This is a genomic window from Pseudidiomarina sp. CB1 (assembly GCF_024752025.1).
Classification (GTDB): domain Bacteria; phylum Pseudomonadota; class Gammaproteobacteria; order Enterobacterales; family Alteromonadaceae; genus Pseudidiomarina.
Genome location: NZ_JANTPU010000001.1, coordinates 288,358 through 344,431, shown reverse-complemented (window position 1 = coordinate 344,431; position 56,074 = coordinate 288,358). Strand labels below are relative to the sequence as shown.

General features: G+C 49.6%; 60 protein-coding genes (2 of these 60 running past the window's edge). 21 read left to right on the top strand and 39 right to left on the bottom strand.

Features of this window, described 5'->3' with window-relative positions:
- Positions 1-2,766: the 3' portion of an EAL domain-containing protein gene (locus NV375_RS01590; RefSeq protein ID WP_258806678.1), read on the top strand. 738 nt of this gene lie to the left of the window's left edge; 2,766 of the gene's 3,504 nt are visible here — the last part of the coding sequence; its start codon lies off the left edge, out of view; the stop codon is at positions 2,764-2,766.
- A 9-nt stretch (positions 2,767-2,775) separates the two neighbouring features.
- On the opposite strand, the gene NV375_RS01585 is transcribed toward NV375_RS01590, so the two are convergent.
- Positions 2,776-4,797 (bottom strand): BCCT family transporter, encoded by a 2,022-nt coding sequence (locus NV375_RS01585; protein WP_258240483.1) that lies wholly within the window; start codon positions 4,795-4,797, stop codon positions 2,776-2,778.
- A gap of 71 nt (positions 4,798-4,868) precedes the next feature.
- Here NV375_RS01585 and NV375_RS01580 point away from each other — a divergent pair, with 71 nt between their 5' ends.
- Positions 4,869-6,239, top strand: coding sequence for an SLC13 family permease (locus tag NV375_RS01580; protein WP_258806677.1), 1,371 nt, complete (start codon positions 4,869-4,871; stop codon positions 6,237-6,239).
- On the opposite strand, the gene NV375_RS01575 is transcribed toward NV375_RS01580, so the two are convergent.
- Genes NV375_RS01575 through NV375_RS01560 form a run of 4 tightly spaced genes read right to left on the bottom strand, consistent with a single transcriptional unit; the run spans position 6,236 to position 11,289 of the window.
- Entirely contained in the window at positions 6,236-7,600 is a 1,365-nt protein-coding gene (locus NV375_RS01575; RefSeq protein ID WP_258806676.1) for an MBL fold metallo-hydrolase RNA specificity domain-containing protein, read from the bottom strand. The genes NV375_RS01580 and NV375_RS01575 overlap by 4 nt on opposite strands.
- 11 nt (positions 7,601-7,611) lie before the next feature.
- On the bottom strand, positions 7,612-9,081 hold the full coding sequence (locus NV375_RS01570) for a phospholipase D family protein (protein ID WP_258806675.1): 1,470 nt from the start codon (positions 9,079-9,081) through the stop codon (positions 7,612-7,614).
- A gap of 37 nt (positions 9,082-9,118) precedes the next feature.
- Positions 9,119-10,207 (bottom strand): ferrochelatase, encoded by a 1,089-nt coding sequence (gene hemH / locus NV375_RS01565; protein WP_258806674.1) that lies wholly within the window; start codon positions 10,205-10,207, stop codon positions 9,119-9,121.
- A gap of 14 nt (positions 10,208-10,221) precedes the next feature.
- Positions 10,222-11,289, bottom strand: coding sequence for an alpha/beta hydrolase (locus tag NV375_RS01560; protein WP_258806673.1), 1,068 nt, complete (start codon positions 11,287-11,289; stop codon positions 10,222-10,224).
- A 160-nt stretch (positions 11,290-11,449) separates the two neighbouring features.
- On the opposite strand from NV375_RS01560, the gene xthA reads away from it, so the two are divergent.
- The gene (gene xthA, locus NV375_RS01555; protein WP_258240489.1) at positions 11,450-12,259 is read left to right on the top strand and encodes an exodeoxyribonuclease III; all 810 of its coding nucleotides are present in this window, start codon (positions 11,450-11,452) and stop codon (positions 12,257-12,259) included.
- Positions 12,260-12,268: 9 nt separating this feature from the next.
- On the opposite strand, the gene yfbV is transcribed toward xthA, so the two are convergent.
- On the bottom strand, positions 12,269-12,682 hold the full coding sequence (yfbV, locus tag NV375_RS01550; protein ID WP_258240490.1) for a terminus macrodomain insulation protein YfbV: 414 nt from the start codon (positions 12,680-12,682) through the stop codon (positions 12,269-12,271).
- 192 nt (positions 12,683-12,874) lie between these two features.
- On the opposite strand from yfbV, the gene NV375_RS01545 reads away from it, so the two are divergent.
- Genes NV375_RS01545 through NV375_RS01530 form a run of 4 tightly spaced genes read left to right on the top strand, consistent with a single transcriptional unit; the run spans position 12,875 to position 15,241 of the window.
- Positions 12,875-13,225: an arsenate reductase gene (locus NV375_RS01545; RefSeq protein WP_258806672.1), complete on the top strand. Its 351-nt coding sequence runs from the start codon at positions 12,875-12,877 to the stop codon at positions 13,223-13,225.
- 5 nt (positions 13,226-13,230) lie between these two features.
- The gene (dapE, locus tag NV375_RS01540; protein WP_258807934.1) at positions 13,231-14,382 is read left to right on the top strand and encodes a succinyl-diaminopimelate desuccinylase; all 1,152 of its coding nucleotides are present in this window, start codon (positions 13,231-13,233) and stop codon (positions 14,380-14,382) included.
- Positions 14,376-15,098 carry a M15 family metallopeptidase gene (locus tag NV375_RS01535; RefSeq protein WP_258806671.1) on the top strand — a complete coding sequence of 241 codons (723 nt, stop codon included), beginning with the start codon at positions 14,376-14,378 and terminating at the stop codon, positions 15,096-15,098. Before dapE ends, NV375_RS01535 begins: the two co-directional genes overlap by 7 nt.
- Positions 15,083-15,241, top strand: coding sequence for a DUF2897 family protein (locus NV375_RS01530; protein ID WP_258240493.1), 159 nt, complete (start codon positions 15,083-15,085; stop codon positions 15,239-15,241). The genes NV375_RS01535 and NV375_RS01530 overlap by 16 nt, the downstream gene beginning before the upstream one ends.
- On the opposite strand, the gene purC is transcribed toward NV375_RS01530, so the two are convergent.
- Genes purC through dapA form a run of 3 tightly spaced genes read right to left on the bottom strand, consistent with a single transcriptional unit; the run spans position 15,238 to position 17,930 of the window.
- Entirely contained in the window at positions 15,238-15,951 is a 714-nt protein-coding gene (gene purC, locus NV375_RS01525; protein WP_258806670.1) for a phosphoribosylaminoimidazolesuccinocarboxamide synthase, read from the bottom strand. The two genes, NV375_RS01530 and purC, sit on opposite strands and share 4 nt — an antisense overlap.
- Positions 15,952-15,981: 30 nt before the next feature.
- The gene (bamC, locus tag NV375_RS01520) at positions 15,982-17,043 is read right to left on the bottom strand and encodes an outer membrane protein assembly factor BamC (RefSeq protein WP_258806669.1); all 1,062 of its coding nucleotides are present in this window, start codon (positions 17,041-17,043) and stop codon (positions 15,982-15,984) included.
- Positions 17,043-17,930 carry a 4-hydroxy-tetrahydrodipicolinate synthase gene (gene dapA / locus NV375_RS01515; protein WP_258806668.1) on the bottom strand — a complete coding sequence of 296 codons (888 nt, stop codon included), beginning with the start codon at positions 17,928-17,930 and terminating at the stop codon, positions 17,043-17,045. Before dapA ends, bamC begins: the two co-directional genes overlap by 1 nt.
- Before the next feature lie 159 nt (positions 17,931-18,089).
- Here dapA and bcp point away from each other — a divergent pair, with 159 nt between their 5' ends.
- Positions 18,090-18,557, top strand: coding sequence for a thioredoxin-dependent thiol peroxidase (bcp, locus tag NV375_RS01510; RefSeq protein ID WP_258806667.1), 468 nt, complete (start codon positions 18,090-18,092; stop codon positions 18,555-18,557).
- Positions 18,558-18,569: 12 nt separating this feature from the next.
- On the opposite strand, the gene NV375_RS01505 is transcribed toward bcp, so the two are convergent.
- Complete coding sequence (locus NV375_RS01505) at positions 18,570-19,652, bottom strand: AI-2E family transporter (RefSeq protein WP_258240498.1); 1,083 nt, start codon at positions 19,650-19,652, stop codon at positions 18,570-18,572.
- 149 nt (positions 19,653-19,801) lie between these two features.
- On the opposite strand from NV375_RS01505, the gene NV375_RS01500 reads away from it, so the two are divergent.
- Complete coding sequence (locus NV375_RS01500; RefSeq protein WP_258806666.1) at positions 19,802-21,256, top strand: M48 family metalloprotease; 1,455 nt, start codon at positions 19,802-19,804, stop codon at positions 21,254-21,256.
- On the opposite strand, the gene NV375_RS01495 is transcribed toward NV375_RS01500, so the two are convergent.
- Positions 21,253-21,714, bottom strand: coding sequence for a TlpA disulfide reductase family protein (locus NV375_RS01495; protein WP_258806665.1), 462 nt, complete (start codon positions 21,712-21,714; stop codon positions 21,253-21,255). The genes NV375_RS01500 and NV375_RS01495 overlap by 4 nt on opposite strands.
- A 135-nt stretch (positions 21,715-21,849) precedes the next feature.
- Here NV375_RS01495 and arsC point away from each other — a divergent pair, with 135 nt between their 5' ends.
- Genes arsC through NV375_RS01480 form a run of 3 tightly spaced genes read left to right on the top strand, consistent with a single transcriptional unit; the run spans position 21,850 to position 23,184 of the window.
- Entirely contained in the window at positions 21,850-22,200 is a 351-nt protein-coding gene (gene arsC, locus NV375_RS01490; protein ID WP_258806664.1) for an arsenate reductase (glutaredoxin), read from the top strand.
- A complete protein-coding gene (gene wrbA, locus NV375_RS01485; protein ID WP_258806663.1) occupies positions 22,201-22,773 on the top strand; it encodes an NAD(P)H:quinone oxidoreductase in 573 nt (190 codons plus the stop codon). It abuts the gene before it with no gap.
- Between the two features lie 21 nt (positions 22,774-22,794).
- Positions 22,795-23,184, top strand: a complete 390-nt coding sequence (locus tag NV375_RS01480) for a DUF2069 domain-containing protein (RefSeq protein WP_258806662.1) — start codon at positions 22,795-22,797, stop codon at positions 23,182-23,184.
- A gap of 7 nt (positions 23,185-23,191) precedes the next feature.
- Here the strand turns inward: NV375_RS01480 and hda are convergent, their stop codons facing one another.
- A complete protein-coding gene (hda, locus tag NV375_RS01475) occupies positions 23,192-23,872 on the bottom strand; it encodes a DnaA regulatory inactivator Hda (protein WP_258806661.1) in 681 nt (226 codons plus the stop codon).
- Positions 23,869-24,957 carry a DUF2066 domain-containing protein gene (locus NV375_RS01470; RefSeq protein WP_258806660.1) on the bottom strand — a complete coding sequence of 363 codons (1,089 nt, stop codon included), beginning with the start codon at positions 24,955-24,957 and terminating at the stop codon, positions 23,869-23,871. Before NV375_RS01470 ends, hda begins: the two co-directional genes overlap by 4 nt.
- A 164-nt stretch (positions 24,958-25,121) precedes the next feature.
- Between NV375_RS01470 and NV375_RS01465 the strand changes: the two genes are divergently transcribed.
- Complete coding sequence (locus NV375_RS01465) at positions 25,122-26,444, top strand: MFS transporter (protein ID WP_258806659.1); 1,323 nt, start codon at positions 25,122-25,124, stop codon at positions 26,442-26,444.
- 20 nt (positions 26,445-26,464) lie between these two features.
- On the opposite strand, the gene pgm is transcribed toward NV375_RS01465, so the two are convergent.
- Both pgm and NV375_RS01455 read right to left on the bottom strand, forming a co-directional pair.
- A complete protein-coding gene (pgm, locus tag NV375_RS01460; protein ID WP_258806658.1) occupies positions 26,465-28,108 on the bottom strand; it encodes a phosphoglucomutase (alpha-D-glucose-1,6-bisphosphate-dependent) in 1,644 nt (547 codons plus the stop codon).
- Positions 28,108-28,608, bottom strand: a complete 501-nt coding sequence (locus NV375_RS01455; RefSeq protein ID WP_126769883.1) for a replication initiation regulator SeqA — start codon at positions 28,606-28,608, stop codon at positions 28,108-28,110. Before NV375_RS01455 ends, pgm begins: the two co-directional genes overlap by 1 nt.
- Positions 28,609-28,691: 83 nt before the next feature.
- On the opposite strand from NV375_RS01455, the gene NV375_RS01450 reads away from it, so the two are divergent.
- The 4 genes from NV375_RS01450 to fur all read left to right on the top strand — a co-directional run bounded on the left by NV375_RS01450 (position 28,692) and on the right by fur (position 30,835).
- A complete protein-coding gene (locus NV375_RS01450; protein WP_258806657.1) occupies positions 28,692-29,483 on the top strand; it encodes an alpha/beta fold hydrolase in 792 nt (263 codons plus the stop codon).
- Positions 29,484-29,537: 54 nt separating this feature from the next.
- Positions 29,538-29,753 (top strand): DUF2788 domain-containing protein, encoded by a 216-nt coding sequence (locus NV375_RS01445; protein WP_258806656.1) that lies wholly within the window; start codon positions 29,538-29,540, stop codon positions 29,751-29,753.
- A gap of 41 nt (positions 29,754-29,794) precedes the next feature.
- On the top strand, positions 29,795-30,319 hold the full coding sequence (gene fldA, locus NV375_RS01440) for a flavodoxin FldA (protein WP_258806655.1): 525 nt from the start codon (positions 29,795-29,797) through the stop codon (positions 30,317-30,319).
- Positions 30,320-30,388: 69 nt separating this feature from the next.
- Positions 30,389-30,835 (top strand): ferric iron uptake transcriptional regulator, encoded by a 447-nt coding sequence (gene fur / locus NV375_RS01435; RefSeq protein WP_126769875.1) that lies wholly within the window; start codon positions 30,389-30,391, stop codon positions 30,833-30,835.
- Here fur and NV375_RS01430 read toward each other — a convergent pair.
- Both NV375_RS01430 and NV375_RS01425 read right to left on the bottom strand, forming a co-directional pair.
- Positions 30,832-31,086, bottom strand: a complete 255-nt coding sequence (locus NV375_RS01430; protein ID WP_258806654.1) for a DUF2007 domain-containing protein — start codon at positions 31,084-31,086, stop codon at positions 30,832-30,834. The genes fur and NV375_RS01430 overlap by 4 nt on opposite strands.
- Positions 31,087-31,094: 8 nt before the next feature.
- Positions 31,095-31,745, bottom strand: a complete 651-nt coding sequence (locus NV375_RS01425) for a Fe2+-dependent dioxygenase (protein WP_258806653.1) — start codon at positions 31,743-31,745, stop codon at positions 31,095-31,097.
- Between the two features lie 89 nt (positions 31,746-31,834).
- Here NV375_RS01425 and NV375_RS01420 point away from each other — a divergent pair, with 89 nt between their 5' ends.
- On the top strand, positions 31,835-32,638 hold the full coding sequence (locus NV375_RS01420) for a hypothetical protein (protein WP_258806652.1): 804 nt from the start codon (positions 31,835-31,837) through the stop codon (positions 32,636-32,638).
- 40 nt (positions 32,639-32,678) lie between these two features.
- On the opposite strand, the gene glnS is transcribed toward NV375_RS01420, so the two are convergent.
- The 7 genes from glnS to NV375_RS01385 all read right to left on the bottom strand — a co-directional run bounded on the left by glnS (position 32,679) and on the right by NV375_RS01385 (position 37,615).
- Positions 32,679-34,340, bottom strand: coding sequence for a glutamine--tRNA ligase (glnS, locus tag NV375_RS01415; protein WP_258806651.1), 1,662 nt, complete (start codon positions 34,338-34,340; stop codon positions 32,679-32,681).
- A gap of 71 nt (positions 34,341-34,411) precedes the next feature.
- Positions 34,412-35,356, bottom strand: a complete 945-nt coding sequence (locus NV375_RS01410; RefSeq protein WP_258806650.1) for a biotin-dependent carboxyltransferase family protein — start codon at positions 35,354-35,356, stop codon at positions 34,412-34,414.
- Positions 35,349-36,023 carry a 5-oxoprolinase subunit PxpB gene (gene pxpB, locus NV375_RS01405; RefSeq protein ID WP_258806649.1) on the bottom strand — a complete coding sequence of 225 codons (675 nt, stop codon included), beginning with the start codon at positions 36,021-36,023 and terminating at the stop codon, positions 35,349-35,351. Before pxpB ends, NV375_RS01410 begins: the two co-directional genes overlap by 8 nt.
- A complete protein-coding gene (locus NV375_RS01400; protein WP_258806648.1) occupies positions 36,020-36,760 on the bottom strand; it encodes a 5-oxoprolinase subunit PxpA in 741 nt (246 codons plus the stop codon). The genes pxpB and NV375_RS01400 overlap by 4 nt, the downstream gene beginning before the upstream one ends.
- 1 nt (position 36,761) lies before the next feature.
- Positions 36,762-37,169, bottom strand: a complete 408-nt coding sequence (locus NV375_RS01395) for a hypothetical protein (RefSeq protein ID WP_258806647.1) — start codon at positions 37,167-37,169, stop codon at positions 36,762-36,764.
- Entirely contained in the window at positions 37,156-37,446 is a 291-nt protein-coding gene (locus NV375_RS01390; protein ID WP_258240512.1) for a hypothetical protein, read from the bottom strand. The genes NV375_RS01395 and NV375_RS01390 overlap by 14 nt, the downstream gene beginning before the upstream one ends.
- Positions 37,436-37,615 carry a hypothetical protein gene (locus NV375_RS01385; protein WP_258806646.1) on the bottom strand — a complete coding sequence of 60 codons (180 nt, stop codon included), beginning with the start codon at positions 37,613-37,615 and terminating at the stop codon, positions 37,436-37,438. The genes NV375_RS01390 and NV375_RS01385 overlap by 11 nt, the downstream gene beginning before the upstream one ends.
- Before the next feature lie 133 nt (positions 37,616-37,748).
- On the opposite strand from NV375_RS01385, the gene NV375_RS01380 reads away from it, so the two are divergent.
- Both NV375_RS01380 and NV375_RS01375 read left to right on the top strand, forming a co-directional pair.
- Entirely contained in the window at positions 37,749-38,717 is a 969-nt protein-coding gene (locus NV375_RS01380; RefSeq protein ID WP_258806645.1) for a pirin family protein, read from the top strand.
- 11 nt (positions 38,718-38,728) lie between these two features.
- Positions 38,729-39,187 (top strand): hypothetical protein, encoded by a 459-nt coding sequence (locus NV375_RS01375; RefSeq protein WP_258806644.1) that lies wholly within the window; start codon positions 38,729-38,731, stop codon positions 39,185-39,187.
- On the opposite strand, the gene NV375_RS01370 is transcribed toward NV375_RS01375, so the two are convergent.
- Genes NV375_RS01370 through NV375_RS01355 form a run of 4 tightly spaced genes read right to left on the bottom strand, consistent with a single transcriptional unit; the run spans position 39,184 to position 43,241 of the window.
- Complete coding sequence (locus NV375_RS01370; protein WP_258806643.1) at positions 39,184-39,948, bottom strand: SDR family oxidoreductase; 765 nt, start codon at positions 39,946-39,948, stop codon at positions 39,184-39,186. The genes NV375_RS01375 and NV375_RS01370 overlap by 4 nt on opposite strands.
- On the bottom strand, positions 39,945-41,036 hold the full coding sequence (locus tag NV375_RS01365; RefSeq protein WP_258806642.1) for a phosphotransferase family protein: 1,092 nt from the start codon (positions 41,034-41,036) through the stop codon (positions 39,945-39,947). The genes NV375_RS01370 and NV375_RS01365 overlap by 4 nt, the downstream gene beginning before the upstream one ends.
- Position 41,037: 1 nt before the next feature.
- Complete coding sequence (locus NV375_RS01360; protein WP_258806641.1) at positions 41,038-42,264, bottom strand: acyl-CoA dehydrogenase family protein; 1,227 nt, start codon at positions 42,262-42,264, stop codon at positions 41,038-41,040.
- Positions 42,265-42,317: 53 nt separating this feature from the next.
- Positions 42,318-43,241 (bottom strand): LysR family transcriptional regulator, encoded by a 924-nt coding sequence (locus NV375_RS01355; protein ID WP_258806640.1) that lies wholly within the window; start codon positions 43,239-43,241, stop codon positions 42,318-42,320.
- 147 nt (positions 43,242-43,388) lie between these two features.
- On the opposite strand from NV375_RS01355, the gene NV375_RS01350 reads away from it, so the two are divergent.
- Positions 43,389-43,949 carry an FMN-dependent NADH-azoreductase gene (locus tag NV375_RS01350; RefSeq protein WP_258806639.1) on the top strand — a complete coding sequence of 187 codons (561 nt, stop codon included), beginning with the start codon at positions 43,389-43,391 and terminating at the stop codon, positions 43,947-43,949.
- A gap of 3 nt (positions 43,950-43,952) precedes the next feature.
- Here the strand turns inward: NV375_RS01350 and NV375_RS01345 are convergent, their stop codons facing one another.
- The 11 genes from NV375_RS01345 to sdhA form a co-directional block, all read right to left on the bottom strand.
- Positions 43,953-44,864: an MBL fold metallo-hydrolase gene (locus NV375_RS01345; RefSeq protein WP_258806638.1), complete on the bottom strand. Its 912-nt coding sequence runs from the start codon at positions 44,862-44,864 to the stop codon at positions 43,953-43,955.
- Positions 44,865-44,936: 72 nt separating this feature from the next.
- On the bottom strand, positions 44,937-46,238 hold the full coding sequence (locus NV375_RS01340) for a hypothetical protein (protein WP_258806637.1): 1,302 nt from the start codon (positions 46,236-46,238) through the stop codon (positions 44,937-44,939).
- Between the two features lie 73 nt (positions 46,239-46,311).
- A complete protein-coding gene (locus tag NV375_RS01335; RefSeq protein ID WP_258806636.1) occupies positions 46,312-46,623 on the bottom strand; it encodes an excalibur calcium-binding domain-containing protein in 312 nt (103 codons plus the stop codon).
- A gap of 120 nt (positions 46,624-46,743) precedes the next feature.
- Positions 46,744-47,517 carry a DMT family transporter gene (locus NV375_RS01330; protein WP_405035419.1) on the bottom strand — a complete coding sequence of 258 codons (774 nt, stop codon included), beginning with the start codon at positions 47,515-47,517 and terminating at the stop codon, positions 46,744-46,746.
- 111 nt (positions 47,518-47,628) lie between these two features.
- Positions 47,629-48,018, bottom strand: a complete 390-nt coding sequence (locus NV375_RS01325) for a hypothetical protein (protein WP_258806634.1) — start codon at positions 48,016-48,018, stop codon at positions 47,629-47,631.
- Positions 48,019-48,465: 447 nt separating this feature from the next.
- On the bottom strand, positions 48,466-49,338 hold the full coding sequence (gene sucD, locus NV375_RS01320; protein WP_126769841.1) for a succinate--CoA ligase subunit alpha: 873 nt from the start codon (positions 49,336-49,338) through the stop codon (positions 48,466-48,468).
- Positions 49,338-50,504: an ADP-forming succinate--CoA ligase subunit beta gene (gene sucC, locus NV375_RS01315; RefSeq protein WP_258806633.1), complete on the bottom strand. Its 1,167-nt coding sequence runs from the start codon at positions 50,502-50,504 to the stop codon at positions 49,338-49,340. Before sucC ends, sucD begins: the two co-directional genes overlap by 1 nt.
- A 138-nt stretch (positions 50,505-50,642) precedes the next feature.
- A complete protein-coding gene (gene odhB / locus NV375_RS01310) occupies positions 50,643-52,208 on the bottom strand; it encodes a 2-oxoglutarate dehydrogenase complex dihydrolipoyllysine-residue succinyltransferase (RefSeq protein ID WP_258806632.1) in 1,566 nt (521 codons plus the stop codon).
- Between the two features lie 13 nt (positions 52,209-52,221).
- Positions 52,222-55,029, bottom strand: coding sequence for a 2-oxoglutarate dehydrogenase E1 component (locus tag NV375_RS01305; RefSeq protein ID WP_258806631.1), 2,808 nt, complete (start codon positions 55,027-55,029; stop codon positions 52,222-52,224).
- A 101-nt stretch (positions 55,030-55,130) separates the two neighbouring features.
- Entirely contained in the window at positions 55,131-55,844 is a 714-nt protein-coding gene (locus tag NV375_RS01300) for a succinate dehydrogenase iron-sulfur subunit (protein ID WP_126769833.1), read from the bottom strand.
- Between the two features lie 15 nt (positions 55,845-55,859).
- Positions 55,860-56,074, bottom strand: the 3' end of a protein-coding gene (sdhA, locus tag NV375_RS01295) for a succinate dehydrogenase flavoprotein subunit (protein WP_258806630.1). The gene runs 1,552 nt beyond the window's last position; 215 of the gene's 1,767 nt are visible here — the last part of the coding sequence; its start codon lies beyond the right edge, outside the window; its stop codon occupies positions 55,860-55,862.

Sequence of the window (56,074 nt, the reverse complement as noted above, 5' to 3'; positions counted from 1 at the left end):
CAGACCATCCAAGTAAATCTACAGGTCCTCAACCGACTGCGTGAACGCTGGGCCGAATTGCAAGTTTCACCTACTTCCGATTTTGCCCGTTTTGATGCGTCGACCTATTTGCGTGATATTCCACATTATTTGGGCATACACATTATTGATCAGCGGGGCGTACCGCAATGGCAACAACATCGCAACGGTAATCGTGATTATCTTGAGCACGTCAACCATCCTGCCGTGCAAGCTTGGCTTGGCTCCGATCCTGACGCGACAACCATGTATATTCCTGAAGATGAATTTAAACTGAATAAAGAACCTTTAGGCTTACTTTTGGTGCCCGCCGGGCAGCAGGCTGAACAGCGTTATTACATGCTGGTGGTGTTCGACCTCATGAAGCTCATTAGCCCAGAAACACGTCTATTACCTGATTATCTTAAGATTTACGCCGCACTTAATGACGAACGGGTTTTAAGTTTTGACGACAACAAGCCTTTTAGTCGCATCGAGCTATCTATTGCGCAAGCGCAACTAACGATCCCAAATGGTGCCCCACTCGCACTTTCGGTGAGTTTGTATGCGTTCGACGATCTCGTCACCGCATCCAACCTACGCATGACACTTGCCCTACTGGGCTTCATGTTCTCCATCGCATTTTTGGCGCTAGCGCAGCAAAACCGTATTTTACGCAAACACAGTCATCGGTTACGGAAGACTCAATCTCGCTTGCACGAGCAGCAAGTGCAGATGCAGCTTAATGAGCAGCAGTACCGTTCGTTATTTGCCTACCACCCAGACGCGGTATTTTCGCTCGACACAGATGGCATTATGACGAGCGTTAACGATTCGGTACTACGTATTTTAGATGCCGAGATGAACTCTGTAGTAGGCAACCATTTTAGTGCCTTTGTCCATCCAGCGGAACGCAGTAAAGCTGAAGAAAACTTTCAACGTACCTTACAAGGTGAACCGCGCCAGTACCCGCTTACGGTTTTTAATAATCAAGCGCAAATGATCTACCTACAAATAACCAACTTGCCGATTAACATTAACGGTCACATCACCGGTGTATTTGGTATCGCTAAAGATGTATCTAAATCTCGAGCGAAAGACGAACAGCTCCATATTCTTGAACGCAGCATCAACGTGAGCACGAATGGCATTGTTATCTCCGACGCGAGTGAAGATAACAGCCCTATTATTTATACCAATGACGCCTTTCAAAAGATGTCAGGTTACAGCGCAAACGAAATCGTCGGTAAGTCATGTGACTTCTTAGTCGGACCAAAAACTGACCCAGAAATCATTAAGAAAGTGCGTTGCGCATTAAAAGAGCGCCGCGAATGTGCCGTTGAGGTTATGCATTATCGCAAAGACGGCACCGCATTTTGGGATGAACTACAGCTCGCCCCGGTTGCCGATACTGAGGGTAAAATTACTCATTTCATCGGCATTCATCAAGACATCACTGAACGCATGGCGCACAAACAACAATTGGCGTTCCAAGCTGAGCATGATGCACTTACCAAACTTTATAATCGGCATGCTTTTGAAGCACGGTTTGCCAAGGTGTTGCAAGCCGCTGAGACGACGAAAGACAATTGCCAATGGGCCGTATTATTTATTGATCTTGATGGCTTTAAGCCGATTAATGAAGCAATGGGACTGGCCGCTGGCGATGAGGTCCTCAAGCAAGTTGCTAAACGCTTAGAAAAAGCCATCAACACGCCTAACTTTGTCGCCCGTTTTGGTGGTGACGAATTCGTCGTCGCAATATCAGATGCCTCGTTACAGTCTATCGAAACCATGGGCGAAGAGCTGTTGGCAGAGCTCGCTGAACCCTATCAAATTAGGCAACAGAAGCTTTACCTCACCGCAAGCATCGGCGTGGCTTGTAAGAGTGCCGAAGGGCAATCAGCGGTCGACTTGATTCAGCACGCCGACACAGCAATGACGTTTGCGAAACGGCAAGGTCGTAATCACTTGCACTTCTATAAACGTTCTGAGGAGCATAGTCAGCGTGTTGATGTGCATTTACGGAACCGTTTCCAGCAAGCCATTGATAATGAAAAATTAGCCCTGTATTACCAACCCATCATTGACCTGCAAAGCGGCGCAATTGTCGGTGCCGAGGCTTTAATGCGCTGGCAGTTGGATGATGGTAGCTTCGTCCCTCCTGATAAATTTATTCCGATGGCCGAAGCAACGGGTCAAATTATTCCGGCCAGTGAATGGGCCATCGAACAAGCCTGTCAGGACCTGAAACTGTTACTGGAGAAGCGCGAACACATGAGCGTTTCGGTGAATTTATCAGCGCTACAATTTAGTCGTGCTAACTTTTTCGAGCAAATCATCGAATCCATCAAAGCTCATAAGCTAAAAAATGAAAACCTTGAGCTGGAATTAACTGAAAGTATCTTAATGGACGACAGTAACCACGCCATAAAACTTATTGAGCGTTTCCGTAACGCTGGTGTAGCAATGTCGATTGATGACTTTGGTACTGGCTTTTCTAGTTTGAGTTACCTGAAAAAACTTCCTGTGAATAAGCTCAAAATCGACCGTGCGTTTATTCAAGACATTGTCAGTAAGTCGAGCGACGAAGCGATCGTTCGCGGTATCTTAGCCATGGCGCGGCAATTGAATATGGATGTCGTCGCTGAGGGTATCGAAACCGTTGAGCAAGCGATTCGTTTAACAGAAATGGGCTGTGGTTATGGGCAAGGCTATTATTTTGCCAAGCCCAAACCACTGGCTGAATTACTCAAAGACTTAGATTAGCGACCTCAACTACTTGAGGTCGTCATCATGTTGCTCGAGATCCCACGGCAGGCTTCCTGGTGAGATGTGCATGAACTGCAGGTAGTTCTCAAACTGGTTAATCACATCGTTAATGATATCGCCAGGTTCATAGCCATAAAGGTCATAAGCTTGACCACCTTGACGCAAGAACACCTCAGCACGGTAATACTTTTTATCCGAGTTCTTCGCATTCACCACGGCAAAATCAGGTCGCTGATACGCGCGCAGACGAACCTCATAGTCAAACTCTACTTCGCCTTCTTTGCGTACGGTGAACACTGAACGGACATGTTCGCTATCGAACGTTGCTTCGGTCTCCCAACCATGCTCTTTAAGCTCTTTAGCGACGTCGTTCAAACATTCGATGACGGTATGCTCGATAAATTCTCTAACTTCTTGCTGCTGTGGAAAATCAACCACCCCAGCTAAACGCTTCTTCCAATAACTTGGACCTGCATGCACCCCTCGCCGATGCGTACGCATCGCGCTTTTCAAACTAGCATATTGGTGCCCTTCAATGACTAACGCCCGCCACATGCCAAATGCGGAAATCAAAATGATCACTGCAAAGGGTAACGCACTGGTAATCGATGCGGTTTGCAGCGCACCCAAGCCACCTGCCAGCAGCAACACACCTGCCACGATGCCCTCAGAGCTGGCCCAAAAAATACGCTGCCATACTGGCGTATCGGTGCGACCACCGGAAGCCAACGAATCGATAACCAGCGAGCCCGAATCCGACGACGTTACAAAAAAGGTGACAATCAAAACAACCGTCGCGAAACTCAAAATACTGGTGAGTGGTAACCGCTCATAGAGCTTGAACAAGGCAATAGCTTCGTCGTTCTGCACGTCACTAATTAGCGTCGAGTAGCCCTCGTTCATGATCAGATTTAATGCGGTATCACCAAACACACTAAACCAGAAGAAAGTGAACAAGGTCGGCACAAACATAACGCCAAAGACAAATTGGCGAATCGTCCGGCCACGGCTGATTTTTGCAATAAACAAGCCAACAAATGGGGCCCACGCAATGGTCCAGCCAAAAATAAATAAGGTCCAGTTGCCAATCCAGTCGCTGCGCGAATAAGCCTGTAAATTAAAGGTTCGCTCGACGATGTTATTCAGGTAGGCGCCGGTATTCTGTAGGTAAGTCTCCAAAATATGTACCGTTGGCCCTGCAAAGAACACAAACAATAGGATGAACAACACCAACACCATGTTCACATACGACAGACGTTTAATACCTTTATCAAGGCCAGCCACCACCGATAGAATGGCAAACACGGTAATCACCGCAATAGCGATAATTTGCACTGTAGTCCCGACTGGTATTTCTGGCCATAAGTAATTTAAGCCGGCATTGATTTGAATGACGGATAACCCAAGGGTCGTGGCAATACCGAACATGGTGCCCAAAATGGCAAAGGTATCAACCGCATGCCCTGCTGGACCGTGGATTTTTTCACCAATGATTGGATAAAGCGTCGAGCGCATTGACAGGGGTAGACCGTGACGGAACGAGAAGTAGGCGAGTACGAGTCCAACTAAACCGTAAATCGCCCAAATATGGAAGCCCCAGTGAAAATAGGCGATTTGCATCGCCTGTTTGGCTGAATCCACCGTTTCCGCAGCCCCAACAGGCGGACTAGAGTAGTGCAGCACTGGTTCAGCCACACCAAAGAATAGCAAGGCGATACCATAACCCGCCGAGAACAACATGGCGAACCACGCAGGGAAGCTATATTCCGGCTCTGCATGGTCTGGTCCTAGTTTAATACGGCCCCATTTGGACACCGCAACACTGACAATAAAAACCAAAAAGATAGCCACTGCGAGCATGTAAAACCAACCAAAGTCGGCTGTTATCCACGCAAGCACATCGCTAAAAACCTCACCAGCAAGCTCTGGATTTGCAAGCGTACCAATGACGAGTAATGCAATGACCGCTACTGCCGGAAAAAACACCGGTACCAAAATTGCAGAATTCCACTTCCTGCGCTCTGTCATAACCTACTCCTTTTGTTTATTGTTCTTTTACCCTATGTTGTATAGAACTAAATTTCAAATAAGACAATAACATGCAGAAATGGCACTTACTCTTAGCTCCATTAGCCGCCATTGGCTCGTATTTTATCGTGCAATGGTTGTTTGACTTTGCCCATCCAGCCGCGTGGACCTTTGCCGCTACAGTCTGGATTGCTTGGTGGTGGATCAGCGAAGCACTGCCGCTTCCGGTGACGTCGTTACTACCTTTTTTATTGTTACCGTTAGGCGGTATCACGCCTCTTAATGAAGTGTCCGCTGCCCTTGGCAACCCGATTATTTGGCTCTTTATGGCCGCATTTATGCTGGCGAAAGCAGTCGAACTCAGTGGCGTGCATCGACGCTTAGCTCTAAGCTTGGTGCATACCATCGGTAATGGTCACGGTAAACGCATGTTATTTGCCTTTATGTTAGCTACGGCGCTGTTATCCATGTGGATCTCGAACACAGCGGCGGTCCTAGCCTTATTGCCCGTCGCCTTAGCTCTTGCCGATGCTTGTGACAATGCGCCTTTCCAACGTGCCCTGCTCTTAGGTCTCGCTTATTCTGCTTCCGTTGGCGGTATCGCCACCTTAGTGGGCACTCCGCCAAATTTAATTTTTGCCTCGGTGTACGAAACCACAACAGGTCAAGCATTTAGTTTTACCGAGTGGATGTCGATCGGTGTACCTTTTGTCGCAGTGTCACTGCCACTTATGGCATGGTGGTTAGCCCGCAATATCGACGACACTATTCAGCTCAACATCGCACCACCGGGCCCAATGCGCTCGGCCGAACGACGGGTGTTGCTCGTGTTCGCTATTGTGGTTGTACTTTGGGTAACCCGAACCACGCCATTCGGCGGCTGGACCGGCTTAACTGGACTCAACTATGTCGGTGATGCAACCGTGGCCATTGCTGGCGTTTTAACGATGTTCATTCTGCGTGATCGCGAAGGCCAGCCGCTCCTAACTTGGAACGCAGCTGTTTCAATTCCTTGGGGAATTCTCTTATTATTCGCTGGCGGGATAGCCTTAGCTCAAGGATTCATTAGCAGTGGTTTGAGCGCGCGTATTGGCGATGCTCTTACTGGCTTGGGTGTCCTGCCTGTGGCACTGCTGGTATTTTGCTTAACCTTGAGTGTATCGTTTCTCACAGAAGTTACTTCGAATACAGCTACCGCAACCCTGCTCATGCCGATTATGGCGGCCGCTGCGGTGGCGCTTGAGTTACCTCCTGCGCTACTGATGATTCCAGCGACCATAGCCTGCAGCACAGCATTTTGCATGCCAGTTGCCACACCACCCAATTCTATTGTCTTTTCGTCGGAGCGTATTACAGTGCGAGAAATGGCCCGAGAAGGTGTGGCTTTGAATGTCATTTTGGCGGTGGTGACCACCGCCATCGTTATGTTGCTTGTTGTTTAATGGCCGTTCAAATGCAGTACTTGTCGGTAAGCCGCCACACGAACATCGTAGGTAGTGGTTTGCTTTAGATAATCAGACATTGCTTCTAACGCGTCGGGTTCACCATGAACTAGAAAGACTTTGGCGTTTCGCGGTAAGGCTGATTGTGCTAACCAAGCGCCAATTTCAGCGTAATCCGCATGCCCAGACAAACCTTCTAGTTGACGAATCTTAGCCTTCACCGACAACCATTCACCGTGCAATTTAATACGTTCGTTGCCCTGCACCATTTTCGCACCACGGGTACCTCCAGCTTGGTGGCCACTAAATAGCACCGTACTGCGATGATCGCTAAGCCAGTGCTTGAAATGATGCAAAATACGGCCACCTGTGGCCATACCGCTGCCAGCAATAATAATATGCGGCGCCCCCTGATGCGCTATAGCCTTTGACTCATCGACGCTGTGGGTATAAATCACCGCTCTCTCAGCAGCTTCACACTGTTGTTGCGTAAGGCGATGATGGTCATGTTGCTCGCCGTACACGTCCGAGACACTAATGGCCATCGGGCTATCTAGAAAAATAGGCAAGCGTGGAATACGACCATCGCTCATTAAGGTGACCAGCATGTGCTGTAGCAGCTGCGCACGGCCGACCGCAAAGCTAGGGATCATGAGTACTCCACCGGCTGCGGCTGTCTCGTTCACCACTTCGGCAAGCTCTTCCCACGGATCAGTCTCCGGATGGCGACGATCGCCGTAAGTTGATTCGAGTAGCAAATAATCCACCTCCGGTAGCGGTCGAGGTGGCTTCATTAAAATATCATTGGGGCGCCCAACGTCACCACTGAAACCGATACGCACACCTTCATGCTCGGCAACCACGCTGGCTGCACCTAGAATATGACCAGCAGGTTGTAAGGTGAAGTTGATATCACCAATACGAAACGGCTTATCAAAACCAATGCCATGCAATAGCTTTAAAGCTGCTTCTGCCGTGGCTTCATCGTAGAGCGGCCGCGGATCTTGATGCTTGCTTAGTTTGTGTTTTTGCAAAAACTTCGCATCTTCTTCCTGAATCCGCCCACTGTCGGGCCACAAAATTTGGCACAATCCAACAGTTCCATAATGGGTGTAAACGGGCCCACGAAAGCCGTGTTCGTATAACACCGGTAGATAACCGGAGTGATCGAGGTGGGCGTGCGTCAGCACCACTGCATCAACATCATTAATACCGAGTGGTAACGGCTGCCAATTGCGTTCACGCAGCCATTTATAGCCCTGAAATAGACCACAATCGATAAGCACTCGCGTGGTATCAGTTTCCAACAAGTACTTCGAACCCGTGACCGTTTCACTCGCACCCAAAAAGGTTAAACGCATAGCTAAGCTCCTTAGAGAAAGCGCTCGATCGGCAAGCGCTCAAGAATTCGCACGGCAAGACGCCGCCAAATCGACGCATTAGGTTCAGAGTAGTACCATGATTTTTGTTTACCCAAGCGCTCTATCCAAACCACTTTATTCTTTATTAAGCGTAGCTGGTAGGCATAGTTCGGCAAGGTACTGATAATCGCCTGCTCGATACGACTCGCCAGCGCTTTACTGTGCATAACAAAGCCAAGCTCGGTGTTAATCGCCGCTGAGCGCGGGTCAAAATTTAGCGAACCAATAAACACGCGGGCCATGTCCACCATAAAGGTCTTGGCATGCAGGCTCGAAGCCGATGTGCCAAATCGCTCTTTACCTTTCAAACGTTGACGCCGCTCTTTGCGTTTTTCACGGCGCGCTAATGGCGTTAAATGTTGCATTTCAAACAATTGAATGCCATGACGTAACAACTTCTTTCGCCATTTGGCATAACCGGCATGCACAATAGCGACATCCGTTGCCTCTAGGGAGTTCGTCAATACGATGATTTGCACGCCACGCTTGGCCATGGCAATAAGCTCATTGACGCCAGTGCGGGTGGGAACAAAATACGGCGAAACCAGTGTGACATGAGATTGCGGCTCGCCGATCGTTTGTTGTAGCTGATGCGGCAACATTTGCTGTGGCTTTGCCCGGCCAAGCGCTTTAGCTGGCGAGTCACTCACCAATTGGGTTTTAGCCCAATATATTTCGACTTCTTGGTGTCGTAACTTATCGATAAACGGAAGGTGCTCGACGGCATTGACGTAGGCTTGAGCGCGTGGATCCTGTTCGTAACGCTTGGCCACTTTGTGCAGCGTCGCTAAGCTTTGTGGCTTAGTAAAGCTGTACAGCTTATCCAGAGGTACCGCTGATTCACTTTGCCAATAACGCTCGAAGTCTTGCTCCACCGCAGCCACAACTTCGCCTATCAATAACGCATCCAAATCGGCAAAAAGAATATCACTCGTGGCGCCAAAGTATTCATCGCCAATATTGCGACCGCCGCTGATGACCACCTGCCCATCGACGACGAAGGCTTTGTTATGCATGCGGCGATTCAAGCGACGAAAGTCGACTAAATAGTTTAAAAAGCGCGGCCGCCGTAACTTCAGCGGATTAAAAAGTCGCACTTCAATATTAGGGTGTTGGTGCAGGCCTTTGAGCGTCGCATCAAGGCCTACGGTATTATGGTCATCTAACAACAGGCGCACTTTGACACCGCGTTCAGCGGCTTCGTGCAGGGCTTCGAACATCAGCGTACCAGTAATGTCATGCCGCCAAATGTAGTACTGCACGTCAAGGCTGCGTTGTGCTTGACGAGCCAACAAAACCCTTGCCGCAAAGGCTTCACGTGCGTCCACTAACGGGATGACACCACTTTCACCGGCATGCTCTTGCAGCAATGGTGAAATTGCGGTGCTTAGACTTTGAGCTTGTGCAGATTGCGGTGCCACCCTGGTTAGCACTCCTCTTGCCCATTCCTGTTACAAATTATAGCGTTCCGTAATTCTCCTCACGATGCTTCGCAAGCTTAGCGGTGAGTTCGGAATCGCGTTGTAATTCCCAACCTTGTATCTCACGTTGCACGATAGCATGCAAGGCATCAATATGCTTCGCAGTTGCGTTGAGTGCGGGAATGTAAGCATAAGATTCGCCGCCGGCTGCCATAAAATACTCACGATTCTCTTCACCAATTTCTTCGATCGTTTCTAAGCAATCGGCGCTGAACCCCGGACAGAATACCTGTACGTTTTTGCAGCCAAGGTTCGGCAGTTTTTGCAAGGTCTCGTCAGTATAGGGCTTCAGCCACTCCTCGCGACCAAAACGCGATTGAAATGTAGTTAAGTACTGATCTTTATTAAGTCCCAACGCTTCTGCTATTAAACGCGATGTCTTGTGACATTCGCAATGATAGGGATCACCTTTTTCCAGGTACTTCAAGGGGACACCGTGATAAGAGAAGATCAACTTATCCGCTTGCCCATGCTCGGCCCAAAAGGTCTTGATCTGTTCAGCACAAGCCTGAATGTAACCGGCATCGTCATGGTAGTGGCTAATAAAGCGCAAGTCCGGCAACCAACGACGGCTGGTGAAATCTTTGGCTAAGGCATCAAAGGTTGAACCCGTCGTTGCCGCTGAATACTGTGGGTACAGTGGTAACAATACTAATTTACGCACACCACTCGCTAGCATATCATCGAGCACTTGCGCCATACTCGGTGAGCCATAGCGCATGGCATAACGCACTACTACGTCGTCGCCGTACTGTTGGGCAAAACGCTGTTGCAGCTGCTCAGCTTGATCTGCGGTGTGAAACAACAGCGGTGAGCCACGCTCGGTCCAAACGGTGCGATAGGCTGCCGCTGAACGCTTGGGTCGAATGCGCAAAATAACCCCATTCAAGATCAGCCACCACAACACACGGGGTACTTCGACCACCCGAGGATCTGACAAGAACTCCTTGAGATAGCGGCGTAACGAAGGTGTGTCGGGTGCGTCAGGCGTACCCAAGTTAGTGATTAACACACCGATTCTATCAGTCTGTTCGTGCGCGAAATTCGGATACCCGCGATAGTCCATTTACTTACCTCATATTAGGTCCACAGCTCAACATGGTCGCGAATGCGATCAGTGGCAATCCACTCATGCAGTTGGTCAGCCATACGACGACCTTGGTCAACGGCTTGTTGCCAATATTTAATGCGTTCGTCGGCGGCCATGTTGGCAAAATCGTTACGGTCAGGAATTTTTTGATACGGTAATGCGTCAATAAATTCTTGGGTTGGCGTTAAAAGGATCACATTCGGCCACAATGCACCGGTAGTACGACGTTTTTTCAAGCCTTTATCAAACCAGCCCGGAATCACCTCTTGATGGAAATGCGGATAGAACACAAGACCGTTCACGCCACTAAAGTCCAGATCAAAATGATAATCGGTCACGCCACCATCACGATAGATCCCCGCCGGTGCACCAGGAATATCACGCACCCCCTCGAGTACCATCGGAATCGAGCCAGTAGCAAGTAGCGCTTGCTTGAAATTCTCCCTACTCAAGGTGGCATAGCGGGTTGGCAAATCGTTCCAGTGCTCAGTAAAAGCTGCCGAAGATGCTGGATGATGAAAAATCACACGCTCATAAAATTTACCAAGCCATTTACGCTTAACAGTATTTGCTGCAGCAGATGCGAGTAAGCCGAACATTTGCCGTTTGCCTTCAACTGCAGTAAGGCCGCGACAACGCACAACAATCCAATGATGACGGAAGCGTTCTTGGCTTAAAATGTCTTCCACCGCGCTATCTGGAATGTACTCGGCGAGCAATTTTCGGGCTTCGTCAGTAATTTCGCGAACATCAGGCTTTTCACTGTACGTTTGCGTGCTATACAGACGCGCAAAGAGTTCGCTAGCGGCAACCGGATCACGTTGGCCCAGAGCTGCGAAACGCCATGCACCGGCGGAAGTTCCGAGCAGGTCCAGCGATGTTTCACGGCCAGCAAAGAACTCCCCAAACAAATACCGATCAAGACCCTGTAGCACGAACCATTTAGGCCCACCTGATGCCCCTACCAGTAATTGAACATCTTGCTGTGAAAGTCCCTGTTCCTTAATCTGCAACCACGCACGCTTACCCGCACGTAACTGCAACCATTGGGTTGCCATGTTGCTCTCTCCGCTTACATTTTTATTCGTTCTTTGTGATGCCGCCAGTATACCCAAAATTTACCTTAGCGACAGCCTCGAGGTCGCACCCTCGCAGACCTTCTGGTATCCTGATTAACATTTATTATCTTTAAAACTTGGATGACGGAAGTAAACTTCTATGAAAGTGATTTCTTTTAACATCAACGGTATTCGCGCACGCTTACATCAATTGCAGGCCCTGATTGAAAAGCACCAGCCGGACGTGATTGGTCTGCAAGAAACGAAAGTACATGATGATCAGTTTCCACTTGCCGATGTTGAAGCGCTAGGTTACCACGTGCTCTTCCACGGCCAAAAAGGCCATTACGGTGTCGCCTTGCTCAGCAAACAGCCTTTAGAAAATCCTCAGTTTGGCTTTCCAAATGACGGTGAAGAGGCACAGCGCCGTATGATCATGGGCGATTACGTGCAAGCAGATGGAAGTCGCGTACGCATTTTAAACGGCTACTTCCCGCAAGGTGAAAGTCGCGACCACCCGTTAAAATTTCCGGCTAAAGAGAAGTTCTACGCGGATTTGATGAATTACTTGAACACTGAACTTGATGCTGGGCAACCTGTTGTCGTTATGGGCGACATGAATATTTCCCATCAAGATTGTGATATCGGTATTGGCGACGATAACGCCAAGCGCTGGTTACGCACTGGCAAATGTAGCTTTTTGCCTGAAGAACGCGAATGGCTGAACACCTTATTAGACTGGGGTTTAGTCGACACCTATCGCCTACAACATCAAGACGTGACGGACCAATTCAGCTGGTTTGATTATCGATCACGGGGCTTCGATGATAACCGCGGTCTGCGCATTGACTTGATTTTAGCCACCGCCAGTTTGGCCGATAAATTAGTCAGTAGCGGTATAGATTACGACTTGCGCGGCATCGAGAAGCCTTCAGATCATGCACCTATTTGGAGTGATTTTAAACTTTAACAAGCAGCTTTAGTGCTCGTCTGGAGGCAGTTCCCGCAACGCTTTATTGAGCAACTTTGCCAAGTCCATCCGAATGGGCTTGGCGCGCGGCTGCACTTGTAATTTTTGTGCCAACTCCAAATACCAATGCTTCAGGCGCGGATCCAGCTGACTTAGCGCCCGCCGCCCCAGCCAATACCACCCCTGCACAGGCACCGATAACAGAAACAACGAACTCACCATGGCTTGCGGCAACATTGTGCTGCCCAGCCACTGATACTGCACCCATAAATTGATCACCGCAGCAGCTGGCATCCACTTTGCAGCAAACTTCACGCCTGGCACTACCCGAGTTTCGGTCATTGCAGCGACAACGGCATGGTGCGGCCAAATCGCCGCATACTCTTGCCCACTTTTAAAAACTTGCCAAATCGATTGCTTCATTTTTGTCCGAAACCCACGCTTTTTGATCGATATGGTCAAGCATTGACCATATCATTATTTATATAGATTTCATTAGTTTAACTAGTTCACAGCAGCTAACTCACAGACTTATCCACACAAACTGTGGAGAATCCACATGGCTTTTGTCACAATGCATAGCATGTGTTTCAAGCCTGTCACAAAGAGTAAAAAATGACCGCAACAATTTATGGAATTCCCAACTGCGACACCGTTCGCAAAGCCCGCCGTTTTCTTGATCAACACCAAGTTGATTATGACTTCCATGATGTTCGTGAGCAACCATTGCCTGCCGACACCCTTAATCAGTGGCTACAGCAGGTTGATCGCGACACCTTGGTCAACAAGCGTAGCACCAGCTGGCGTCAACTCAGTGACAAGGAACGTGCGCTCGCCGATGATGGCGTCGCAATTGAACTGCTGCAACGTTATCCTACGCTGATGAAGCGGCCAGTACTCTCTGTGGACGAACACATTGCGGTTGGTTTTAACGAGACACAATGGCGTCAGGTCATGGGACTCTAATAGCGATGCGCACCCCCAGTAACCCGAATGAGCACGATGTTATCCAGCTTGCTCAAGCTCTCATCGAACGCATGTCGGTAACCCCAGAAGATGCCGGGTGCCAGCAACTGATCGGTGAGCGCCTCGCTGCAGTCGGCTTTGATCTCGAGAGTATGGTCTTCGCTGATACCACTAATTTATGGGCGCGGCGCGGTAGCCAAGGCCCCGTTTTTTGTTTTGCTGGGCACACCGACGTGGTTCCCGCAGGGGTTGAACACGCGTGGCGTTTTCCGCCCTTCCAGCCGACCATCCACGAAGGAATGCTCTACGGCCGTGGCGCCGCTGACATGAAAGGCAGCCTTGCGGCCATGTTGGTCGCAACTGAGCGTTTTGTACAACGCTTTCCCGACCATCACGGGAGTATTGCTTTTTTAATTACCAGCGACGAAGAAGGACCTTTCATCAACGGCACTCCAAAAGTTGTTGAAACCCTTGAAGCTCGCGCCGAGAAAATCACGTGGTGTGTGGTTGGCGAGCCATCCAGCACCAACCATGTTGGCGATGTTGTGAAAAATGGTCGCCGCGGTTCACTGTCCGGTGAGTTACGCGTATTCGGCATTCAAGGCCATGTCGCCTACCCTCATTTGGCTGACAATCCGGTGCACAAGGCAGCGCCCGCACTGGCGGTATTAGCAGCAACCGAGTGGGATCACGGTAATGACTTCTTTCCGCCAACCAGCTTCCAAATTTCCAACGTAAACGCCGGCACTGGAGCAGGAAATGTTATTCCTGGTGAGTTTCACGTAAGTTTTAACTTCCGCTACAGCACTGAAAGTACCGCCGAGGAGCTCAAACAACGTGTTTATGCCATACTTGACGCGCATGAACTTGATTACGCTATCGACTGGAAGCTTAACGGCGAGCCATTTTTAACTGCTGAAGGCAACTTGGTCCAGGCTACCGTTGCGGCAGTACGACATCATACCGATCGTGCACCGCAACTTTCCACGGCCGGCGGCACCTCGGATGGACGGTTTATTGCGCCGACGGGCGCTGAAGTTATTGAGCTAGGTCCAGTCAACGCAACTATTCACAAAGTTGATGAATGTGTAAGCATCGAGGACTTGATCAAGCTTACTGACATGTACGAAAGCTTATTGGAGCAACTCTTATGCTGAGTTCAGAAGAGCTTACTGGACAAGTCGACAGCCATGTCGTTAGTGACCCCTGTTGTCGCCCCACAGTGCGTTTACAGAACAGTGTATTTGGTGCCTTTAAAGCGATGCAGGCGGCTGCTCACGAAGCCGGTTTAGCCCTCGATATTGCCTCAGGTTTTCGTGATTTTTCTCGCCAACAAGCGATTTGGAATCGCAAATTTAGTGGTAACGCACCACTTTACGATAGTCACGGCGCCCTGCTCGACTCAAGTCAATTGTCCATTGGCGAGAAAGTTGAAGCCATCATGACGTGGTCGGCCTTGCCGGGAGCGAGCCGACATCATTGGGGCACCGACTTAGATGTCTTTGACCCACGCCCATTCGCCCATGGTGACTTAGATTTGCAGTTATTACCTGAAGAATACGAGGAAGGTGGTCCCTGCCATGAGCTAGCACTGTGGCTTTACCAACATGCGGCGGATTTCGGCTTCTTCTTTCCTTATCGTCAGTACCGTGGTGGCGTCGCTGCCGAGCCTTGGCACTTAAGTCATTACACGCACGCACAACAAGCGCAGCAACAATTGACCACGGATGTGCTCGTTGCAGCACTTGACCTGCACGAGATAGCGGGTAAGGAATACGTTCTTAGCTGTCTTGCGGACCTCAAAGAACGCTATATCGATAACATCTGCCCACCGGTGGCCAACACGGGAGATAATGAATGGCTTTTTGGTTGATTTTGCTAGTCGTCTTTGCCGTGGTTATTGGCAACATCATGTTGCTAAAGCATACCGCACATATGAAAATGCCGTCGCTTAAGCAACGGCATTCAGAAGATAAAACGCATCACGATGCATGGGATGACGAAGACGATACTTAAAGCGGAACACCCAAGCGTTGCGCAACCTCTTCGTAGGCTTCGACCACACCACCTAAGCCTTGACGGAAACGGTCTTTATCAAGTTTCTTGCGCGTCTCAGCGTCCCACAGACGACAGCCATCTGGGCTGAATTCATCGCCCAACACGATGGTGCCATTAGCATCCACACCGAACTCCAACTTGAAGTCCACGAGCAGCATACCCGCATCGGCAAATAACTTAAGCAACACGGCATTTACTTGGAAGGTAAGTTCTTTCATTTTCGCAAGCTGCTCGGCAGTCGCCCAGCCAAACGCCACGGCGTGACTTTCATTAATCATTGGGTCATGCAAAGCGTCATTCTTCAAAAACAACTCAAACGTTGCGGGCGAGAGAGCTTGGCCCTCTTCAACACCTAACCGACGCACCAAACTACCCGCGGCGTAATTACGCACAACACATTCGACCGGAATCATGTCCAGGCGTTTTACCAGCGTATCGGTATCACTCAAGACTTTATCGATCTGCGTTGGAATACCTGCTGCTTCAAGCTTTGCCATAATAAAGTTATTAAACTTATTATTGATCATGCCTTTGCGTTCGAGTTGTTCGACTTTCTCACCATCAAAAGCCGACGTATCGTTGCGAAAGTGCAAGACCAAACGCTCCGGATCATCAGTTGTAAAAACCGTTTTGGCTTTACCACGATAGAGTTCAGTACGTTTTTCCATGAGCAGCAGATTCTCCAGCTAAATCACAAGTTACAGCGCGCTGCGCTGACGAATTTCCGCCGCGATTGGCCCGTACAGGCGATCAATATCGGCAGCAGTTAATGGGGTCTCACCACGATAAATCGTAATTGTTGTGCTGTCGTCATCACCCTTAACGTTGACTTGGTAGGAACCATCGGCAAGATCAAGCTTACCTTCTTGGTTGTCGTTCCAGAACGCTAGGCTAAAGCCAGGGTCGCGCATGTACTCTAAATAGTACATTCCAGCGGATTGATTCAAGTCGTCGATTTCGAAACCAACGCCTTCGAGCACATCGGCCAGCAGTGGCCATGCAACATCGAAGCCAATATCAAGTTCATAGGCTGGATAACCCGCCTCATTAAAGCTTGGCTGTACGTTCACTGTTGCCGCAGCTTCAGCCGCAGCAAATACGCCTTGCTGTCGCACTGCGATTTCATTAATCATCGTGTTCAGAAGGTTAGCTTCGGCATTGGCATCGCTTACCCCTCCAGGCACCATGTCGGCACCCGGACCACTAATTTTCTTATCGGTCATAGCGACCGTAACTGTTGCCGTACGACGGTGATCAGGAACTTGCATCGTAACTCTGAACTGTCGCTCAACAGTAGCAGCGACTTCATCATCGCCCACTTCAAGCTGTTGCCGTTGCCAACCCGTAGTTAACGATTGCTCGGCGGTTTCCGCAACAATCGTCAAATTCTCCCGAGCAAGAGCTGCTTTAATACCTTCCCAAGTAAAACTGGGTAAATCATCCATACCGTCGAGCTCAGAAAAGTCGACTGCTGTCACATCAGCATTTTCACTAGCACGGCTGCCTGCTGCTGTCCCACGAACGAGTACCGGAGGTAATACGTTAATTTTTTTGCCCGTCGCTCCAGTGGCATTCACTTCAGGAATTTCATACTGTCGTGAGGCTTCGGGAAGTTGCTTACCAGGCGCAGGTTTTAACGGTTCAACTTGCTTGGCATTTGTGTACTTAAAATCACCTTCAGCCTGTTCACGGGGCGTAAAGCTGCACGCTGTAACAGCAAGGCTCGAAAGACAGATGATTGCTATAGAAGAAACTTTCATTAGGACTCCGCGCTTATAATTCCGGCTTGTTTTAATGTTTGTTCGATATGTTGTTGTTGCGGAAGTTCCGGCGCCGTCATGGGTAACCGGTAATTCGGTGCTAATTTTTTCATACAAGCGAGCGCCCATTTTACGGGAATCGGGTTGGCTTGCACGAACATAGCAGCGTGGATCGCCTCCATCTTGGCATCAATCTCATGCGCTTCGTCAGCATTGCCTCGCAAGGCTGCATCCACCATTTCTTTCATCATTTGTGGCACCACATTCGCAGTGACACTGATCACGCCATCGCCGCCTTGCAAAATGAAATCACAACCTGTGGGATCATCACCACTCAGCAGAATAAAGTTACTGCCACATAGTTTGCGCAATTCAGCGACGCGCGAGACGTCACCAGTCGCTTCTTTTATACCGACAATGTTTTGAATCTCGGCAAGTTCGGCGACCTGCTCGGGCAAGACATCCGCACCAGTCCGTCCAGGCACATTATATAACAATTGGGGTAAGTCACTGGCGTTACAACAGGCACGATAATGTTCGATCAAACCACGTTGTGAAGGCTTGTTGTAATATGGATTGACGTTCAAAAAGCCAGCCAACGGTAAGTGAGCCATGCGCTCGGTCAGGTGTACTGCTTCAGAAGTAGCGTTGGAGCCATTGCCCGCAATAATATTGATACGGCCATCGGCAAGCTCACATGCAGCACTCACCACCATGACGTGTTCATCATGACTCATCGTCGCTGATTCACCGGTGGTCCCCATAACAACTAAGCCATCGCTGCCCTGTTCGACATGCCAATTGATCAAGTCCTCGAACGCCGCATAATCAACGTTTCCTTGCTCGGTAAATGGCGTTACCAAGGCGACGATACTACCTGTTAACATTGCTACTCCTGATCTTTTTTATGGCGACAATGGTACTTTCGAATACGGGTAAACACAAGGGCTGTCGCTTTGCGTTATGGTTTGCGTTTGCCTATCATTGACAACGGTTTTGCCAATTTTACTCAACCCAACTTTATCAGTAAAAGTTTAAGGATGATTATGAAGACTTTACAAGCGGGTGATAAAGCACCTGAGTTTACCCTACTTGACGCCAATGAACAGCAGGTGGCTCTCAAGGATTTGCTAAAAGAAGGCAAAGTCTTGGTGTATTTTTACCCGAAAGCAATGACGCCCGGCTGCACTGTGCAAGCGCAACAGTTACGCGACCACCAAGAGGAACTGGCAAAGCGTAACGTGATCACTGTCGGTATTAGCCCTGACGCTCCAAAACGTTTGGCTAAGTTCACTGAACGTGATGCACTTAATTTCACTCTGCTAAGCGATGAAGATCACACGGTCGCTGACGGTTTTGGCGTGTGGGGACCGAAGAAATTCATGGGCAAAGAGTACGATGGAATTCATCGCATCAGCTTTTTAATTGGCCAAGACGGCAAGGTGGAACAGGTCTTTGATAAATTTAAAACCAAAGACCACCATCAGGTTGTTCTTGATGCACTTGATGCCTAATACCGCATGACATTATGAGCGTGCCGATTCCTCATTCGCAGGGATCGGTACGTCACTCGATAAAGCAGTAATGACGGCCTTGACCAGACTCGCCAGCGGAATCGCGAAGAATACGCCCCAGAAGCCCCACAAGCCGCCAAACACCAACACTGCCGCAATAATATACACTGGGTTCAAATTGACTGCTTCAGAGAATAATAGCGGCACCAATAGATTGCCATCTAGGGCTTGAATAATCAGGTAGGCCAACATCACATAAGCAAACATGGCCGACCAGCCAAACTGGAATAAAGCAACTAAAGCCACCGGTAAGGTAACTACTGCAGCTCCGATGTACGGAATCAACACCGACAAGCCAACTAATACACCTAAGAGTGCGGCGTAGCGAAGATCAAACAGGGCAAAGCAGATATAGCTTACGCCACCGACAATCACTACTTCAATGGCTTTACCACGAATATAGTTCATGATCTGCAGATTCATCTCGTCGCTTACTTGTGAGATCAAACGGCGATTCGCCGGCAACGTACGGTTGATATGTCCAAGCAATTCACGCTTATCTTTCAGCATAAAAAACACTAGTAACGGCACCACAATTAAATAAATCAGCAATGCCATAAAGCCGACGATGCGACTTAGTGATTGACTGATGATCAGCTCACCAAGTGACAATACCCGTTGGTTAATGTTCTCGATGAAATTGTGGATGTAGGCTTCACTTACGTAACCCGGGAACATTTCAGGCAAGCGATTTAATAGACTTTTCAACTCGGTGAACATTTGTGGAAGTTCACTGATCAGCGTAATGCTCTGCTGCCAAATCACCGGTACAAAGAACAATATCAGCAACACATTGAGTGCAATAAAAAGTGAGAACACCACTAGAACCGCTGCGAGACGGCTTAGCCCAACCGTTTGTAGGCGTTGAATCGGCCAGTCCAGTAAATAAGCTAACGCAATAGCAACCAAGATGGGTGCCAACAAGTTACCGAAAAAGATAATCAGTAGAAACAGTACCGCCAACAGCAGGAATAGCGTGATAGCGTCTGGATCAGAGAATTTCCGTTGATACCAAGCCTTTAAGTAGTCCCACATAGCGCATGCTTCTCCTGATTTGGGCAGTGCTGCCGCCCATAATAGCCTCGTTTGCGGATTTTATACAGTTTAAACTATTCAAAACTGGGAACCTTTTCCCTATAGTGGACTCTATAACAACGCCGTACTCAGTGGGTTTCACAAACGTTATGTTGTACACCATCAAGGCGCGTATTGCGCCCTTCAGTTTTGCCTTTTTGCTCGCCTTTAGCGTCTCGAGCGCAAGTGCGCAGCAAACGCGTTTGCCTGAGATAGGCACCGCTGGTGGTAGCGTTATGTCCATCGAGCGCGAGCAAGCTGTTGGCGACATGTACATGCGTCAAATTCGCGCCTCGGCGCCGATTGTCGGCGACCCCGTACTCGAAGCCTATTTACACGATGTTGGCAGCCGCCTGGTGCGCAACGCCAACGACGTTCGCTTTCCGTTCACCTTCTTTTGGGTGAACCAAGATCAAATCAATGCCTTTGCTTTTTTTGGTGGTCACATCGGTATTAATACCGGACTCATTGCCGAAACCCGGAACGAGTCCGAATTAGCTTCAGTTATCGCCCACGAAATAGCGCACGTATCGCAGCGTCACATTGTCCGTAATATGGAGGCGATGGAAAGGAGTAGCTCACTATCTATCGTCAGCTTACTTGGCGCGATTTTAGTAGGTATGGCCAATCCAGAAGCCGGTATTGCCGCCGCGCAAGCAAGTATGGCTGGAATGAAACAGCGTAGCATTAACTACACTCGGCTCTTCGAACAAGAAGCGGATCGTATCGGTTTGACGATTCTCACCGAAACCGGTTTTGACCCAATGGGGGCTCCGGACTTTTTCGGTCGTTTAGCCGAAAAATACCGTTATGTCAGCAAACCGCCCGAAATGTTGCTGACGCACCCGTTGAGTGAGTCGCGCATCGCTGATACCCGCGTCCGCGCTGAGCAACTTCGACAAAACCGTGAATTTAATCGAGACGAGAGTTCGTTTTGGCTCGCCAAGTATCGTGTCCTTGTGCGCCATCTGCGTCATTACAATGCCGAAGCGGCACGGCGCGATATGAATAGCGACAACCCAGCCATCGCCAATGCAGCGCGTTATGGACTCGCAATTGCGTTACTTGATAGTGACCAAGCGGAGGCTGCCGAGCGCACACTTGCACCACTTTACCAACAAGAACCGTTGAATACCTTTTACTTGGATGTGCAAACCGATATTTTACTCGCGCAAAAACGCTACGACGAAGTGCTGAACATGTTGGCATTTGCCTACCAACGCATGCCTAATGAACAAACCGTCACCCTTAATTATGCCAACGCTGCGGTAAAAGCTGGCGAGCCCAAGTTGGCTGTTCAACTATTACGCGAGTATTTAACCCGCAACGACGACAGCACGCTCGCTTACTCTCTGCTTATTGACGCTCACCGTGAGTTAGGTGACACCAGTGGTATGCACGAGGCGAATGCCGAACTGATGGCATTATATGGTCAATTCGACCGCGCTATTGATCATCTCCACAATGCCCACAGTCGCAGTGGCAACCGCCTTGAGCAACGCCGTATTCAAGCTCGGATTGAGCAACTCATGGCACAGAAACACGCCATCGAGAACATGCGCTAAGGTCGCGCATTAATTGCGCGCAACAACGAAGCCTCGGTTTGTTCCCCTAGTAACGGTCCTTTTACTTCCCCGTCGGGCGTCACCACGTAAGTTGCCGGTAGCATCTGTGGTGATGGAAACGGTAGCTGTGCCATTGGTTCATTGAGGATCAGCGGAAACTCAATGCCGTGTGCTTCCTGCAATGCCGAAAGTTCTTGATTATTTAAGCCATCAAAGCTCACACCGAACAGCTGCGCCTTGTCACTGTGCGAATGATAGAACTCGTTCAACTCTGGCAGCTCACGTAAGCAAGGCGCACACCATTCGGCAAAATAATTAACGATGATGTACTGGCCTTCTAACTCGCTCCAGCGTAGCTGTTCGCCTTGATTGGTGTGAAAATCAGCAGCAGGTGCACAAGCACTGAGCAGACTGACGATGAGTGTGAGTTGTAACAGGCGTAGTAATCGACAATACATAGCAATTCCCGTAAGCTTCAACTAAATAACTGCGCTGTTTGCTATTCGCTATTCGCTGTTGGTTTAAACCAAAAGCGAACGCAGTGAGCGTGCGAACAGCGAATAGCAAAGAACGTTTTTTCTTTAGGGGGTAGCATGTCTCAAGTTTCGATTTATCACAACCCACGGTGTTCTAAAAGTCGCCAAACCCTTGCACTTTTGCAAGAGCAAGGAATTGAACCACAAATTATTGAATACCTTAAAGATACGCCTGATGTCGCACAGCTAAAAGATTTGCTGAGTAAACTTGGTTTTGTTTCAGCGCGGGAGTTAATGCGTTCCAAAGAGGACATCTTTAAAGAGCTTGAACTTAAAAACGAAGATGACGAAGAAAAGCTGCTTGCGGCGATGGCGGCACATCCGAAGTTAATTGAGCGTCCGATTGTCGTTAAGGGCCAACAAGCTCGTTTAGGCCGTCCACCAGAAGCTGTATTGGAGATCCTCTAAATGAGTAGCGCGGCACGCATTATTATTCTTTACTACAGCCGTAACGGTGCCACTCAGCAGTTAGCCGACGCCATCGCTAATGGTGTGAGTAAAACAGGTGCTGAACCGCTGCTGCGCACCGTCGCGTGTGAAGGTGATGCCGCGTGCCAACGTGATGTGGTCATCGATGCCGATGATTTAGCCGATTGTGCCGGTTTGATCATGGGTAGCCCGACTCGATTTGGTCACATGTACAGTGGCCTCCAGAAGTTTTGGGAACAGACATCGCGCGACTGGCTAAAAGGGGCTTTGGTCGACAAACCTGCCGCAGTTTTCACCTCAAGTAGTTCGATGCATGGTGGCCAAGAAAGTACCTTACTCGCCATGGGGGTTCCCTTATTACATCATGGTATGGTCCTTATGGGGATTCCCTACACCGCTCCTGAATTACAACAAACTGACGCAGGTGGCTCCCCTTATGGCGCGTCACACGTTGAGCATGCTGCGGGTGCCAACTTAAACCACTACGAAAGCAAGCTTGCGGAACAACTGGGTGAACGTGTTGCGCGGGCGGCGTTAAAGTTACAAGCTTAATTTCGCAAAGGAAAGAAACCTATGAGTCCAAACATCGCCGGATATCGTTGGCTGGCTTTAGTGAGCTATATTGGCTTACTGAGCTGGGTACTGATTTGGCAGTTTGCAACCGACTTCAGTCAACAATCGGTACTTTTTAAATCTCTGGTTTACGTGCTGCCATTACTATTCCCTTTACTGGGAATAGTTCGTGGTAAACCTTACACCCACGCATGGGCTAACTTTATTCTGATGTGGTACTTCTTGCACAGCCTCACCATGCTCTACATTGCGCCTGAGCAACGTTGGTGGGCGACTATTGAATTACTACTCACTACCTTAGCTTTTGCTGGTTGCACATTGTTTGCCCGTAACCAGGGGCGAGCTTTAGGGCTTGGCTTGAAAAAATTAAAAGATGAGCAGGATGGTTGAGGCTGGGTTAGACACCTAAGACCGCTTTGACGAAAGGAATCGTCAATTTTCGTTGCGCGGCGATCGAAGCTTTATCGAGTCGCTCTAGGCGTTGCATAAGATCTTTTAAATCACGGCCAAGTCGTTGCACCATGAACTGCGCTGTATCACTGCGCAACTCTAACCCCATTGCATGAGCGCGTTGCTGCAACGCCTGAACTTTTTCTTCATCGGATAGCTTTTGCAGTTGTAACACTACGCCCCAACTCAAGCGCGACTGCACATCCGGGTAAGCTGACTGTAATTGCGCTGGCGAGGTATTGGCAGTAACCAGTAACCGCGTTGCGCCCTGGTCGCGAACACGATTGAGTAATGCGAAAACTTCAAAACACCAATTGTGATCGGTTAGCACCGCATCAATATCATCTAAGCAAATTAATGCGTAACTTTCTAAGCCACGTAAAATACCAGCATCCATACTGTCCTTAAGCTCACTCAAGGGCAAATAGATGACATTTTCGGCTTGCTCGTTACAGACCGCATGGAGCAAATGACTCTTCCCGACGCCGGTGCTCCCCCACACATACACTAAGGTGTCTTCACCGGCTCTGACCAAGGTGTAGGCCTCAGCATTTGGCCCAGCAACCAAGGTCGCAAACGTTTGGTTGCTGGGCAGCTGCACGTTAAGCGGCAGTTGTTGTAGCGTCATCGCTGCTCAACCCACCGAAAAACGGCGTCACCACTGTCGGTTTCACCACTCACAGCTTGTAGCTGTTTACTCAGATCCATTGCTTGCCGAATACGCGCAGGGTCAGCCTGTAAACGCAACCTAAATTGGGCTGCTTGACCGTTGTAGCGCACCATTTGCACATCGGTGACTGCGGGCATTGCACTCAGTAATTGTTCTGCCGCTATCGCTGCTTCGAGGCGCCGTAAGTGATCAATGGTGACCGTCCACTCTTGGAGTGTGTCACTCGTACTGCCAATGCGATAACGTGCAGCGAGTTGATCGGTGACATCACGAATCACCATGGCGCCAAGCTCACTGCGGTCCATGGCGCGCACACTCCCGCTCCAACGCAGTTCACCTATGTGCAAGGTCCAATCACCAGACCAACGTTCCGGCTGTTGCTCTGTCACCTGACTTGGATCAGTACGATAAAAGCGCGCCACGACAATGCCATCCGTCGAGTAACGCGCACTCGCAAACGTGATGTTATCCATAAAGCGCGCCCAAACATCAATAACCGAAACCGTCATGCTGTCGTTCAAATCAAGTAATGGGAGCTGTATCGGCAAGCCTCTGCGGGCCGCAGCATTACGCAATTGTTGGACCACGATCGCTTCGCTGTCGGCGCCTAACATTTCACGCTCTAAGTCATCGTTTTCCACCACTAACCAAACCAAAAGTCGCGGGCGCAAATTACTCCAAATGCCAGAACCTGCAGCTTGTATCAACTGATCGACTTGGCTTTGATCAAATTGCACCCACAGCCACAACTGCTCGTCTTGCTGGTAACCATACTGTACGACGTAGTCACGTACATTGCGCAGCGCTTGGTTAACCAATGGATGATCCTCTAACTGACTATCGCCGGAAAGTTTCAGCAATGTCGCTTGCAACGCTTCTTGTAAGGCTTGCTGGCGCTCACTGGGAGACTGGCTGTTAACTTGCACACGAAACTGGTAAAGCTCTTTCAGCTCTACCGCCGCATGACTAACACGAGGCGTAAGCAGCATCGTTCCACTCAAACCGACGATCGCCAACCAGAATAGTACTATGATCTGTCGCATATGTTTCCTATTAACCTCTTCTCTGCACATCATAAACAGCCCCTCCGCCGTGAGCAAGTAACAAGCTGTGGATAACCTCTTGACGTTTCCGAAAAAAACCTTCCATGTTACACTTTCCCTAATTTTCCGCTCTGTCGCTCACGCTTTCGCAAGGATCTGTTGGCATGCTTAAACAACAACTACGCGCCATAAGTTCATTACTCACTAGTATTACTCTCATTGGCATTTGCGTAGGCATGACCAGTACTTTACTGAGCTTGCGAGCAACCATTGAAAACTTTGGCACCCTAACCACGGGTGTCATCATGTCGGCCTACTTCATTGGCTTCTTGTTTGGTACCACGCGAGCGCCGAAGGATATTCGCCGCGTCGGCTATATTCGTGCGTTTGGCGGCTTGGCTGCACTTGCCGCAGCATCTATTTTGATCCAAGCCATTTGGATCGATCCGACCGTTTGGTTTGTCATGCGCTTTCTGACCGGCTTCGCCATCTCAGCGATTTTCGTGATTGTCGAAAGTTGGTTGAATACCATGGCAGATAATAAAAACCGAGGTACTTTACTCTCTGTTTACCTGGTTTTGATCTACGGTGGCTTGGTGGCTGGGCAGTTAATACTGGGTGTCGCTGACCCAGCTGGGTTCATGGCCTTTGCCATTATTGCGCTGTTGATCAATTTAGCGTTAATCCCGATTTTGATTAGCGTAACTGTTGAACCAACGACGCACGAACCGAAAAAGGTCCCTATTCGAAGCTTGTTCAAGCTCGTACCTCTGGGGATTGTGAACGCCTTTATCATGCAGGCTTGTTATGCCATGTTTTACGGTATTGGCCCGATGTACGCTACCTATATCGGCCTCAGCGTCTTGCAGGTTTCTTTGTTCATGGCCTCGTTCATTTTGGGCGGCATGCTTGCGCAAGCGCCCATTGGCTTACTGTCTGACCGCTTTGATCGACGCATCATCATGGCCGTTTGTGCTGGGCTAGGTGCAATCATGGCCTTTGTACTGGCGCAACTTGGCGCGTCAGTAGCTTGGCTTATTTACCTCTGTGTCGGACTCTTCGGTGCCTGCGTACTTCCGCTCTACTCGCTGGGGATGGCTCACACTAACGACTACCTTGAAAAAGACCAGATGGTAGGTGCAACCGGAGCCATCATTAAAATCGGTGGCGTAGGCTCCATTATTGGTGCCCCTGCCGTTGCTGCTTTAATGCAATTCGGTGCGGTCGATTACTTCTTCTTACTCATTATGGCACTCACTGCTGTCGTGTGCTGCTACTCGCTCTACCGCGTTACTCGGCGAGCGAAAGCCGACGACCAATTCAGTAGTAGCTACGCCATGTTGGCGCCATCACAAACTTCAGACGAATTGCTGACAACGTTGGTGGATGAACATGAGTATCAAGTGGAGCTTGCCGAGCGCGAGGCTGATGAGGCGGGCGAGGAAAATGATGAGAAAGATAATGAAAAAGAGCGCGAAATTTCTTAAATCAAGCGCTCTTGGTTACCTTACTCTGCCTTTAACCAGCTACTAACGAGCATCTGTGCTTCGTCAGCCAGCTGAGCTAAATGCGCTTCACTAACAAAACTTTCGCAGTAAATCTTGTAAATCGGTTCCGTGCCTGATGGCCGCGCGGCAAACCAACCGTTTGCTGTGGTAACTTTAACCCCACCAATCAACGCATCGTTGCCTGGCGCTTTGGTCATGATATCGAGCACGTCATCGCCGGCCAACTCTTTAAGCTTGAGCTTGTATCCGCGAATCGCCCCAAATGCCTTATTTTGCGCTGGGCTCGACGGCGCATCAACTCGGCGGTAGTAGCTAGTTCCGTGTTTTCCGCACAAGTGTTCGTAATAGTCACCTAAATCTTGTCCTGTTACCGCAACGATTTCCGCAGCCAACAACGCCAAAATAATACCGTCTTTGTCGGTACTCCAAGGCTGCCCCTGCTTATCAAGAAAAGTCGCACCCGCGCTCTCTTCACCGGCAAAGGCGATGCTACCGTCATGTAATGCTTGCGCAAACCATTTAAAGCCAACCGGCATTTCTTTTAATTCACGGCCATGTGCAGCAACGACGCGATCAATCATGGCACTCGACACTAGCGTCTTGCCGATGGCCGCTGAAGCAGGCCAATTTCGATGCTTGCATAGATAGTCAATCGCAATAGCAAGATAATGGTTGGGATTCAATAAGCCATGGGTAGGACTGACGATTCCATGACGATCATAGTCAGGATCATTACCGACTGCCACGTCATAGTCACCTTTCATGTGCAGAAGCGCCGCCATCGCGTAGGGTGACGAACAGTCCATGCGAATTTTGCCGTCCTTATCGAGCGGCATAAAACGAAAGCTGGCGTCGACTTCATCGTGATAAATATCGATTTCAAGACCATAGTGTTCAGCAATCAACTGCCAGTAACTGGCTCCCGCACCGCCCATGGCATCAACGCCAATGCGCAGATTTGCCTTACGAATTGCGGTGATGTCGATGACCTGCTCAAGATCATTAATATAATCAGTGCGCCAATCCACCTGTTTCAGTAATTTACTCGTGCGCGCCTCAGCATAGCTCACCGCATTTACGCCCATTAAGTCGGACGACAATAACGCATTTGCATACTTCTCAATGATCTTCGTCGCGGTACTGTCTGCTGGGCCACCGTGCGGCGGATTGTATTTAAAGCCACCATCGGTCGGCGGGTTATGCGATGGCGTGATCACGACGCCGTCAGCAAGCCCAGTCGAGCGCCCTTTGTTATAGCTCAAAATTGCGTGGCTGATCACTGGCGTCGGCGTGTAGCCGTCATCGCTCTGCACATGAACTTCTATACCATTACCAATAAACACTTCCAAAGCAGTCATGTAGGCTGCCTCTGAGAGTGCATGGGTGTCGCGCCCCAGCAACAGTGGTCCAGTGATGCCCTGCTCTTCACGGTAGGCCACCAACGCCTGACTTATCGCTAAAATATGCGCCTCGTTGAACGAGCTATCGAATGCACAGCCGCGATGACCTGAAGTGCCAAACTGCACTTGCTGAGCACGTTGGCGTGGGTCCACTTCATTCACAAAATACGCACTTACTAACTTTGCGATATTGGTAAGATCTTCGGGGAGCGCTGGTTGTCCGGCGCGTTCATGCAAGGCCATTAGAGAAAATCCCTTATCCGTTCTGCTTGTGCTTGATCATACCCCAACTCTAATGCCACTTGCGTCAGCATCGATTTTTTGCGGGTGGTATTGTTGTTCGTTACCACATAAAACTCGGCATCTGGGATCTGCTTAGGATTGGTACTCGTGCCACTGGCTTCCAGCTCTGCAGCGCTGCGCGAAAAGTACTGCCGATCACGACCGCTAATTTGCAGCACCTTCGGAAACGTTTGTGGGTGACATTTATGCAGCATGCTCAGAATATAGAGAAACCGCGCCACGACACTCCGTTGCCCCGCCAAGTCGGCACTGGTCATAGTGTCAAAAATAGTGCGCCCATGCGCTTGTTCAGCGACCGGTGGCTCGACTTCTGCACTGGTCGCTGTGCCTTCAAGCCCCAACAGCCGACGTAAAATCGCCGAGGCACTCTCGCCAATGTTTTCTGTGTGACTTACCAAATAACGGTAAATGTCATCATCAATTTCAATTCGTTTGCTCATGCGCCTTCACTTCTTTTTAGGTTTATAGCTAGCACTATGCACGCTATTATACTCAACCGACCTCGAGGGTACAGGAATTCACTATGACTGATCAGCAAGAAAATATCGTTAATTACGAAATTATGGGCGACAAGGGCCCTGCCGTGCTACTTATTCATGGTCTCTTTGGCGATCTTGATAATCTTAAACGGCTCGGTCGTGATCTCGAACAAGACCATCAAGTGATCGTGATGGATTGTCGTAACCATGGGGATTCATTTCACAGCGAAACGATGAACTATGCTGCTATGGCTGAGGATGTTGAAGCGTTGCTCAATCATCTAAACTTGGACAAGGTAAGCATTGTTGGCCATTCCATGGGCGGCAAACTCGCCATGGAGTTTGCGCTTAGCCACCCTCAACGCGTGCAAGCTCTGATCATCGCCGATGTCGCTCCTGCTGCTTATGATGCTCGACATCGCCACATCCTCGATGCCCTCGAAAATATTGACCTGAGTCAAGTAAAGACGCGACAAGATGCTGATCAACAACTTGCCAAGGCAGTTGATGAACGCGGCGTGCGACAATTTCTACTCAAAAATCTTAAGCGCGAAAACGAACAGTACCAATGGCGTCTGAATCTGCCCATTATTGACGCTTGCTACGCTGAAATATCTGGCGGGGTGCGCGAAGGCAGCTATGACGGCCCTGTTCTGTTCATCAAAGGCGGTGATTCAACTTACCTCACCGAAGAACACCGTGATGCTGTTAATTCACGCTTTAGCGACGTTGATATCAAAATTATTGAAGGGACAGGCCATTGGCTACATGCCGAAAAACCACGTATTTTTAACCGTCTGGCGCGTACCTTTCTGGAGCAACATTCTCGCACCTAGGGGCCTAGCGTGTTATAATCGCCGAACATTTTTAGTCGAACTGGTAGCGCTGTTATGTTGTCAGAGCATTTTGAAACCATTGAGATTCTAGGTACAAACTTTGCCATCGCAATCCTGTTTGTACTCATCGGTTTGGCGATACAAGACGTATTAAAAAAAGGCGAAGTGCCTAAGTTTGGCCGCTGGTTCGTCTGGTTGGTGCTATTTCTTGGCTGTGCAGGCTTTATCGCTAAGGGCATCATTCAAGTTATTTGGGAGTCTGGCTTATAAGCCAGCGCCATTCATCATTTCGTTAGGGTAGTAACACGACTATGGCAAGTGTTGGAATTTTCTTCGGCAGTGACACTGGAAATACTGAAGCTGTCGCACAAATGATCCAAAAAGAATTAGGCAAACAGCTGATCGATGTATTCGATATTGCAAAGTCGAGTAAAGAAGACATCGCCAGCTACGATTTGCTCATGTTCGGTATTCCGACTTGGTACTACGGCGAAGCCCAGTGCGACTGGGATGACTTCTTCCCAGAACTCGAAGAAATCGACTTCAACAACAAGTTGATTGCGATTTTCGGCTGTGGTGATCAAGAAGACTATGCCGAATATTTCCTCGATGCGATGGGAACCGTGCGCGACATCGTTGAAGCACGAGGAGGTATTATCATCGGTCATTGGCCGACGGCTGGTTACCACTTCGAAGCATCACGCGCTTTGGTCGATGACGAGCACTTTATCGGCCTCGGTATCGACGAAGATCGCCAACCCGAACTCACCAAAGAGCGTATCAAACAATGGTGCGATCAATTGCGCGAAGAGATGGCTCTTGACCAATTAGGTTAGAGGGTCATTCCCTTTCTGGTAAAACTTTGCCTATAATGGCGAAACGACTGACTAACTAAGTGAAGATAGATGAGCAGCAACGGCGAACAACAACTTAAAAAAGCAGGGCTGAAAGTCACCTCTCCTCGCGTCAAAATCCTCGAGATTTTGAAGAATCCAGACAATCAGCACATTAGCGCTGAAGACGTCTACAAGATCCTGTTAGAGAAAAACGAAGAAATTGGCTTAGCAACGGTATACCGAGTGTTGAACCAGTTCGATGACGCTGGCATTGTAACCCGTCATCACTTCGAGGGTGGCCGCTCAGTATTTGAGCTAAGCGCCAAGGACCACCACGACCATTTAGTTTGTCTTACGTGTGGGCATGTGTTTGAGTTCGAAGACGACGTTATCGAAGACCGTCAATTGCAAGTTGCCCAGGCGAATAATATCAAGCTCACCAACCATAGCTTGTATCTGTACGGCGAGTGCAAAACCCCTGACACGTGTGAAAACAATCAAGCCGACGCTGACTAATCAGCGTCGTCGCTTGCCATACCATCGTCGCTAATTTTAAATTCACCACGCTCATAGTCTTCAATGAGCGCCAACGCTTTGCCCGCATCATCATCTGCAACCCACAATTTGGCAAAGCCACTTGCCGCCAAGTCCCCGACTGCCCCCTGTAGGTAAAATCCGCCGCTATGGCAAGCAATGTTGTGTGCTTCCAGAAGCCCTTTCACGAGCTCTGCTTCAACCACATTATCGGCTTGAAAAACACATTGCATAAGCGTCCTTAGCGTTTCGCCCAGCGGCGAAGCAAATTGTTATAGGTTTTGCTCAGTAAATCAAATTGCGCCGTTTTGCCATGCTGTTCAAACTCTTGGCGCATGGCGGTATACAGATCCAAACACATTTCACGCTGCTGTGGTTCACGCAAAGCGCTTTCAATCCACCCTACCATAGCGATACGCGAGCCTTTGCTGACTGGGTTAACCCTATGCAGGAACTGTGTCGGATAAAGTAGCACATCACCTTGTTCGAGGCGCCACGAACGTTCACCCGAGCTATCTTCGATAACCAATTCTCCACCTTCATAGTCACTCAGCGGTGTAATACCTAAGGTGAACGATAAATCCGTTCGCGTGTCGCCCATCAGCGCATCGTCCATATGGGTACCGTACGCTTGCTCTTGGTCATAACGGTTTATCATCACATTCACGAATTTAGCAGGCCGTGCTGCAACTTTGACCAACTCATGCTGTTCTAAGCGTTTATGCAATAAATCGATCAGCGGATGGGGGGCGCGGATCTGTTGATTATTTTTCACCTGTTTGGCCGCCCAGCCGGCACTTTCAAGACCAGAAGTGAACTGCGCTTTGGCTAGTTTGTCACGAATCACTGACAAGGTGCCACGGTCAATGACGTTTTCGATATGTAGGATCATAGGATGCGCTATTGAGAATGACTCTCATTTGTGGAATTATGTGCAGTATAACGAATCCCGTTAGAGACACGCAACCAAAGGGGTAAAGAATGTACGAGAAACGCAAAGTGTGGCTCGCCGTTGGCGCCGCCGTGCTAGGCAGCAGCGCCGCGCAAGCAAACAGCACTGACCTTGAGCCAATGCAACACCACAACATGACCATCGTCGCGCCGTTCGCTGGCGAGGGTGAAGGCGAAGGTGAAGGCGAAGGTTCGGGCATCGTCGATCTACGCGTAAACGATAGCGCCTACTTAGCACGTTTGGGCTTAATTCGTGGGCATTTGTACGTTGGTAAAAAGCTTTACGACCAAGGCCATTTAGAAATGGCGAAGACGCACATGAAACATCCCGAAGATGAGCTTTATGCCGCGTTAGTGCCCGCATTTACCGCGCGCGGAGTAGACGGATTTGGCAAGGAGCTAAGCGCACTCGCTGACGCGGTTAATAAAGAACAAGGCGACGATGCGGTCAACACTGCCTATACCAAGCTCGTAAACGCCATCACTGCAGCTGAGCAAGTTGAAAAGAAAGCTGTCAAAGACGTGTTGATGAGCCTAAGTACAATGTTACTGACAGCGGCCGAAGAGTATGACATTGGGGTGAAGTCTGGAAACGTCGTCAACGTACACGAATTCCAAGATGCTTATGGTTTTACCACGATTGCCAAAGCTCGCATTGGCGAGTTAACTGAAGCGCAGCAAGATGCCCATGCTGCAGCGCTTGAAGAAGTCGAAGGTATTTTAGCGAATTTGCCCGAGCTGTGGCCAACGATTACGCCAGCAGGGACGGTTGAAGGTGATTCGAGTGAGTTATATGGCGCCGCCGCTCGGATCGAGCTAGCGACGCTAAACTAATCGCTGACTTTCTACCAAGATAAACGGGGCTTAAGCGTGCTTAAGCCTCGTCATTCCAAGTATCACGTAAACCTACCGTTTGATTGAACACTAAGTGCTCAGCAGAACTGTCGTTGCTGTCAGCACAGAAATAACCAATCCGTTCAAACTGGAACGGCTTTTCCGCCTTTGCTGCAGCCATGCTTGGCTCCACATAGCCTTGCTTAACCACTAAGGAATCCGGATTCAAGGTGCTAAAGAAGTCTTCTTCAGCGGCCGGGTTTGGCACTTGGAAAAGACGATCGTACAAGCGGAATTCAGCCGGTTTTGCATGCTCTGCTGCAACCCAATGAATCACGCCTTTTACCTTGCGGCCATCGGCTGGATCTTTACCCAAAGTTTCTGGGTCGTAGCTACAGAAAATCGTAGTGATGTTGCCATCAGCGTCTTTCTCAACCCGTTCGGCTTTGATCACGTAGGCATTGCGTAGGCGCACTTCTTTATCAAGCACCAAGCGTTTGTATTTCTTGTTGGCGGATTCACGAAAGTCTTCACGTTCAATAAAAATTTCGCGGGCAAACGGTACTTCACGGCTTCCCATACTTTCGTCATTTGGATGGTTAGGCGCTTGCAACTGCTCTACCTCACCTTCTGGATAGTTCTCAATCACCAAACGAACTGGATCAATAACCGCCATGGCACGCGGTGCACCGTGATTCAATTCGTCACGGATACAGGCTTCAAGCATGCTCATTTCAACTTGATTATCCATCTTGGTGACACCAATGCGGTGGCAGAACTCACGCACTGAGCTTGGTGTATAACCACGACGACGCATCCCTGCAATGGTTGGCATACGCGGATCATCCCAACCACTCACCTTACCCTCTTCCACCAGCAAATTCAGCTTACGCTTACTCATGACAGTGTACTGCAGGTTCAAGCGCGAGAATTCGATCTGCTGTGGATGGCAGTCAATGCTGATGTTATCCAACACCCAGTCGTACAAACGACGGTTATCTTGAAATTCTAGGGTACACAGCGAGTGAGTAATGCCTTCCAACGCGTCCGAAATACAATGCGTGAAGTCATACATTGGGTAAACGCACCACTTGTCACCGGTTTGGTGATGGTGGGCAAAACGCACACGATAAATCACTGGATCGCGCAGAACCATAAACGGCGAGCTCATGTCGATCTTCGCACGCAGCGCTGCCTTACCTTCCTCGTACTTACCGGCAGTCATATCGGCAAAATGCTGAAGATTTTCTTCGACGGAGGTATCACGATAAGGACTATTTTTGCCTGGCTCTTTCAACGTACCACGCATTTCACGCATTTCGTCTTGGCTGGAGAAATCGACATAGGCCAAGCCTTTCTCGATGAGCTCCACTGCATAGGCGTGCAGCTGGTCAAAATAGTTCGATGAATAACGTGGTTGACCTTCCCACGTGTAACCCAGCCATTTTACGTCTTCTTGAATCGAGTTAACGTAGTCGACTTTTTCTTTCAGTGGGTTGGTGTCGTCAAAGCGCAGGTTACATTGGCCTTGGTAATCTTTAGCAATACCAAAGTTCAGCACGATCGACTTAGCGTGGCCAATGTGCAAAAAGCCATTCGGCTCAGGTGGGAACCGGGTATGCACCGACGAATGCTTACCGCTGGCAAGATCTTTGTCGATGATCTGACGAATAAAGTTACTGCGAGGCGCATCTGCTGCCATGGACGTTACTTCTCCACTCTCGTTCCAAAAAAGAGCGCTATGATCGCAGTTTATTGGCCTGCTGGCAAGGCTCAGCGGCGGATATTAAAAAACCGGTAGACTTGGCGTAGTTCGCGCTGAGCTTCATCAAGCTCTTGCCAACGAAACTGCACTTTGCGACCCGCCGGCAACTGCGCGAGTAGACAACGTGCGGTCCACGTTAGAACACCAATTTTGGGGTAACCACCGAGAGTTTGGTGATCATTCATCATCGCGATAGGTTGGCCATCCGCTGGTAGTTGAATACTGCCCAACGGCAACGGTTCAGAAATCATCGACTGCGGTACATCGGTAAGCTTATGCATACCTTTCAAGCGTACGCCCATACGATCCTGTTGCGCGGTCACTTCATAGCTTTGGCCAACCAGTAACTCACGCGCTTTCCGGGCGAATTTTGACCACTGCCCTGCTGGCACGACGTTGAGTAGCGGCTGTGGTGGAATACTCAGATTCAACCGACTGCTTGGCCGACGACTTTCCAAGGTCTTGTGCTTGGCTTGGTGCGCGCCTAGTGCATCTCCTTTTTGCAGTGGCGTGCCATCCTGCCGCAAACCGCCTAAACCGTCACGCACGACAGTAGCTACACTACCGTGCACCGATGGCGCAGCAAAGCCGCCACTGACCGCTAAATAGCAACGTAAACCGAGGTCGTTAACGCCAATGCTAAGGGTATCCCCTGCCCGTGCTTGCAGCACCCGCCACGTTTTCACCATTTGATCGTTAAGGCGTAGGGGAAATTCAGCCCCAGTCACGGCAAATAGGGTGTCGCGCAGAAACGTTGCCTTAAACTGTCCCAAAGTGACTTCAATTTGCGCTGCATTAAAGTCATTACCCAATAAACGATTAGCCCATAAAAAGGCCCGCTCATCCATTGGTCCCCCGTGCGTAATTCCCTGCGCAAGATGGCCATAGCGGCCATAATCTTGCAGCGTCGCTAACAAACCAGGTTGTTGAATTTGCACTACCTGATTAGCCATTGCTCGACTCCTGGTCGTTCATGCGTCGAAATTCCTCTAATGACATCGGCTTAAAGCGCACGCGATCGCCAGCTTGCAATTCAGGCCATTGCAGCGCGCGGCCAATCAACTGCCAACCACCGGGCGATGTCCGAGGATAAATTGCTGTTTGCTGCCCAGCTATGGCAACACTGCCTTTAGGAACTTTTTGCCGCGGCGTACTATGCCGTGGCAACCGCAGTTGCTCGGGCACGTCACCGAGGTAGGCAAAACCTGGTGCAAAACCTAAAGCATAAACATGGTAGGTAGTGCCACTGTGTAGCTCGGCGACCGCCGCCACTGAAAGCTCAGTGGCCGCGGCAACAGCTTCGATATCTGCTGCAACTTCAGGGTGATAACATACTGCAATCGTGTGCAAGGAGGATTGTTGTGGCGTGACGTCTTCGGGAGCCGCGAGCAACGCTTTTACAACAGGTTCTAACAGGTGCCGTAACTGCTTTTCATTCACTTCCAGTACGTCGTAATAGATCAGTAACGTGTGGTAGCTCGGCACAACTTCTTGCACCGCAGCATGATCCGCCAGCTCCCTAGCCAGACGCTGAATAGCGCGATTAACGTGGATATCAATACGTTCTTCGAGCACAAGCATAAGCGCGTCGGGTGCTGCAGTTTGAAATTGCCAATTCATAAAATTTCAGCGCGGATCGCTTTCACCACCGCGAGCGCGTGAGGATTGTCACCATGCACGCACAACGTATCGGCAGCTAGCAACAGCGAACTCCCGTCATGAGCGGTTATCGCTTCGCCCCGTGAGAAAGCTAAAGCCTGTGCGACAATGGCATCTTGATCATGGAGCACTGCACCTTCAAAGCTACGGGCGCGAAGGTGACCGTTACTCTCATAGCAGCGGTCGGCAAACGCTTCAAACAGCAATTCAACATTGTGCTTTGCCGCGATTTCCTGTTCCCGCTCACGCTGCACTTTCGCCAAGGTCATCAGCTGCAATGGTTGCGCCCGACCACGATTAAACTCACCAAGGGTTTGCACCACTAGGGTGAACAGCGTGACGTCGGTTTGCATGTCGTTATAAAGTGCGCCATGCGGCTTTACGTACCGCAATGGCACTTGCTCGGCATGGCATATAGCTTGCAAAGCACCTATTTGATAAAGCAATTGCGCACGCAATTCATCGGCAGTGACCGACATTGAACGGCGACCGAAGCCATGGCGGTCAGGATAGCTCGGGTGCGCCCCCACTTTTACGCCATGCTCTTTGGCGAGACGCACCGTTGTCTGCATGATGGTAAAGTCACCAGCATGAAAACCACAAGCGATGTTGGCGCGATCAATAAACGGCATCACTGCTGCGTCGTCGCCCATCCGCCATACGCCATAACCTTCACCTAAATCACAGTTTAAGTCCATGCTACGACTCACCGTCCTTACGCTCTGCTGTCGCTTGCTTGTGTGCTGAAAACCGCGCAAAGCTGTAGACGAATAAATACAGCCCAATGCCAATGGCGCTAATCATTAATGCCGGTAGCAGTAACCCTGCTTGCTGGTGCGCGGCATAAATCGCAGCAGCACCGGTCAACCCTAAAGTGGTTAATGATGCACTAATGAAGGTGAGCGGCTCCAACCATTTTTGCAGGCTACTAAGCCCGATGAGATTAACCAACGCACCTAAAATCAGGCCCCAAGCCAAAGGCACACCAAGTTTATACCAACTCAATTGATAATCGACGATAGTGGCCCAAAGTTGCTCCGCCGTAGCGTTATAAAACATTAAGCCGACTAAGCCGGCCAAAATGACTAAACGTTTAGTTAGCGACATAGAATGACACCAAAGCAATAATCAGTGCGGCTACCGGAACCCAAAGAATGGGCGATTGATACCATTTGATCGGAGGCGTGGTGTGCCGTTGTTGTGCGGCTTGTTCACGCTGCTCAGGACTGGCTTTTTGACTGACCAAGAAGTAAATTCCTGAAACCAGCAAAAATAACCCCATCCAGCGCACACTACCAGCGTCTTTCGACGCCAATACTGCGGTAACAACACCTGCCACGATCAAGGCGATGGCGAGAATTCGTTTTACGATACTACTTTTCATTGTTATCGAGTTGCCCCTGTTTTTTAGCGGATCGCCACGTTATGAAAAACCACACCCAACCGATAATTTCCAGCAACGCACCGAGCATAATGGTAAACAAATTCTGTTCCCACACGCCGCTTAGCGCTACTGCTATACCAATGACAATTAAAATCAGTGCATAGATCATGCTGGCTCCTAGGTTGTTGATTCACCTTAACCAATCTTAGTCGAAGAAGAAAGTCAGCGTATAGTCGAATATCGATCTTTCGTGACAACGCTGGCATACTCTGGGCAAGGTTTTGAAACAGGATGCATGGGTTATGACACGTACGCCAGCAGATAGTGAAAGCCAACCGACACCGTGTGAATCGGCACATACCCGCCGTGAAGTAAAGGTTTTACCCGCGTTAGCACGTCAACTCACCCCGAAAATGCGGGTCTTTCGCAGCGTTCCACAACGCGATGTGCGTATGATTGGTCCATGGTGTTTTCTTGACCACTTCGGCCCTGTCGCGCCTAACGACTATCAACAGTTCGATGTGCCGCCACATCCACATATTGGCCTGCAAACCATCACCTGGTTGTTGTCCGGTCAGTTACTCCACCAAGACAGCCTTGGCTATGAACAAGCCCTGCGAGCGAACGAATTGAACCTGATGACTGCCGGTAATGGTATTTCGCATGCGGAGGTCGCGGCGCAACAGGTAACGGACCCGCTACACGGACTGCAGTTGTGGGCGGCTTTGCCAGCAGAAGCCGAAACGACGGCCCCCTGTTTTGACCATTACAAGAACTTACCCTCGTTTGCCGTCGGCGAAAGCCAAGCCACATTGATTATGGGTGAGTACACTGCCGGTGAACGCAAATACTCCTCGCCCGCACGTCAGTTTCACCCTATTTTCGCCATGCAATTAAAGACTCCGCGCGTTGCGGTCAGTGAATTACGCTTAAATGAACAGCATGAATACGGCTTGTATGTGGTCGAAGGACGTCTTGATGCGCTGAGTAAAACCGTCGAACGCCATGAACTGCTATTGCTTGGCGCAGGGCGTTCCACAGTGACCCTTGAACTAGCTGCTGATACCATTGTTTTGGTGCTTGGCGGCGAAGCGTTTGCGCGTCCCGTGCACATGTGGTGGAATTTCGTTAGTAGTGAGCCCGAGCGCATTCGTCTAGCGCAACAAGAGTGGAATGCTGGGCATGAGCGCTTTGGTCGCGTTCAACGCTATAATGGCGAGCGGTTGCTGGCGCCCGATTTACCAGCGAAGTCTAAAACAACCGACGAATAGGATTTACCAGCATGAAACGCATAGCTCTATGGTTTTTAGCAGCGATCATCACCTTGGCCGTGCTTTTTGTTGCGGTACTTATCTATCAATGGACCGTTTACCAGCCTGAGCCGCCGACCGTAGCGAATTGCCAGTCCATCGAAACGTCCGTCACGGCAGACAGTGCGGCACAGTTGTATGTGTATCAGTGCAAACGCGGCGCAAATCCGAGTTGGGAAGGCTATGAAGTCTGGGCACAAAAGTTGCTAACTCAAGAATGGCAACGCCTCGCGACTTCGCCAAAAGCGGCCGGTTGCGTCGGTATTAGACGAGAAGCTCGTCGAGTAGTGATTTTACATGAAGCCTCTCGCGGAGACCTCAGCGTCGCAGCGAGTTCATTCGTTTATGAACTCGCCGAAGGCGGAGCAACCACGCTCAGCGTTGCGACCGAGCGGGTCAATGGTTGTCGCCACAATAGCAGCAAAGATTAGCTTAGCTTCATCACCATTTTCAGCGGCAGGCGCTTCATTAGAAAGCCGATGAGCGCCCACGGCCAAGTTGGTACATAAGCCTTCACGGGCTCCTTCTCTATCGCCCTGACCAATAGCCGACAACCGGTTTCGTTGTCGATCATAAATGGGGTATTCTTCACCTTCTCATTGATTTCAGAGCGAATATAGCCAGGCATAATACAACTGGTTTTGATCGGTGAACGCGACTTTATTAGGTCGGCCCGAATACCTTCAGTTAAGGCTGACAAGCCAGCCTTAGTTGCAGCATAGACCGTCATAGCTCGCGGCATGCCGCGCAATGCGCTAATTGAACTCATGGTCACCAGGTGCCCGTGATTTTGTTCACGGAAGATTTCAAGTGCAGCTTCACACTGAGCAACAGCGGCCACAAAATTCGTTTGTGCGGTTTGCACATTGGCATAAAAATACCCAGTGCCCAACGAAGCACCCTTCCCCATACCGGCGTTGACGATCACCCGGTCAATGGTGCCAAACTCCGTTTTAAATGCTTTGAACACCTCGAACACTTGATCGTGATCGTTCACATCCAACGCCTTGATGCTAATGGTACTCTCAGGATGCTTTGCTTCAAGCTCGCTTTTCAACTGCTCCAAGCGTTCGGTGCGCCGCGCACAAAGCGCTAAATTACGCCCCTTAGCAGCGAACTCTCGGGCCATCCCCTCACCTAAACCCGAACTCGCACCTGTGATCAAAATCGTTTTTCGTAGCGAATGCGTCATGACTTCCCCTTATTGTTTTTGTTTGCTTGGCGCATGATTTTGCGGCAACGCCAGTGCAGATAGTGCACCAAGAACCAAAAATTCTTGAAGGCTTTGTTGCGCGTTTGCTTGTGATGGTAACGGTAATAGATTTGCTGGGCGATGACGCTTAAACGGAACAATCCGAACACTTCATAAAAACTAAAATCGGCGACGTCGACATTCATGCGTTCGCAGTAATAGCGAATCACTTCGTCACGTGTCAGCATGCCTTGTAAATGCGTCGGTTGCCGGCGTGTTGAGCGGGCAATAGCATCATCATCAGCTTGGATCCAATAAGCGAGGCTATTGCCAACATCCATCAGCGGATTACCGATGGTAGCGAGCTCCCAATCCAACACACCGATGATGTGGCTAGGGTCTTCAGTATCCAGTACCAAGTTGTCGAAGCGAAAATCATTATGGGTCATGCACAAACGTTCGTTCTTTGGCATGTTTTGCTCGAGCCACTGCATTATTTTTTCGCTTTTCGGCACGTTCCAGGTTTTCGCCAGCCGGTAGCGTTTATTCCAGCCCAGCACTTGGCGCTCAGTATAGCCCTCGCCTTTCGCGAGCTGATCTAAACCATGCTCTTTGATATCAATGCTGTGCAGCTCGATTAAGCAATCGAGCGCATTTTCACAGAGCTTACGGGTTTCCGCCTCGCTCAGCTCGAGACCGCGTGGCATATTCTTGCGCGGGATTATCCCTGCAATACGCTCCATGACATAAAATTCAGCGCCGATAATGCTCTCGTCGTCAGTGTAGTGCAGCATTTTCGGTACATAACGAAACACCGGTTCAAGCGCTTTCTGTAGCCGGTATTCACGGCCCATATCATGTGCCGATTTGGCTTTCGTACCCGCAGGAGGTCGACGGAGTATCCAGTCGGCATTGGCAAACTGTAAACGGTAGGTCCAGTTTGATGCCCCACCAGCGTATTGGGTAATACGCAAATCACCTTCGAGGTGTGGAAACTTGTCCTTCAAGTACGTAGCTAAGCGCTCGCGATGGATCTCTTCACCTTCCCGCACCTTACCCGCTCGATCTTCAAGATCACTACGACTCATGTTAACGCTCCCGGTATTTTGCCAATTCAACTTTGGCGATGGTTGCGCGATGCACTGCATCCGGACCATCAGCGATACGCAGCGCACGCGCAACTGCAAAGAGCTGCGTCAGCGGCACATCATGGCTAACACCTGCACCACCATATAATTGGATCGCTTCATCAACTACTTGTTGCAACACGTTCGGTGCCACTACTTTAATCGCAGAGATTTCAGCCAATGCCTTCATGGCGCCTACTTGGTCGATTTTCCAAGCAGCAAAGAACGTCAATAAGCGCGCTTGATCGATGGCAATGCGCATATCTGCTACCCGCTCTAGATTACCACCCAACTGCAGCAACGGCTTGCCAAACGCGATGCGGTCTTGGCCGCGCTTCATAAACAATTGCAAAGCTTTTTCGGCAGCGCCCAAGGCGCGCATGCAATGGTGAATACGACCCGGACCAAGGCGTCCTTGCGCAATTTTAAAGCCGTCGCCCAAGTCACCAATCACATTCGACTTTGGCACCCGCACCTGATCAAACACGACCTCGCCGTGGCCATACGGCGCATCGTATTCGCCAAACGCAGGCAACATCCGTTCAATAGTTACGCCCGGCGTAGTCAGCGGTACCAGCACCATCGAATGGCGCTGATGTTTTGACGCATCAGGGTCAGTTAACCCCATGACAATGGCAAACTGAGCGTCCGGATGGCCTAATCCCGTCGACCACCATTTACGTCCACTAATCACGACGTCATCACCATCGGCAGTAATTGAAGTTTGCATATTGGTGGCATCCGACGAGGCGACGTCCGGTTCGGTCATGCAAAACACCGAACGGATCTCACCGTTTAGCAGGGGCGTTAACCATTCTTGTTTTTGTGCGGCAGAGCCAAAATGATAGAGCACTTCCATGTTGCCGGTGTCGGGTGCATTACAATTGAAGACTTCAGGGGCAAGCAAGCTATGCCCCATCACTTCGGCCAGTGGTGCATATTCTAGCGTGGTGAGGCCTGCGCCTAATTCGGCGTCAGGTAAGAACAGGTTCCATAAACCCGCTGCACGCGCTTTAGCTTTGAGCTCAGCCACAATCGGGGGTACTTCCCAGTTACGCCAATTAGCATCTGGGTTCAGCCGTCGGCATTCTTTATGGTAATTCGACTCAATCGGCTCAATATTTTCTTTTATAAATTGAATCAGTCGCTTGCGATATTCTAAAGTTTTGGCACTAGGCTGGAAATCCATTGTTATTCTGCTCTTTTTCAAACAATCGTTTAAATGATTGTAGAGAGCATCGGCTATCCGATCAATAACGAACGTTGCGCAATCACAGGAATATGTTCGACAAGATAATCAATCAGTACCCGCACCGCCGGCAGCAGTCCGCGTCGGTGGGGATAAACGAGGTGCATAATACCCACCGGTAGTTGCCAAGCTGGAAATACTTGTTGCAAATCGCCAGCTGCGAGCGCATCTGCACAAAGATAGTTCGGTAACGCGACGATCCCCTCACCTTGTATCGCTGCTTCACGCAATACAATCATGTCATCGGTGATCAAACGTGGCTGAAAGGTAATCGACAACTGCTCACCATCTTCGGCGGTCAATTGATACGCATAACGACCACTGGTGTAGTGCAACGATAGATGCGGAAAGTCGATGAGATCAAGCGGGTGTTTCGGCACCCCGCGGGCATCCAATAACTTCGGTGCACCATAAAGTGTCAGTGGCGAGTCGACCAAGGGGCGTGCAATCAGTGAAGAATCCTCGATACTCGAACGCACGCGCAGCGCGACATCGATGCCCTCGTCAACCAGGTTTACCGGACGGTTGGTTACCATAAGTTGCACATTAACCTCAGGGTAGGCTTGCATAAATGCTGGCAACAGCTCGGTCAACAAACTTTGGCTTAAGGCGTAGGGTGCACTCAGGTGCACGGTACCGCGCGGTGTTTCGCGCACCAACTGAGTGACTTGTTGTGCCGCCTCGGCAGCACTTACCAAGGCCTCACAATGAATAAGAAAGGCTTGACCTACGTCAGTTAACTTAAGCCCTCGACGCGTCCGATGAACCAAGCGAATCCCCTGCTCTTCTTCAAGTTCGGTCAGGCGGCGGCTAACCGTCGATTTCGGCATACCCAAGTCACGCGCACCCGCACTAATACTGCCGGCTTGTACCACCCTAGCGAAAATCAGGTAATTAGTGAGATCCGGAAGAGCCATGGTCACGTTTTCCTTTAAACTTTACTTATTTATCGTTCCATTTTTGGAACAAATGTTTCCATTATAACCATCTACAACCATTTTTGGAACTTGATAAACTGTCTACAACTTAACACCACAGCGCACATGATTTTGGAGAACGCAACTATGAACATCTTACATTTGGACTCAGGCCTTTTTGTCGATCAGTCGGTCAGCCGTAAACTCAGCAAGCAAATCGTTGAGCGCGTCAAAGGCGACACCGATACCGTCGTCTATCGTGATCTCGTCACGAATGCAGTTCCGCACCTCGACGCTGCGACGTTGTTGGCCGAAGAAAATCCATTAACTGAAGAGCTACTCGCCGAACTGTTTGCTGCAGATGTACTCGTGATTGGTGCACCAATGTACAACTTCACTATTCCGACGCAGCTCAAAGCATGGTTCGACCGCGTACTGAAAGCAGGCACAACCTTTAAGTACACTGAGCAAGGTCCTGAAGGCTTACTGAAAGGTAAAAAGGTTTACATTGCCTCAGGTCGTGGCGGTATCTATAGCGAAGGCGCTGCAGCCGCTATGGATCATCAAGAAAGCTATCTGCGAAACGCGTTAGCTTTTATCGGTATCACCGACGTGACCGTGATTCGTGCGGAAGGTGTAAATTTGGGCGAAGAGCCTCGCCAGCAAGCATTACAAGCCGCTGACGAAGCCATCGCTGAACTTGCCTAATGCCTACTTAGGCGCTTCAATTCGAGTCGTGTAATTGGCGGGTACCCAACGGTAGCCGTCATTTTCTTGTTTCAAGCGACCGATCCCCGGAAATGCAATATGTGCTCCGGCGACCCAATACTCATTGTCGGCAATCATCTTAAACAGCTTTAAGCGTTGCTCTCGCGCTTGCTCTGGGACACTGTCGTACTGAATGGTCACCTCAGGGTGAGCAAATTGTACCCCGGCCACATGCAAGGTATCGCCCCACACCACCATGGTTTGCCCACCGTTCTCGACATGGTAAACGCTATGACCCGGTGTATGGCCAGGCGTTGGGTTGATGGTTATGCCGTCATGTGGGCTTTCGCCATCGGCAAAAGTGACAAACGCATTGGCCGCTTTATAGGGAGCGTATTTTGCTTGCGCACTTTCGGCGTCGGCGTCACGCTCATGCACATAGACTTTAGCATTGGGGAATACCCGTTCGCCGTCGTTTACCAAGCCACTCACGTGGTCACCGTGAAAGTGAGTGATGTAAACGGCATCGACATCGGCGACGCTATAGCCCGCCGCAGCAAGATGGTCGGTGAGCTTACCAAGACTGGGGCGAACACCTTTGCCCATGCCAGTATCAATAAGAATTTGCTGCTTGCCGGTATCGACCAAAAACCCATTAATTGAACCTTCGACTGGAGATTCCATAAAGTGTTCGGCTAACGCAGCACGGATCTTATCTTCGTCCCAATGCAATAGCTTGTGTGCGGCCATGTCGCTGGTGCCATCGTTGAGCGCAGTAACCACAAAGTCACCAACGTTCATACGATAATAGCCTGGCGCTTGCCCAAGCTGATGATCGTCAGCAACGGCGGAAGCCGAGGCGACGATGCCACTGGCGGTGAGCACCGCCAGCAAACTTTTCTGGGTAACATTCATAAGTTGCTCCTAACAAAGCAAGAAAAGACCTTGTTAGGTATGGCAGTTTCAAGCAAAAAGTTCAATTTTGAATTAGGGCGCCACTTGCTGACTTTCTAGGCGGGCAAAACGTTGTGCAATTTGGCCTTGCAGTTGCTGCGTGAATTTTTGATTGGTGAGCTGCGCCATCAACTCAAAATAAAGATCCACAAGATCACTGCGCGGCTGCTCATCAAGAGCCTCGACATACATGTACCATAAGAAAAACAAACCGTGCGGATACTCTCGTTTGATCTGCTGATCAATTTCGGCAGCCCAAAGCAACCCGCAAGCGTAATGTAATTCAAATTTGTCATTGCTCGCCAAACACTGCTCGCTCGCCTTTTTCATGCGGTGATTCAAATACACCGAATTCGCGCCAATTGACCGCAAATATTCCAACGCCATGTACTCAGCAGCACCCTCATGAATCCAAGCCGAGTCATTGCTAAATTGCCCAGCTTGGTAGAGATGTGCAAACTCATGGGCAACAAACCAGATGGTGTCTTCAACAAAATAAGGTGCCGTAATTCGTTCCGCCATACTGTGCCCGTACCAGTGCAGGACCATCTGATTACCAATAACGCCACCTTGATAACCATAGCGACCGTTGTCGGTAGAGCTAAACGAAGCCAGCAACATAGGGCGCTCAGCAAGATGAGGCATACGTTGATTAAAGTAGTGGGTTAGTGGCGGCACATCGCTTAACAAGCGTCGCTTCAACGACACCGGCAGTATCGGATCAATGATTGTTTCGAAACCATGTTCGACAGCCGGTCCCGGTTGTTGCGGACCAACATAGATCACCTGACCGTCGCTTGCTGACTCGCGCCAAACGAGTTGTCCGCGTTCGCTATGTTCGGGTAAACGCACAAAATCGCTGAGCGGCGCTTCCATTGTAAAAGCATAGTCAAAACGCAACGCACTGCTACAACTCTGCGGACAAACTTTAAAACGCCCCGAGTACCACGAAACACCACCGTCACTAAACGGTGAAAATGGCGCATAGTCTTTGCGCAGCGTCACATAGGTAGGTTCGAGTTGAAACGCCACGCTGTTAAATGCTCGCCCATCTATGCGAGCGATAAATTCGTGACCACTTTCGGCGTCGACGCCAATGTAATAATCATTGTCGATTGGCTGCCAACGCTCAATGCGGCTATGGTCGGGGTTTCGCACGAAAGTAGCTTGCGTAACGCTGTCAGCAAAAATGTAGGAAACAAACCACTCATCCTGTGTGGTTTTGGTCATTCTAATTTGCACTTCCGTGCTGGCGTTTTCTTTTAGCCATGCGGCGGCAAACCATATGCCTATCGCGCACGCCAACAACCCTAACAACACCAACTTTTTGTGCATGACTTACACCTGAATTTACGACCCTTATCGCTTAAGCATACAACTGTTGGCAGCGATTGAGCAAACGCCAACGTTAGTTTTGTGTGTCGAAATTTGTCGATGAGGGAAAGTCTTCTTCGCAAGGGATACCATTAGCATTGTCGTCAAGCTGAGTCTCTGGGCAATTGGTCAAGAAGAAACGCGCTTCTTCTGGGGAACGCATTTCATGGCAAAAGCGTCGACCATCGCAGCGGAACTTGGGGTCGCGCTTAAATACTGCCCCCTGCACGCCTTGCACAATCTCCTTGATTAAACCGCGCTCCTCACCACGTTCTTCCGCCTGTTTGTTTAAATGATAATTCCACGCGGCGAGCGCCAGTATGGCCAGCAAAATCCACTTTTTCATTGATGTGTCCCCGTTGTGACAGCTTTAGTGTGGTGTGTCACTGCTACGGATTTAGACTAGCCTATTATCAAAAATAGTAAAACCATGTAAGTTAGTTTATTACTTTGTTTTATTCTTGTTCTATTTACTCTGGGTACGATGACTAATGACCAACGCGATACCACCTAGTGTGGCGGCACTAGCAATAAAAAACCTAAGTGACAGCGTTTCACCAACAAAAATAAAGCCGCCCACTCCTGCAATCAGTGGCACAGTCAACTGACCAACCGCAGCTGTACTCACTCGCAAATGTGGTAAGACCTTGAACCAAAGCGCATAGCCGATAGCCGAAGTCAGCACCCCCGACAACACCGCAAGTAGCGCAGGCTGCCAAAGCACGTTGCTGTACATAAAGCCCATGAGCAACAACGGTGAACTTAACAAGCTCGCACGAACAAAGTGCGTTTTCGTCTCATTCAGTGGCGCACGCGAACCGCGCCCTACCGTGCTATAAGCTCCCCATGCAGCGCCCGCTAGGCTCATTAACACCACTGCAAAAGCGGTGAATGGCTCGACAAACTGCGGCCAAACCAGATACAAAAAACCCGCCAAGGCCAGCACAATACCAACGATTTCGATGACGCCATAACGTGTCCCACGCCATGCACCGATCGCTAGCATGCTCATTTGTACAGCGGTAAACAGAATCAACGCCCCTACTCCCGTGGCTAAGCCAACATACGCATAGGCAAAACAATAAGCATAGGCTGACAGCCATATGGCGCCCCACCAATTGGCCTTTGGAGCTTGTTCAACTGCGCGGCGGTGACGTTTTCGTCGCGCCACCCACACAATCACCGCGAGTGCCGCTGCACCGGAAACAAGACGCAGCAAGGTAAACTGTGCAGGGTTCATCGTAAATTCCGCGAGCGCCCAGCGGCATAACACCGAATTTCCGGCAAAAGCGCATAGCGCCGCAAGCGACAGTAAAAGCTTACTTGCTAAATTCAAACGAGTTTCTCACTCTTATGGATAGAGGTGATACTGAAGATACCAGCCGTCCTTTAGGTCGATCGAGAACTTTACGTCTTCACCTCGTGTGCGATTCGCCTCGCGGTGTGCAATTTGGTCGGCACTAAAGAAATCTTCTGTATACTCATACTCACCGAGTTCTATCGGCTGGTATACATAACCTAAACTACTACCTTCACCAAGAAATGATGTTCCAGCTATTAGGACGAACAATTCACAGTTGGCATCAGCAAAAACACATGCAGCATTTGATAGCTGTCTGAAGTTTTCTTCGTGCTCAAAAAAATGCTGTTGACTCGCCTCAATATCAATTGGTTCAGAACAGCCTACTACTAGCACTACCCAAGTCGCTATAACTAACTTTTTGAACAATAGTTTGAGCATCGTTAAATCAACCTTTTATTTGGATGAGCTTGGGACTAACGCCGTCAACAACAATTTGTTTATTCGATTTACTCGCGATGGCTTTTAGATGCTTTGAGAGTGAATAGAACAACTTCGGCAATGCCACACAGGAGCGCGAACAATAGAACGAAACCCGCCGCATCAAATGTAAACTGAGGACCTTTGCCGTCGATAGATACGGGATCATAAATGACTTTGAAAAGAAAAATAATTAGCACTACTGACGAACTAACCACCAACCACCGTAAGAATCCCTTCACAAAAACTTTTCCTAGCATCGGTATTTTGCTCCCTAAACATTTCAATAGTTGATGTTTTTACCTTAACTTAACATCTCTTTGAGAGCAAGTATTTGAATTACAAACAAAAAAGGCACCAACGTTACCGAAGGTGCCTTTCGCTTAGCTTGTTGCTAAAAAACGTGGCTTACCAGCCAGTTTTCTCGCGCAATGCTTTACCGATGTCTGCCAAGCTGCGTACGGTTTTTACGCCAGCGGCTTCAAGGGCTGCGAACTTCTCGTCAGCAGTTCCTTTACCACCAGAGATGATAGCGCCTGCGTGACCCATACGTTTACCTGGAGGAGCAGTCACACCAGCGATGTAAGATACGACTGGTTTGGTCACGTTGTGCTTGATGTACTCAGCTGCTTCTTCTTCAGCAGTACCACCGATCTCACCGATCATCACGATAGCTTCAGTCGCTGGATCTTTTTCGAACATTTCGAGAATGTCGATGAAGTTAGAACCAGGGATAGGGTCACCACCGATACCAACACAAGTCGACTGGCCGAAACCTTCGTCTGTGGTTTGCTTCACGGCTTCATAGGTCAAGGTACCTGAACGTGAAACGATGCCCACTTTACCTGCTTTGTGGATATGACCAGGCATGATACCGATCTTACATTCGTCAGGAGTGATAACACCTGGGCAGTTTGGACCGATCATGCGCACGCCTTTGTGCGTCAAGTATTCTTTCACGTAAAGCATATCCAAGGTCGGGATACCTTCAGTGATACAGACGATCAACTCGATACCTGCATCCGCAGCTTCGATGATCGAGTCTTTACAGAAAGGAGCTGGTACGTAGATAACAGACGCTGTTGCGCCAGTTTGTTCTACGGCTTCACGCACAGTGTTAAATACTGGCAAACCAAGGTGCGTTTGACCGCCTTTACCTGGGGTTACACCGCCAACCATTTGCGTACCGTAAGCAATTGCTTGCTCAGAGTGGAAGGTACCCTGACCACCAGTAAAACCCTGGCAGATGACTTTGGTGTTTTTATCGATCAAGATAGACATTATTGACCTCCTGCCGCAGCAACCACTTTATCAGCAGCGTCAGACAAGCTCTCTGCTGCGATGATGTTCAGGCCACTTTCTGCTAATTTCTGACGACCTAGTTCTGCGTTGTTACCTTCAAGACGAACAACAACTGGAACTTTAACGCCAACTTCTTCAACTGCGCCCATGATACCTTCTGCGATCATGTCACAACGTACGATACCACCGAAGATATTAACCAGTACGGCTTGTACTGCGTCGTCCGACAAGATGATCTTGAATGCTTCAGTTACGCGCTCTTTGGTTGCGCCGCCACCAACATCCAAGAAGTTTGCAGGCTGGCCGCCAGCAAGCTTAACGATGTCCATGGTACCCATCGCCAAACCAGCGCCGTTAACCATACAACCGATGTTGCCATCAAGCGCGACGTAGTTCAGTTCCCACTTCGCAGCTTGTGCTTCGCGCTCGTCTTCTTGCGAAGGATCGTGCATTTCACGGATCTTCGGCTGACGATACAACGCGTTGCTGTCGATGTTGATCTTACCGTCCAAGCAATGCAGGTTGCCTTGCTCAGTGATCACCAATGGGTTGATTTCAAGCAATGCGAAGTCGTACTGTTCGAACATTGCCGCAAGGCCCAAGAAGATTTTGGTGAACTGCTTCACTTGGTCTGGGTTTAGACCCAGTTTGAAGCCCAGCTCACGACCTTGGTAAGGCTGTGCGCCGACAGTTGGGTCGATCACAGCTTTCAAGATTTTTTCAGGTGTTTCTTCTGCAACTTTCTCGATTTCAACACCACCTTCAGTTGACGCCATGAACACGATTTTACGTGTTGCGCGGTCAACTACTGCGCCTAAGTACAGTTCTGAAGCGATATCAGTAAGACTCTCAACCAAGATTTTCGCAACCGGCTGACCGTTCGCGTCTGTTTGGTAGGTGACCAAGTTTTTGCCTAACCAGTTGTTAGCAAAGTCACGTACTTCGTCATGGCTAGAAACAAGCTTTACACCGCCCGCTTTACCACGGCCACCGGCGTGCACTTGTGCTTTAACTACCCAACGCTCACCGCCAATTTTCTTGGCAGCTTCAACGGCTTCTTCTGCAGTATCAACTGCGAAGCCTTCAGATACTGGCAAACCGAACTCTTTGAAGAGTTGTTTGGCCTGATACTCATGCAAATTCATGATGATCTTCCGATTCGTTTGAACAACAAAAGCAGCTTAGTGCTGCTTACCCGAAAATTTCGCGCGTATTTTACAGTTTTGCGCGCAAAAAAGACAGCCGCATGTGCAAATGGCATGCTACATGCGGCTTTACTTCTGTTAGATGTCCAACAACAGACGTTGTGGATCTTCCAGTAACTCTTTGATAGTGACCAAGAAGCCTACCGATTCTTTACCATCGATAATGCGGTGGTCGTACGACAATGCTAAGTACATCATCGGCAAGATTTCGACTTTACCGTCGACCGCCATTGGGCGATCTTGGATTTTATGCATTCCCAAGATAGCGCTTTGCGGTGGATTCAAGATTGGCGTCGACAACAGTGAACCGAACACACCACCGTTGGTAATGGTGAAGTTACCACCTTGCATATCGTCCATGGTCAACTTACCGTCACGACCTTTGATAGCGAGGTCACGAATGCCATTTTCGATTTCCGCAATGCTCATTTTGTCGGTATCACGCAAGACCGGAGTTACCAAGCCACGTGGTGTTGACACGGCAATGCTGATGTCAAAGTAGTTGTGATAAACAATGTCATCACCGTCAATGGACGCATTCACTTCTGGGAAGCGTTTCAACGCTTCGGTCACCGCCTTCACGTAGAAGCCCATGAAGCCTAGACGCGTGTCATGACGCTTCTCGAATTCGTCTTTGTACTTCTTACGCAAATCCATGATCGGCTTCATGTTGACTTCGTTAAAGGTGGTCAACATGGCCGTCGCGTTTTTCGCTTCAAGCAAACGCTTGGCGATCGTCTTACGCAGGCGTGTCATAGGTACACGTTTCTGGTCACGGTCGCCAGCGGTTGCTGGTGCGCTGCTTTCGCTCTTCGCTGCTGCAGGCGCTGCTTTCTTACCACCTTCTTTAACGTGCTTCTCAACGTCTTCTTTGGTGACACGACCGCCTTTACCGGTGCCTTTGACGTCAGACGCTTTCAAATCGTGCTCCGCCAGTAAACGACGTACGGCTGGGCCTGCTACTTCGCTGTCTTCGTCGCTTGCCGAATCAGCTTTATCTGTAGATTCGTCATTCCCCGTAGTAGAACTACGGGCTACGTCGTCACCACCTGCGCCGCCTTCAACGATGCCGATGACGTCATCAGCACCCACAGTCGCGCCTTCTTCTTGCTTAATTTCAGCAAGTACGCCGTCGGCAGGAGCCACAACTTCAAGCACTACTTTATCGGTTTCGATGTCAACAAGGTTCTGATCGCGGGTGACTTTCTCGCCGGCTTTCACGTGCCATGCAGCGATGGTGGCGTCAGCTACAGACTCTGGCAGTTGCGGAACTTTAACTTCAAGTTTTTCGCCGCTGCCTGATTTGGCTGCTGGTTTTTCGTCTTTCTTGGCGTCAGATTTTTTGTCGTCCGACTTATCTGCAGATTCTGACTTTTTCGAATCGTCGGCATCCCCCGCAGTAGAACTGCGGGCTACGATTTTACCAATCACTTCATCAGCGCCAACGGTTGCGCCTTCTTCAGCGATAATTTCGCCGATTTCACCGTCTTCTGGCGCAACAACTTCAAGGACAACCTTGTCGGTTTCGATATCGACCAGATTTTGATCGCGCGACACTTTGTCACCTGGCTTAACGTGCCAAGTAGCGACTGTTGCATCTGCAACAGATTCAGGGAGTTGTGGAACTTTAATATCAATAGCCATGGTCAATTATCACCTATTTAATGGTTAGCGCGTCATCGACTAATTTTTGCTGCTGTTTGTTATGCTCAGACAAATAACCGACTGCCGGTGCAGCCGAAGCTTCGCGACCTGCATAAGTTAAGTCTGCGCCTTTTGGAATCGCCGCTCTGAAATGATGCTGGCTGCTATACCAGGCACCTTGGTTTTGCGGTTCTTCTTGGCACCAAACAAAATCTTTCACATGCTTGTATTCTTTCAAGATCTCAGCCACTTCTTCGGCTGGGAACGGATACAACTGCTCAATCCGAATAATAGCAACGTCTGTTTGTTCGCGCTCACGGCGCTCTTTCAACAGGTCGTAGTAAACCTTGCCTGAGCAGAATATCACGCGTTTGACTTTCTTCGCGTCCAATTTATCGATTTCACCAATCGCATTTTGGAACACGCCATCGGTCATTTCATCCAACTCGGAGACAGCCAACGGATGGCGCAGTAACGACTTCGGTGTCATCACGATCAACGGGCGACGTACCGGACGCAGCTGCTGGCGACGCAACATGTGGAATACTTGTGCTGGCGTCGTCGGTACACAGACTGACCAGTTGTGGTCGGCCGACAGCTGCAAGAAGCGCTCAAGACGAGCTGAACTATGCTCTGGTCCTTGGCCTTCATAGCCGTGCGGCAACAACAGCGTCAAGCCGCATAAACGGCCCCACTTTTGTTCGCCCGAGCTTAAGAACTGGTCAATCACCACTTGCGCACCGTTTACGAAGTCACCGAACTGGGCTTCCCATAACACGAGTGCTTTCGGTTCAGCGGTCGCATAACCGTATTCAAACGCCACTACGGCCGCTTCCGACAATACCGAGTCGAAAATTTCGATCGGGCCTTGGCCTTCACGAATATGATTCAACGGCATGTAGGTCGAGGCGTCCTTTTGATTGTGCAAAACTGCGTGACGATGGAAGAAGGTACCACGCCCACTATCTTGACCAGTCATACGAATGCGCACGCCCTGATCAACCAAGGTTGCATAAGCTAAGGTTTCTGCGAAGCCCCAATCGGCTTTCTTCTCGCCTTTTGCCATTTTCAGACGCTCGTCGTACACTTTTTTGACGCGCGAATGTAGCTTGTGGTCTTCTGGGACCGTGCTCATTGCGGTGCCAATCTCTTCAAGCTGAGCTTTACTAATCTTCGCGTCGTACTCGACATCCCATTCGTTACCGATGTACTGCGACCAATCACTCGAGTGCGCTTTCATTTCACGCCATTCATCGACAACGATTTCGCCCTTGTCGAGCTGATCACGGTAGTCGCTTACAAAGCTGTCTTCGGCATCACTATCAATCACGCCTGCATCAGCAAGGCGTTTCGCGTAGATACTACGAGCGACAGGATGTTTTTTAACTTTTGCATACATAACGGGCTGCGTAGCACTTGGCTCATCAGCTTCGTTATGGCCGTGGCGACGATAACAAACCAAATCAATCATGACGTCACGTTTGAATTCGTTGCGGAAGTCAATAGCCAACTGTGTCACAAATACCACGGCTTCTGGATCGTCTGCATTCACGTGGAAAATCGGCGCCTGCACCATTTTCGCGATGTCGGTACAGTACTGCGTTGAGCGCGTGTCTTCGCGCTTCGACGTGGTAAAGCCAACTTGGTTATTCACCACGATACGAATCGAACCGCCGCACTGGAATCCACGCGTTTGCGACATATTAAAGGTTTCTTGCACGATACCTTGGCCGGCAATCGCCGAGTCGCCGTGAATCGTAATAGGCAACACTTTCGAACCGTCTTTGTCACCCAAGCGGTCCATACGCGCTCGCACTGAGCCCATAACCACTGGGTTCACAATTTCGAGATGCGACGGGTTGAATGCTAGCGCTAGGTGCACATCACCACCTGGAGTAGCGAAGTCCGATGAGAAGCCCATGTGGTACTTCACGTCGCCTGAGCCTTTACTCGCTGCATGCTTACCGGCGAACTCGTCGAACAGGTCTTGCGGCTTCTTACCAAGCACGTTGACCAAAACGTTCAGACGGCCACGGTGGGCCATACCGATCACGGCTTCTTTAGTGCCCTGCTCGCCCGCACGGCTGATTAAGGCTTTCAACATTGGAATAAGGCTATCTCCGCCTTCCAATGAGAATCGCTTGGCACCGGGGAACTTAGAGCCCAAATATTTTTCAAGGCCGTCTGCCGCAATCATTTCTTTCAGAATTTTCTTTTGCTGCTCAGATTTGAACTCTGGACGCCCACGCACACCTTCAAGACGTTGCTGAATCCAACGTTTCTCTTCGGTCGAAACAATGTGCATGTACTCAGCGCCAATCGAGCCACAATAAATTTGCTCGAGCAACTGGTGGATTTCACCAAGCTTCATGGTCTCTTGACCTACCGCCAGCGACCCCACGTTAAACTCTTTATCGAAATCGTCTTTCGAGAGCTCGTGGTGCTCAAGTGATAAATCCGGAACCTGTTCCTGCTTCCATAAATCGAGCGGATCAAGGTTCGCGTGTTGATGACCACGGAATCGGTAGGCATTGATCAGTTGCAGTACGCGTACTTGTTTCTGATCAGGGGCACCTGCAACGACAGTACCCGATTGCTTTAACTTGTTCTTAGCAAGGGTACGGAATTGCTCACGAATTTCACTGTGCTTGGTGTCATGGCCGCTACCTTCACGCGGCAACTGGTCGAAGAAACTTCGCCATTCATCACCAACAGCAGTCGGATCGTCGAGGTATAACTCAAAGAGTTCCTCAACGTACGCCATGTTACCACCAGCTAGGTGGGAGGATTCAAGCCAGGCTTGCATTACGCCATCTTGCATCGCTGTTCCTTCACACTCGTTTTATAAAAAAATAGCCATCCAAGCTGGATGGCTATTTCGATACAGCTCGGCCATTACTATAGCAAATCAACGCGATAGTATTAAATCGCGCGACTTAATAGCATGGATTTGATGTGTCCAATAGCCTTTGTTGGGTTCAAACCTTTCGGGCAAACGTTCACGCAGTTCATGATGCCGTGACAACGGAAAACACTAAATGCGTCGTCTAAGTCATCAAGGCGCTCTTCGGTAGCGGTGTCACGACTATCAATTAAGAAACGATAAGCGTGCAACAAACCGGCAGGGCCGATGAATTTGTCCGGGTTCCACCAGAACGATGGGCACGACGTCGAACAGCAAGCACAAAGAATACACTCGTACAAACCGTCCAATTTGGCTCGCTCTTCAGGCGATTGCAGACGCTCACGCGCTGGCGGCGTTTTGTCGTCATTAATCAAGTACGGTTTGATCTTTTCGTACTGCTTGTAGAACTGCGTCATGTCTACAATCAAATCACGAATGACGGGTAAACCAGGCAGTGGACGAATCACGATTTTGCTGCCTTTCAACGCAGACATTGGCGTGATACAAGCCAAACCATTCTTACCGTTCATGTTCAAACCGTCAGAACCACACACACCCTCACGGCATGAGCGACGGAATGCTAACGTTGGATCTTGCTCTTTCAATTTTAACAGCAAGTCCAGCACCATCATGTCCTGATTATCCTCGATTTCGAGGGTGTAATCCTTCATATAAGGTGCGTTATCAACATCCGGGTTGTAACGATAAACTGAAATACTCAACTTCTTCATCGTTGTCACCTAACCTTAGTAAGTCCGCGCTTTTGGCGGGAATGCTTCACGTAGCTTCGGCTGCATGTTCACTTCGCGCTTCAGCATCTCTTCCGTTTCCGGACGATAAACACTGTGTACCAACCAGTTTTCGTCATCACGATCTGGGTAGTCAGCACGGCTGTGTGCGCCACGGCTTTCCGTACGGAAGTTCGCAGAAACAGCTGTTGAATAAGCGGTTTCCATCAGGT

What these genes read in the sequence shown, in the direction of transcription:
- sucC (WP_258806633.1), bottom strand. Translation starts at nt 50,504, where the DNA reads ATGAATTTGCATGAGTATCAGGCCAAACAACTCTTCAAAGAGTTCGGT.
- NV375_RS01585 (WP_258240483.1), bottom strand. Translation starts at nt 4,797, where the DNA reads ATGACAGAGCGCAGGAAGTGGAATTCTGCAATTTTGGTACCGGTGTTT.
- NV375_RS01305 (WP_258806631.1), bottom strand. Translation starts at nt 55,029, where the DNA reads ATGCAAGATGGCGTAATGCAAGCCTGGCTTGAATCCTCCCACCTAGCT.
- fur (WP_126769875.1), top strand. Translation starts at nt 30,389, where the DNA reads ATGAGCAGCAACGGCGAACAACAACTTAAAAAAGCAGGGCTGAAAGTC.
- NV375_RS01365 (WP_258806642.1), bottom strand. Translation starts at nt 41,036, where the DNA reads ATGAGTCGTAGTGATCTTGAAGATCGAGCGGGTAAGGTGCGGGAAGGT.
- NV375_RS01470 (WP_258806660.1), bottom strand. Translation starts at nt 24,957, where the DNA reads ATGCGACAGATCATAGTACTATTCTGGTTGGCGATCGTCGGTTTGAGT.
- NV375_RS01395 (WP_258806647.1), bottom strand. Translation starts at nt 37,169, where the DNA reads ATGTCGCTAACTAAACGTTTAGTCATTTTGGCCGGCTTAGTCGGCTTA.
- NV375_RS01425 (WP_258806653.1), bottom strand. Translation starts at nt 31,745, where the DNA reads ATGATCCTACATATCGAAAACGTCATTGACCGTGGCACCTTGTCAGTG.
- xthA (WP_258240489.1), top strand. Translation starts at nt 11,450, where the DNA reads ATGAAAGTGATTTCTTTTAACATCAACGGTATTCGCGCACGCTTACAT.
- sucD (WP_126769841.1), bottom strand. Translation starts at nt 49,338, where the DNA reads ATGTCTATCTTGATCGATAAAAACACCAAAGTCATCTGCCAGGGTTTT.
- NV375_RS01355 (WP_258806640.1), bottom strand. Translation starts at nt 43,241, where the DNA reads ATGGCTCTTCCGGATCTCACTAATTACCTGATTTTCGCTAGGGTGGTA.
- NV375_RS01300 (WP_126769833.1), bottom strand. Translation starts at nt 55,844, where the DNA reads ATGAAGAAGTTGAGTATTTCAGTTTATCGTTACAACCCGGATGTTGAT.
- NV375_RS01530 (WP_258240493.1), top strand. Translation starts at nt 15,083, where the DNA reads ATGGCTTTTTGGTTGATTTTGCTAGTCGTCTTTGCCGTGGTTATTGGC.
- NV375_RS01400 (WP_258806648.1), bottom strand. Translation starts at nt 36,760, where the DNA reads ATGGACTTAAACTGTGATTTAGGTGAAGGTTATGGCGTATGGCGGATG.
- glnS (WP_258806651.1), bottom strand. Translation starts at nt 34,340, where the DNA reads ATGGCAGCAGATGCGCCTCGCAGTAACTTTATTCGTCAGATCATCGAC.
- yfbV (WP_258240490.1), bottom strand. Translation starts at nt 12,682, where the DNA reads ATGAAGCAATCGATTTGGCAAGTTTTTAAAAGTGGGCAAGAGTATGCG.
- NV375_RS01325 (WP_258806634.1), bottom strand. Translation starts at nt 48,018, where the DNA reads ATGCTCAAACTATTGTTCAAAAAGTTAGTTATAGCGACTTGGGTAGTG.
- NV375_RS01390 (WP_258240512.1), bottom strand. Translation starts at nt 37,446, where the DNA reads ATGAAAAGTAGTATCGTAAAACGAATTCTCGCCATCGCCTTGATCGTG.
- NV375_RS01450 (WP_258806657.1), top strand. Translation starts at nt 28,692, where the DNA reads ATGACTGATCAGCAAGAAAATATCGTTAATTACGAAATTATGGGCGAC.
- NV375_RS01535 (WP_258806671.1), top strand. Translation starts at nt 14,376, where the DNA reads ATGCTGAGTTCAGAAGAGCTTACTGGACAAGTCGACAGCCATGTCGTT.
- NV375_RS01375 (WP_258806644.1), top strand. Translation starts at nt 38,729, where the DNA reads ATGAAACGCATAGCTCTATGGTTTTTAGCAGCGATCATCACCTTGGCC.
- NV375_RS01410 (WP_258806650.1), bottom strand. Translation starts at nt 35,356, where the DNA reads ATGGCTAATCAGGTAGTGCAAATTCAACAACCTGGTTTGTTAGCGACG.
- dapA (WP_258806668.1), bottom strand. Translation starts at nt 17,930, where the DNA reads ATGTTAACAGGTAGTATCGTCGCCTTGGTAACGCCATTTACCGAGCAA.
- bcp (WP_258806667.1), top strand. Translation starts at nt 18,090, where the DNA reads ATGAAGACTTTACAAGCGGGTGATAAAGCACCTGAGTTTACCCTACTT.
- odhB (WP_258806632.1), bottom strand. Translation starts at nt 52,208, where the DNA reads ATGGCTATTGATATTAAAGTTCCACAACTCCCTGAATCTGTTGCAGAT.
- NV375_RS01330 (WP_405035419.1), bottom strand. Translation starts at nt 47,517, where the DNA reads ATGAACCCTGCACAGTTTACCTTGCTGCGTCTTGTTTCCGGTGCAGCG.
- bamC (WP_258806669.1), bottom strand. Translation starts at nt 17,043, where the DNA reads ATGAAAGTTTCTTCTATAGCAATCATCTGTCTTTCGAGCCTTGCTGTT.
- fldA (WP_258806655.1), top strand. Translation starts at nt 29,795, where the DNA reads ATGGCAAGTGTTGGAATTTTCTTCGGCAGTGACACTGGAAATACTGAA.
- pxpB (WP_258806649.1), bottom strand. Translation starts at nt 36,023, where the DNA reads ATGAATTGGCAATTTCAAACTGCAGCACCCGACGCGCTTATGCTTGTG.
- NV375_RS01420 (WP_258806652.1), top strand. Translation starts at nt 31,835, where the DNA reads ATGTACGAGAAACGCAAAGTGTGGCTCGCCGTTGGCGCCGCCGTGCTA.
- NV375_RS01480 (WP_258806662.1), top strand. Translation starts at nt 22,795, where the DNA reads ATGAGTCCAAACATCGCCGGATATCGTTGGCTGGCTTTAGTGAGCTAT.
- NV375_RS01385 (WP_258806646.1), bottom strand. Translation starts at nt 37,615, where the DNA reads ATGATCTATGCACTGATTTTAATTGTCATTGGTATAGCAGTAGCGCTA.
- NV375_RS01545 (WP_258806672.1), top strand. Translation starts at nt 12,875, where the DNA reads ATGACCGCAACAATTTATGGAATTCCCAACTGCGACACCGTTCGCAAA.
- dapE (WP_258807934.1), top strand. Translation starts at nt 13,231, where the DNA reads ATGCGCACCCCCAGTAACCCGAATGAGCACGATGTTATCCAGCTTGCT.
- NV375_RS01345 (WP_258806638.1), bottom strand. Translation starts at nt 44,864, where the DNA reads ATGAATGTTACCCAGAAAAGTTTGCTGGCGGTGCTCACCGCCAGTGGC.
- NV375_RS01575 (WP_258806676.1), bottom strand. Translation starts at nt 7,600, where the DNA reads ATGCGTTTAACCTTTTTGGGTGCGAGTGAAACGGTCACGGGTTCGAAG.
- purC (WP_258806670.1), bottom strand. Translation starts at nt 15,951, where the DNA reads ATGGAAAAACGTACTGAACTCTATCGTGGTAAAGCCAAAACGGTTTTT.
- NV375_RS01455 (WP_126769883.1), bottom strand. Translation starts at nt 28,608, where the DNA reads ATGAGCAAACGAATTGAAATTGATGATGACATTTACCGTTATTTGGTA.
- NV375_RS01580 (WP_258806677.1), top strand. Translation starts at nt 4,869, where the DNA reads ATGCAGAAATGGCACTTACTCTTAGCTCCATTAGCCGCCATTGGCTCG.
- NV375_RS01340 (WP_258806637.1), bottom strand. Translation starts at nt 46,238, where the DNA reads ATGCACAAAAAGTTGGTGTTGTTAGGGTTGTTGGCGTGCGCGATAGGC.
- NV375_RS01430 (WP_258806654.1), bottom strand. Translation starts at nt 31,086, where the DNA reads ATGCAATGTGTTTTTCAAGCCGATAATGTGGTTGAAGCAGAGCTCGTG.
- NV375_RS01505 (WP_258240498.1), bottom strand. Translation starts at nt 19,652, where the DNA reads ATGTGGGACTACTTAAAGGCTTGGTATCAACGGAAATTCTCTGATCCA.
- NV375_RS01495 (WP_258806665.1), bottom strand. Translation starts at nt 21,714, where the DNA reads ATGTATTGTCGATTACTACGCCTGTTACAACTCACACTCATCGTCAGT.
- NV375_RS01560 (WP_258806673.1), bottom strand. Translation starts at nt 11,289, where the DNA reads ATGGCAACCCAATGGTTGCAGTTACGTGCGGGTAAGCGTGCGTGGTTG.
- NV375_RS01335 (WP_258806636.1), bottom strand. Translation starts at nt 46,623, where the DNA reads ATGAAAAAGTGGATTTTGCTGGCCATACTGGCGCTCGCCGCGTGGAAT.
- NV375_RS01350 (WP_258806639.1), top strand. Translation starts at nt 43,389, where the DNA reads ATGAACATCTTACATTTGGACTCAGGCCTTTTTGTCGATCAGTCGGTC.
- NV375_RS01380 (WP_258806645.1), top strand. Translation starts at nt 37,749, where the DNA reads ATGACACGTACGCCAGCAGATAGTGAAAGCCAACCGACACCGTGTGAA.
- hemH (WP_258806674.1), bottom strand. Translation starts at nt 10,207, where the DNA reads ATGGACTATCGCGGGTATCCGAATTTCGCGCACGAACAGACTGATAGA.
- arsC (WP_258806664.1), top strand. Translation starts at nt 21,850, where the DNA reads ATGTCTCAAGTTTCGATTTATCACAACCCACGGTGTTCTAAAAGTCGC.
- hda (WP_258806661.1), bottom strand. Translation starts at nt 23,872, where the DNA reads ATGACGCTACAACAACTGCCGCTTAACGTGCAGCTGCCCAGCAACCAA.
- NV375_RS01370 (WP_258806643.1), bottom strand. Translation starts at nt 39,948, where the DNA reads ATGACGCATTCGCTACGAAAAACGATTTTGATCACAGGTGCGAGTTCG.
- NV375_RS01465 (WP_258806659.1), top strand. Translation starts at nt 25,122, where the DNA reads ATGCTTAAACAACAACTACGCGCCATAAGTTCATTACTCACTAGTATT.
- NV375_RS01500 (WP_258806666.1), top strand. Translation starts at nt 19,802, where the DNA reads ATGTTGTACACCATCAAGGCGCGTATTGCGCCCTTCAGTTTTGCCTTT.
- wrbA (WP_258806663.1), top strand. Translation starts at nt 22,201, where the DNA reads ATGAGTAGCGCGGCACGCATTATTATTCTTTACTACAGCCGTAACGGT.
- NV375_RS01445 (WP_258806656.1), top strand. Translation starts at nt 29,538, where the DNA reads ATGTTGTCAGAGCATTTTGAAACCATTGAGATTCTAGGTACAAACTTT.
- NV375_RS01360 (WP_258806641.1), bottom strand. Translation starts at nt 42,264, where the DNA reads ATGGATTTCCAGCCTAGTGCCAAAACTTTAGAATATCGCAAGCGACTG.
- pgm (WP_258806658.1), bottom strand. Translation starts at nt 28,108, where the DNA reads ATGGCCTTGCATGAACGCGCCGGACAACCAGCGCTCCCCGAAGATCTT.